46 protein-coding genes and 1 tRNA gene (2 of these 47 running past the window's edge) are annotated in these 57671 nt (G+C 42.4%); 19 read left to right on the top strand and 28 right to left on the bottom strand.

Features of this window, described 5'->3' with window-relative positions; genetic code table 11:
* The 9 genes from OCU46_RS17660 to OCU46_RS17620 all read right to left on the bottom strand — a co-directional run.
* Nucleotides 1-275 carry the beginning of a VWA domain-containing protein gene (locus OCU46_RS17660; protein WP_141271529.1) on the bottom strand. 739 nt of this gene lie to the left of the window's left edge, so 275 of the gene's 1014 nt are visible here — the first part of the coding sequence; the start codon lies at nt 273-275; its stop codon lies beyond the left edge, outside the window.
* Nucleotides 272-748, bottom strand: coding sequence for a DUF4381 domain-containing protein (locus OCU46_RS17655; protein WP_141271530.1), 477 nt, complete (start codon nt 746-748; stop codon nt 272-274). Before OCU46_RS17655 ends, OCU46_RS17660 begins: the two co-directional genes overlap by 4 nt.
* Before the next feature lie 2 nt (nt 749-750).
* Nucleotides 751-1698 carry a DUF58 domain-containing protein gene (locus OCU46_RS17650; RefSeq protein ID WP_141271531.1) on the bottom strand — a complete coding sequence of 316 codons (948 nt, stop codon included), beginning with the start codon at nt 1696-1698 and terminating at the stop codon, nt 751-753.
* A 14-nt stretch (nt 1699-1712) separates the two neighbouring features.
* Nucleotides 1713-2678: an AAA family ATPase gene (locus OCU46_RS17645; RefSeq protein ID WP_141271532.1), complete on the bottom strand. Its 966-nt coding sequence runs from the start codon at nt 2676-2678 to the stop codon at nt 1713-1715.
* A gap of 4 nt (nt 2679-2682) precedes the next feature.
* Nucleotides 2683-3669 (bottom strand): tetratricopeptide repeat protein, encoded by a 987-nt coding sequence (locus OCU46_RS17640; protein WP_141271533.1) that lies wholly within the window; start codon nt 3667-3669, stop codon nt 2683-2685.
* 4 nt (nt 3670-3673) lie between these two features.
* The gene (locus OCU46_RS17635; RefSeq protein ID WP_141271534.1) at nt 3674-4171 is read right to left on the bottom strand and encodes a hypothetical protein; all 498 of its coding nucleotides are present in this window, start codon (nt 4169-4171) and stop codon (nt 3674-3676) included.
* Between the two features lie 9 nt (nt 4172-4180).
* Nucleotides 4181-5473, bottom strand: a complete 1293-nt coding sequence (locus tag OCU46_RS17630) for an anaerobic sulfatase maturase (protein WP_167495389.1) — start codon at nt 5471-5473, stop codon at nt 4181-4183.
* Between the two features lie 465 nt (nt 5474-5938).
* Nucleotides 5939-6013 (bottom strand) — tRNA-Gly (locus tag OCU46_RS17625).
* Between the two features lie 144 nt (nt 6014-6157).
* Nucleotides 6158-6805, bottom strand: coding sequence for an HAD family hydrolase (locus tag OCU46_RS17620; protein WP_141271536.1), 648 nt, complete (start codon nt 6803-6805; stop codon nt 6158-6160).
* Nucleotides 6806-7248: 443 nt separating this feature from the next.
* On the opposite strand from OCU46_RS17620, the gene xylF reads away from it, so the two are divergent.
* The 4 genes from xylF to OCU46_RS17600 all read left to right on the top strand — a co-directional run bounded on the left by xylF (nt 7249) and on the right by OCU46_RS17600 (nt 12963).
* Nucleotides 7249-8238 (top strand): D-xylose ABC transporter substrate-binding protein, encoded by a 990-nt coding sequence (gene xylF / locus OCU46_RS17615; protein WP_141271537.1) that lies wholly within the window; start codon nt 7249-7251, stop codon nt 8236-8238.
* A gap of 111 nt (nt 8239-8349) precedes the next feature.
* Nucleotides 8350-9870: a xylose ABC transporter ATP-binding protein gene (locus tag OCU46_RS17610; RefSeq protein WP_141271538.1), complete on the top strand. Its 1521-nt coding sequence runs from the start codon at nt 8350-8352 to the stop codon at nt 9868-9870.
* Entirely contained in the window at nt 9870-11042 is a 1173-nt protein-coding gene (locus tag OCU46_RS17605) for a sugar ABC transporter permease (protein ID WP_141271539.1), read from the top strand. The genes OCU46_RS17610 and OCU46_RS17605 overlap by 1 nt, the downstream gene beginning before the upstream one ends.
* A 358-nt stretch (nt 11043-11400) precedes the next feature.
* Nucleotides 11401-12963, top strand: a complete 1563-nt coding sequence (locus OCU46_RS17600; RefSeq protein ID WP_141271540.1) for a winged helix-turn-helix domain-containing protein — start codon at nt 11401-11403, stop codon at nt 12961-12963.
* Between the two features lie 77 nt (nt 12964-13040).
* Here OCU46_RS17600 and OCU46_RS17595 read toward each other — a convergent pair whose 3' ends face one another.
* The 4 genes from OCU46_RS17595 to OCU46_RS17580 form a co-directional block, all read right to left on the bottom strand.
* On the bottom strand, nt 13041-13715 hold the full coding sequence (locus tag OCU46_RS17595) for a DUF3313 family protein (RefSeq protein WP_141271541.1): 675 nt from the start codon (nt 13713-13715) through the stop codon (nt 13041-13043).
* Between the two features lie 402 nt (nt 13716-14117).
* Complete coding sequence (secF, locus tag OCU46_RS17590; RefSeq protein ID WP_141271542.1) at nt 14118-15020, bottom strand: protein translocase subunit SecF; 903 nt, start codon at nt 15018-15020, stop codon at nt 14118-14120.
* A gap of 2 nt (nt 15021-15022) precedes the next feature.
* Entirely contained in the window at nt 15023-16858 is a 1836-nt protein-coding gene (secD, locus tag OCU46_RS17585; RefSeq protein WP_141271543.1) for a protein translocase subunit SecD, read from the bottom strand.
* A 177-nt stretch (nt 16859-17035) separates the two neighbouring features.
* On the bottom strand, nt 17036-17473 hold the full coding sequence (locus OCU46_RS17580) for a hypothetical protein (RefSeq protein WP_141271544.1): 438 nt from the start codon (nt 17471-17473) through the stop codon (nt 17036-17038).
* A gap of 310 nt (nt 17474-17783) precedes the next feature.
* On the opposite strand from OCU46_RS17580, the gene OCU46_RS17575 reads away from it, so the two are divergent.
* Nucleotides 17784-19010 carry a BamA/TamA family outer membrane protein gene (locus OCU46_RS17575; protein ID WP_141271545.1) on the top strand — a complete coding sequence of 409 codons (1227 nt, stop codon included), beginning with the start codon at nt 17784-17786 and terminating at the stop codon, nt 19008-19010.
* 169 nt (nt 19011-19179) lie between these two features.
* Here the strand turns inward: OCU46_RS17575 and OCU46_RS17570 are convergent, their stop codons facing one another.
* From OCU46_RS17570 to OCU46_RS17560, 3 genes are all read right to left on the bottom strand, one after another.
* Nucleotides 19180-20502 carry an MATE family efflux transporter gene (locus OCU46_RS17570; protein WP_141271546.1) on the bottom strand — a complete coding sequence of 441 codons (1323 nt, stop codon included), beginning with the start codon at nt 20500-20502 and terminating at the stop codon, nt 19180-19182.
* Between the two features lie 209 nt (nt 20503-20711).
* Nucleotides 20712-21482: a nucleotidyltransferase domain-containing protein gene (locus OCU46_RS17565; protein ID WP_141271547.1), complete on the bottom strand. Its 771-nt coding sequence runs from the start codon at nt 21480-21482 to the stop codon at nt 20712-20714.
* Between the two features lie 13 nt (nt 21483-21495).
* Nucleotides 21496-22395, bottom strand: a complete 900-nt coding sequence (locus OCU46_RS17560; protein ID WP_141271548.1) for a LysR family transcriptional regulator — start codon at nt 22393-22395, stop codon at nt 21496-21498.
* 172 nt (nt 22396-22567) lie between these two features.
* Between OCU46_RS17560 and OCU46_RS17555 the strand changes: the two genes are divergently transcribed.
* Entirely contained in the window at nt 22568-23878 is a 1311-nt protein-coding gene (locus OCU46_RS17555; RefSeq protein WP_141271549.1) for a serine hydrolase domain-containing protein, read from the top strand.
* Nucleotides 23879-24018: 140 nt separating this feature from the next.
* Here OCU46_RS17555 and OCU46_RS17550 read toward each other — a convergent pair whose 3' ends face one another.
* The 4 genes from OCU46_RS17550 to OCU46_RS17535 form a co-directional block, all read right to left on the bottom strand.
* Nucleotides 24019-24525: a DUF3087 domain-containing protein gene (locus OCU46_RS17550; RefSeq protein WP_141271550.1), complete on the bottom strand. Its 507-nt coding sequence runs from the start codon at nt 24523-24525 to the stop codon at nt 24019-24021.
* Nucleotides 24526-24837: 312 nt separating this feature from the next.
* Nucleotides 24838-26286, bottom strand: a complete 1449-nt coding sequence (locus OCU46_RS17545; protein WP_141271551.1) for an OprD family porin — start codon at nt 26284-26286, stop codon at nt 24838-24840.
* Nucleotides 26287-26395: 109 nt separating this feature from the next.
* Entirely contained in the window at nt 26396-26566 is a 171-nt protein-coding gene (locus OCU46_RS17540; protein WP_167495390.1) for a hypothetical protein, read from the bottom strand.
* Nucleotides 26567-27649: 1083 nt separating this feature from the next.
* Nucleotides 27650-28429, bottom strand: coding sequence for a GntR family transcriptional regulator (locus OCU46_RS17535; protein ID WP_141271552.1), 780 nt, complete (start codon nt 28427-28429; stop codon nt 27650-27652).
* Between the two features lie 445 nt (nt 28430-28874).
* On the opposite strand from OCU46_RS17535, the gene OCU46_RS17530 reads away from it, so the two are divergent.
* From OCU46_RS17530 to OCU46_RS17510, 5 genes are all read left to right on the top strand, one after another.
* Nucleotides 28875-29603: a TetR/AcrR family transcriptional regulator gene (locus OCU46_RS17530; protein WP_141271553.1), complete on the top strand. Its 729-nt coding sequence runs from the start codon at nt 28875-28877 to the stop codon at nt 29601-29603.
* Complete coding sequence (locus OCU46_RS17525) at nt 29572-30783, top strand: efflux RND transporter periplasmic adaptor subunit (RefSeq protein ID WP_167495391.1); 1212 nt, start codon at nt 29572-29574, stop codon at nt 30781-30783. Before OCU46_RS17530 ends, OCU46_RS17525 begins: the two co-directional genes overlap by 32 nt.
* A 3-nt stretch (nt 30784-30786) precedes the next feature.
* Complete coding sequence (locus tag OCU46_RS17520) at nt 30787-33843, top strand: efflux RND transporter permease subunit (RefSeq protein WP_141271555.1); 3057 nt, start codon at nt 30787-30789, stop codon at nt 33841-33843.
* Nucleotides 33844-33905: 62 nt separating this feature from the next.
* Nucleotides 33906-35243 carry an outer membrane channel protein TolC gene (gene tolC, locus OCU46_RS17515; protein ID WP_141271556.1) on the top strand — a complete coding sequence of 446 codons (1338 nt, stop codon included), beginning with the start codon at nt 33906-33908 and terminating at the stop codon, nt 35241-35243.
* A gap of 61 nt (nt 35244-35304) precedes the next feature.
* Nucleotides 35305-35928, top strand: coding sequence for a TetR/AcrR family transcriptional regulator (locus OCU46_RS17510; protein WP_141271557.1), 624 nt, complete (start codon nt 35305-35307; stop codon nt 35926-35928).
* A 131-nt stretch (nt 35929-36059) separates the two neighbouring features.
* Here the strand turns inward: OCU46_RS17510 and uxuA are convergent, their stop codons facing one another.
* A complete protein-coding gene (gene uxuA, locus OCU46_RS17505; RefSeq protein WP_141271558.1) occupies nt 36060-37247 on the bottom strand; it encodes a mannonate dehydratase in 1188 nt (395 codons plus the stop codon).
* Nucleotides 37248-37642: 395 nt separating this feature from the next.
* On the opposite strand from uxuA, the gene OCU46_RS17500 reads away from it, so the two are divergent.
* Genes OCU46_RS17500 through OCU46_RS17485 form a run of 4 tightly spaced genes read left to right on the top strand, consistent with a single transcriptional unit; the run spans nt 37643 to nt 42159 of the window.
* A complete protein-coding gene (locus OCU46_RS17500) occupies nt 37643-39103 on the top strand; it encodes a fructuronate reductase (RefSeq protein WP_141271559.1) in 1461 nt (486 codons plus the stop codon).
* A 56-nt stretch (nt 39104-39159) separates the two neighbouring features.
* A complete protein-coding gene (gene uxaC, locus OCU46_RS17495) occupies nt 39160-40578 on the top strand; it encodes a glucuronate isomerase (RefSeq protein WP_141271560.1) in 1419 nt (472 codons plus the stop codon).
* 2 nt (nt 40579-40580) lie between these two features.
* Entirely contained in the window at nt 40581-41519 is a 939-nt protein-coding gene (locus OCU46_RS17490; protein ID WP_141271561.1) for a sugar kinase, read from the top strand.
* A 10-nt stretch (nt 41520-41529) separates the two neighbouring features.
* Nucleotides 41530-42159 (top strand): bifunctional 4-hydroxy-2-oxoglutarate aldolase/2-dehydro-3-deoxy-phosphogluconate aldolase, encoded by a 630-nt coding sequence (locus tag OCU46_RS17485; protein WP_141271562.1) that lies wholly within the window; start codon nt 41530-41532, stop codon nt 42157-42159.
* Nucleotides 42160-42401: 242 nt separating this feature from the next.
* Here OCU46_RS17485 and OCU46_RS17480 read toward each other — a convergent pair whose 3' ends face one another.
* Nucleotides 42402-43613 (bottom strand): AraC family transcriptional regulator, encoded by a 1212-nt coding sequence (locus OCU46_RS17480; RefSeq protein ID WP_141271563.1) that lies wholly within the window; start codon nt 43611-43613, stop codon nt 42402-42404.
* A 127-nt stretch (nt 43614-43740) separates the two neighbouring features.
* Between OCU46_RS17480 and OCU46_RS17475 the strand changes: the two genes are divergently transcribed.
* Together OCU46_RS17475 and OCU46_RS17470 are read left to right on the top strand one after the other, a co-directional pair.
* Nucleotides 43741-46062, top strand: a complete 2322-nt coding sequence (locus OCU46_RS17475) for a glycoside hydrolase family 2 protein (protein WP_141271564.1) — start codon at nt 43741-43743, stop codon at nt 46060-46062.
* 544 nt (nt 46063-46606) lie between these two features.
* Entirely contained in the window at nt 46607-47962 is a 1356-nt protein-coding gene (locus OCU46_RS17470) for a glycoside-pentoside-hexuronide (GPH):cation symporter (protein ID WP_141271565.1), read from the top strand.
* Nucleotides 47963-48928: 966 nt separating this feature from the next.
* Here OCU46_RS17470 and OCU46_RS17465 read toward each other — a convergent pair.
* The 4 genes from OCU46_RS17465 to OCU46_RS17450 form a co-directional block, all read right to left on the bottom strand.
* Complete coding sequence (locus OCU46_RS17465) at nt 48929-49798, bottom strand: sugar phosphate isomerase/epimerase family protein (protein WP_141271566.1); 870 nt, start codon at nt 49796-49798, stop codon at nt 48929-48931.
* Between the two features lie 20 nt (nt 49799-49818).
* A complete protein-coding gene (locus OCU46_RS17460; RefSeq protein WP_141271567.1) occupies nt 49819-50805 on the bottom strand; it encodes a Gfo/Idh/MocA family protein in 987 nt (328 codons plus the stop codon).
* Nucleotides 50806-50899: 94 nt separating this feature from the next.
* Nucleotides 50900-51766: a sugar phosphate isomerase/epimerase family protein gene (locus tag OCU46_RS17455; RefSeq protein ID WP_141271568.1), complete on the bottom strand. Its 867-nt coding sequence runs from the start codon at nt 51764-51766 to the stop codon at nt 50900-50902.
* Between the two features lie 2 nt (nt 51767-51768).
* The gene (locus OCU46_RS17450; RefSeq protein ID WP_208733543.1) at nt 51769-52953 is read right to left on the bottom strand and encodes a Gfo/Idh/MocA family protein; all 1185 of its coding nucleotides are present in this window, start codon (nt 52951-52953) and stop codon (nt 51769-51771) included.
* Nucleotides 52954-53461: 508 nt separating this feature from the next.
* Between OCU46_RS17450 and OCU46_RS17445 the strand changes: the two genes are divergently transcribed.
* Entirely contained in the window at nt 53462-53839 is a 378-nt protein-coding gene (locus tag OCU46_RS17445) for a hypothetical protein (protein ID WP_141271570.1), read from the top strand.
* Nucleotides 53840-53946: 107 nt separating this feature from the next.
* Here OCU46_RS17445 and OCU46_RS17440 read toward each other — a convergent pair whose 3' ends face one another.
* Complete coding sequence (locus tag OCU46_RS17440) at nt 53947-55020, bottom strand: linear amide C-N hydrolase (protein WP_141271571.1); 1074 nt, start codon at nt 55018-55020, stop codon at nt 53947-53949.
* A gap of 129 nt (nt 55021-55149) precedes the next feature.
* On the opposite strand from OCU46_RS17440, the gene OCU46_RS17435 reads away from it, so the two are divergent.
* A complete protein-coding gene (locus OCU46_RS17435; protein WP_141271572.1) occupies nt 55150-56025 on the top strand; it encodes a LysR family transcriptional regulator in 876 nt (291 codons plus the stop codon).
* A gap of 144 nt (nt 56026-56169) precedes the next feature.
* On the opposite strand, the gene OCU46_RS17430 is transcribed toward OCU46_RS17435, so the two are convergent.
* Nucleotides 56170-57671, bottom strand: the 3' portion of a protein-coding gene (locus tag OCU46_RS17430) for a GH36-type glycosyl hydrolase domain-containing protein (RefSeq protein WP_141271573.1). It continues 856 nt past the right edge of the window; only the last 1502 of its 2358 coding nucleotides appear in the window; its start codon lies beyond the right edge, outside the window; it ends in the stop codon at nt 56170-56172.

The following is a 57671-nucleotide window of genomic DNA, read 5'->3' as shown; positions in this document are numbered from 1 at the left end:
CTTGTTTGAGGCTCACTAAGAATCACTGGATGAGCCGCAGCCACAACCAGTAACACCCAACTAATAGAAATTGACATTTTTTGCCACGGAGTGGGGTCAATTCTGGTGGCTCCAGAACCGACTTTTAAGCCCAGATGGCTGGCGAGATCAGCATAAAACGGTGCACTCAATGCAGGCAGATAGGTATTGTGAGCAGGAGCAAGTTTTACCACCAGCAGCGGAAGTGGGAGCAGCAATAACGCCCAAATAAAATCAAAGCTAAGCCCAGTATTCATTGGTGTGTTTCCAACCAAGTGTGAACCTGTTGATACAATGCCTTGAACTCTTGAACCGACCACTGATAGCGCCCTTTAGGTTCATACAAACTACTTACCCATTTAATCCCCAGATCTGAAGAAAACTGTGTTTTAGGGCTTTTGCTATCTAGAAACTCTAACCATTGAGTCCCCATAACATTTGCCGAGCTTAATCCAGCATATTGGGCAAAAACTACCTGGCGCAAAATACTGTTCAACGTTTTAGAGGCCTGAAAAAGGTCGGATTGTTCAACATGAGCTATCGCCTTCAATGCGTCACGCCTGTATTTGTTACGTCGATAATTCAGCCAGCTTTTGCAAAGAACATAAACGGTGAATAAACACACAACCATAAACAACAATTTCCAAGCTGTCGTTTGTGGGAACCAAGAAATTGCGCTTGGTGAAACTGGATCCACTAGATCTGCGAGTAGTAGATTATTTTTAGACATGCCTATCTTCCCGTTGCAAACTGCACAAACAATTCATCAAGGTGATTACCTGATGTTGTTAGCTGAACCAGTGGCAAATTAGATTGACGCAATGCTTTTGCGAGCACCTGCCTCTCTGCTTTTTTCTTGTCGTGAAAAAGGGATATAGCATGGCCATGCTGCTTATCGACTGACACTTGTCCCTGTTTGTTTCCGAATACCCATTTTTCTTCTACCGTGAAGGAGCGCTCCATTGGATCATGTATAGAAACCCCGACGATGTCATTTCTACGCCCCAACCGCTTAAGGCTGCTTTGCCAAAGATCAACATCACCAGAGAAATCACTAATCAGCACTATGGTCGCGCCCTTGATGTTTTGCTGATCAAGCCTTGATAACGATAAGAATATGTCTGTTTGTTTGGTACTTGACGATGTTGATGTATGGGCTAGATTATTGTTCATCTGCTCAAGCTCTCTTAAGATTGAACTGACATACCAAGGGCTTCGTTTTGGTGTAAACCAGCGCTCACTATCGCTGTCTAACAGCAAAGCTCCAACACGCTCACCATGCTTTACGGCGCTCCACATTAAAGTTGCAGCCACTTCTGCTGCCACTACAGACTTCATGGTATCTAAGGTCGCAAAAAACATAGACTGACGCTGGTCGATACAGATGATTACGGGCTTCTCTTTTTCTTCAGAGTAAAGTCGAACGTGAGGCTCACCCGTTCTTTGTGAGACGTTCCAATCGATAGCACGTACATCATCCCCAAGTTGATATTCACGAAATTCTTCGAAGGTCATTCCTCGGCCACGAAAAGCAGACACATTCTTGCCACTCAGTCGACTAAGCGGTTTGCGCATAGTCGGAATGTTCAAGCGTTTCCCTTGCTCGCGAAGCCCAATTAAGCGTTGATAGGATGTCACAATGCGCGCATCTAACATTTGTTGATTTGAGGTACTTTCCATGATCAATCAAGCCTTTACGTTAAATGAACATCACACAACAGGCGCTGCACAGCATCACGCTGTGTAACACCTCCTGAAATGGCCTCATAACTCAACATGACTCGATGACCAAGCACTGGCATCGCGACTAATCGCACATCGTCAGGAGTCACATAATCTCGACCTTCTAGCCAAGCATGTGCTCTGGCACACTTGTCCAGTGCAATTGATGCCCTAGGACTTGCGCCGACTTCTATCCAATCAGAACACACACCCTTGGTACGAGTCGCGACAACTAGGTCTGCTATGTATTGTTCTACCGCCTCAGAGACATGTATTTTTCTCACTGAAGCTTTCGCTTCAGATATCATTGAAGCATTCAAAGTAAGAGGTGAACGCTCGGTATTCATCTGCAACCTTGTGTTTAAAGCTTCTTCTCGCACTAAACGAATGATGGCCTTTTCCGCATCGACATCTGGATAGTCGACATCAACCTTCATTAAGAATCTGTCCATCTGGGCCTCGGGCAGAGGGTAAGTGCCCTCTTGCTCAACTGGGTTTTGAGTCGCCAAAACCATAAAGGGTTCTGGCAGCACCATAGATTCACCACCAGCAGAAACCGTGCCTTCAGCCATTGCCTCGAGCAATGCCGCTTGTACTTTTGCTGGAGCACGATTTATCTCATCAGCAAGCACCATGCAGTTAAAGATAGGGCCAGCTTGAAAGACTAGGTCGCCACTATGTTTATCAAAACTCTGGGAGCCAGTAATATCAGAAGGCAGCATATCGGGGGTAAACTGAATTCGACTGAATGCAAGGCCAAGGGCACTGGAAAGAGATTTGACCGCTCGTGTCTTAGCTGTGCCAGGTAACCCTTCAAGTAACACGTGTCCATCAGTGAGCAATGCGATGACCATAGCCTTAACCACATGCTCTTGACCGATAACCACTTCATTTAACTGCTCTATGAGCATCTTGATTTGTTGATTGCTTTGCATAATTGACTCAATCTTTCTTTAACTGTGACTGCGTTTTTTCTAAAAGCTCATTCGCCACTTGTTGTGATGTAACCCGTGAGAGTTCAGCTAAACACTCTTTTGCTGGGAGATTTTGCACAAGCATCACTTCACATTCTGCATATAAATACTGAGGACTCTTTGACTCTGCATAGAGCTTTTCAAAGATGTTTATCGATACTTGAGGGTGGTCATTTTGAATAGAAAGAGCGTAATCTAAAGCATAATGATCAATGCTAGGATCAAGCTGGTAAGCCATTTGATAAGCATGTGAAGAAGCCTCAAGTTCGCCATTTATCAGCAATACATTACCCAATTGGTGATAAAGAGTGGCCGAGTCGTCCACATGATCTAGGTTATCTTCGAGCAATAACTGAGCTTTCTTTGGTTTATGATTGGCGAGCAATACTTTGCTATACCCAAGCACGACTCTAACGTCCTTGCCCTGTTGATATAACTTGTTTAAGCGAGATTCGGCAGCATCAATATCACCCATATTTTGCTCTGCCCAGGCCGCGATGAGTTGTCCTTCAAGGTCATCTGGCAGATTCGACAAGTAACGTTCAGCAAAGGGAAAGAGCTTGTCGCGATAGACTTTGGTCATTTGAGACCATTGGGGAATCAAGACCATGACAGCCGTTGAGTTGACCAACTCGTCTGAGTCGTCCAGCAAAGGAGAAACAAGATCCCAACGAGCTGGGCCATTCCACTGTGCTGCAGCTTGAATCGCAGCTAATCGCATTAGCGGTTCGTGGTGACGCGACGCGCGCCCGATAGCAATAAGCGCATTAGGGCCGGAAAACTGCCCTAAAAGTCGTGTCGCTTCAGTTCGTGTAGCAAGATCTATAGATTCATTTTGCGATAAGCGAGCGAGAGACATTTCTTGATCGTCTAGTGACGAAGAATAAGCAGTTTGCATTGGCAATATAAAAGTAAGGCCAACAACACACAGACGTAATAGGTTAGTTCCCCACATAACGTTATAGTGCCTGCTCTGAAGAAGCGCTATCCACTTTTACCATTAGACTATGCAGAAAATAAACTTTGTCTGTAGGTGGCAGGCTATTGTCTTTAAGCCACAAATTAAGTGCGCTAAGCAAGGTCGTAGTTTGTGAGGTTTCATCAAGGTAACCCTGCTTCGCTAGCAACTGGGTAAGCTCATGCTCACCTGCCAATGGCATCTCCAAGGTTTTCATATCGGTACTTGCGACCATCAATAAAACTTTATGATTCGCTTCCGCAACCTTGTAGCGACTTTCCGCATCCTGAAATGGCTGTTTGCAATCCGCATGTTCCGCTCTTTGTTGACAAAAGTTGAACAAGATAGCGTACTCGGTGTAAGTATCTGACTTCTCTGAGAACGCGAGGTCTATGAAGTGATTCACCCTAACCTCTGGAAATAGCCCATCTACCTCAGAAGCAACACTGTTGAAGGCAAAAACAACACAAACCAACGCGATTTTATATAAATGTTTCATAATCTATCCTTACTTAAATTTGATCTGCATTGCTTCTGAGTTCACCCCTTTGTGTATTGGGTAACCCATAGTGGCAACGATCATTGAGATGTAGGGATCAATATGAGAGAAAAACTGTTTCCAACCCGCGCAAAGATAATTGAGTCCGACTTCACCCTCGAGTGTTTTGGTGAAGCGATTTTTAGGACACTCTCCAAAACATGCAAATTGATAAGTACATTGGCGACATTGTTTGGGCAAACTAGCTTCCTTTGCACGGCCAAACTCTTCTTGCCCTGCAGAAAACTGCATATCATCTAGGGCTTCATCCTTAATATTTCCAAGCTTATATTGGGGATAAACATAATGGTCACATGCAAATACATCACCATTGTGTTCTATCGCCAAGCCCTTGCCACACATAGGCGCTAAAGTACAAAGTGGGTTCACCCTGCCCATCCACGTTTCTACACAGGCTTCGAAATACGGTACGTTAATTTTGCCGATGTCATTCTCAAGCCATTCATCAAAAACCGTGCACAAGAATGTTCCCCATTGCGAAGGTGAAACGCACCACGCTTCAACAATTGAGTTGGGATGATTTGGCTCAGTTTCAGGCATGCCTTGAAAGAGTACTTCGCTATCAGGCCAATGCTGCGGAGCGGTATCACGGAATGATTTTGGTTCTACGATGGGGATAAATTGCATCTGAGGTGAACGTACCTCATCACGAAGAAAGCGATACACTTGCAGTGGGTTTGCACCACTAATGTTGTTAACACAAGTTAAAGTCGCAAAGTTCACGTTGTGCTTATGCAGTACCTCAACGCCCTTCATCGTTTGTCGAAATGTTCCACGACCAGCGCGATTGGTTCGATAAGTATTGTGAATCATCTCGGGCCCATCGATACTCAGACCCACCATGAAGTTATTCTTGCTTAAAAATTTGCCCCACTCGTCGTTAAGCAAGGTGCCATTTGTCTGCAGGTTATTCTCAATGGTGACACCATTTGGTCGATACTTTTTTTGTAGACGCACCACATCACGAAAGAAATTGACTCCCAACAATGTAGGCTCACCGCCTTGCCAATGAAAAATGATCTCAGAGTGATTTTGTTTTTCAATGTAAGACTTGATGTAAGCCTCCAACATCTCTTCAGACATTTGAGTACCGCACCCAGACTGGTGACCTAAAAGCTCTTCTTTGCTTAGGTAATAGCAATAGGTGCAATCGATGTTGCATGCCGAACCAATAGGTTTAGTCATGATATTCATACGTTTGCTAGGTTCATTAGGTTGGTATGAAGACAATAATCTGGACATGGTAATACTCACTCTCTCAATCACGTTCAATGTGAGATGGCTTTCCATAAAAGACTCGGGCCCAAGCGTGGAGCCCGAGATAAAAAGGACGAATCAAAACTTGAAATAGTTAAACTAAGAACTCGTTAATTCGGGAGTAGTATTCAATAAGGAAGAAAGAGTGTAATCAGTATTAATACTGCAAGAGAATGAATAGAGAATTAGAACAGGAGAGAGTAACTTTGCGTTCCCAAGAGTGATATGCACACGACAGACGGGACACTTGTTTAAGCAATATTTAGCATTTCGACGTTCATCGGCTTTGTTGCTTAAATCGATGGAGTTAAGTCAAGTAACTCCGATCTTCCCATCAATTGACCACGCATAGGTTAGCTACATCAAAAATCGTGAATTCCAGACGTGACAAATCACGCAATGAAGCGTGTAAATTCAATATAATAGGAAGTAAAACATAGAGAAGATGATTGGAGCGTGCAGCGGGAATCGAACCCGCATCATCAGCTTGGAAGGCTGAGGTAATAGCCATTATACGATGCACGCACATCGTGTAGACGCATTTAATATGCCATAACGATGAGAAATTAAAAGCCTTAATTTCACTGTTTATGAGCGTTCGCGCGCTTTTTACCCTAAATGAGCAAAAACCATGCGAACACAAGGCGTTATCTCATATTCACCTAGTCTTTAATAGCTGCTTTCTAGTAGGACGATCACTTCATCCAGTTGCTTTAGAACCTTTGCTTTATGCAAAAAATCTTCTTTTGGAGGCAATAAGTCAGGAATCATTACCACATGACAACCTGCATCAAGTCCCGCTTGTACCCCATTATTGGAATCTTCTAGTACTAAACATTGCTCTGGTTTCAATCCTAACCTCTGGCAAGCCATTAGATAACAATCTGGATTAGGCTTACCGCGCGTGACATCTTCAGCCGTAATCACTAAATCATAACCCGCGAGATACTCACTATCTCGAAAGTTATGTTTCACCTCTGGTAGATGTGAGGAAGTCACGATAGCCATTTTTAAACCGCGTTGCTTAATCGCGTTGAACAGAGCGTCATAGCCAGGTTTATACGCAATGCCTTTCTCTCTCAGAGCATGGAAGTGCTTGTCTCTCACCAAGCAATAACGTGTCATATCCATTTTTGAACCAAAGTGTTCTGCGAGAATACGTTCGCACTCTGTGTCTTGAACGCCGATGAACTGCTGATAAAAATCATCGGTGATACTCAATCCTTGCTCTTGCGCGGCAAACTGCCAACTTTTCTTGTATACAGATTCAGTGTCGAAGATGAGGCCATCCATATCAAACAGTACGGCTTTCAACATTGTCTTTTCCTCTACTCTTTCTGCCAAAGCTTATCAGTCTATTTTACGTTAGCTTATGAATCATTTAAGCCCCGAGTTTAGAAAATTACGACAAAGCTCCATCTATTCGCTTTTTGGGGTGTACTAGTAGATCTACTCTCCTTGAGTACTTTTTCTTGGATCGATAGCCAAATAGTCATATTGACACTGTTTTTCCGTTCTTACCGATGTTTAAAGATCACATTCAAGATGAAATTAGAACCAATTTCAGTGATCTCAATCAGCACAAATATCAAACAAGTAGCACGCATTTTAAACACCATCACAATTCAAAACAAATACCAAAAAACATAAACGTATTTTCAATTCAGACAAAAGAAGCAAGCAACCTATTGATTTAAAATATATATGGAATTCGAAATATAATGAATTTCAATAATAAACGTGAATCAAAGGACAGTGTAATGAAAAAAATAATAATGTTATGCGCTCTAATCATTGGCTTCGCCACTCCTGCTTTTGCTCAGGTTAAAATTGGCATGGTCATCGATGATCTTAGGCTTGAACGATGGCAAAAAGACCGCGATATGTTTGTGGATCGCGCCGAAGAATTAGGGGCAAAAGTATACGTTCAGTCTGCAAACGGGAACGAACAAACGCAGATTTCCCAAGTTGAAAACATGATCTCTCGTGGTGTGGATGTGCTTGTCATCATTCCAACTAATGGCGAGGTACTTTCCAACGTTATTAAGGAAGCAAAGCGTGACGGTATCAATGTTCTTGCGTATGACCGCCTGATCAATAACGCTGAGATCGACTTCTATCTTTCTTTTGATAATGAAAAAGTTGGCGAGCTACAAGCTAAAGCTCTTGTGGAAGCACAACCTACCGGCAACTACTTCCTAATGGGCGGCTCTCCTACCGATAACAACGCAAAACTTTTCCGCCAAGGACAAATGAACGTTCTACAACCTAAGATTGATTCTGGCGATATCAAGGTTGTTGGCGACCAGTGGGTTGATTACTGGTTAGCAGAGAATGCTCTGAAAATCATGGAAAATGCCCTAACCGCTAATCAAAATGAAATTGATGTGGTTGTAGCTTCCAATGACGCAACTGCAGGTGGCGCAATTCAAGCTCTTGACGCACAAGGACTGGCAGGAAAAGTCGCTATCTCTGGACAAGATGCTGACCTTGCGGCTATCCGCCGTATTGTTGATGGCACACAAACCATGACCATTTACAAACCTATCTCAACCCTTGCGACTCGCGCAGCTGAGATTGCAGTAGAGCTAGGCGAAGACCAAGCTCCAACATCTAACTTCTCTATCAACAACGGCATCAAAGATGTTCCTTCTTTCCTACTAGAGCCTATTCCAGTAAATAGAACCAACGTCAAAACAACCGTCATTGCGGACAAGTTCCACAAAGAATCTGATGTTTATACGCAGTAAACCATAGCGAAATTAGCGCCAAGCCTAGCTTGGCGCAATTACTAGATTTGTCATCTATTCGTTGCTAAGGGAATAGCACAGGATGGATCTTGGAATGGTTAGAGGTACAAGATGTCCCTGTTAGAAATGAAAAACATCGTCAAATGCTTTGGACCAGTAAAGGCATTAGATGGTGTCAGTATTCGCCTAGAAAAAGGCGAGATTCTCTCTTTATGTGGAGAAAATGGTTCAGGTAAATCAACCTTAGTGAAAGTGCTGTGTGGGATTTATCCTCATGGTGAGTTCGAGGGCACAATCACTTATAACGGCGAAAATATACAGCCAAAAAGCATTGCAGATACCGAGGCCCTTGGTATTGCCATCATTCACCAAGAGCTCACCTTAGTTAAAGAACTATCAATTCTAGAAAATCTATTTTTAGGTGCAGAGCTAACGAAATACGGGCTGTTGGATTTTGAACTCATGCACTACGAAGCCGAGCTTTTATTAAAGAAAGTAAAGCTTTCGGTATCTCCTGAAACAAAGGTCGAAGACCTAGGTGTAGGACAGCAACAATTAGTTGAGATTGCGAAAGCACTGTCAAAGAATGCAAAGCTGCTCGTTCTTGATGAGCCTACCGCTCCCCTTACAGAGTCCGAAACCGATATCTTACTTGAGCTGGTCAAAGATCTGCGTTCCTCTGGGGTGAGCTGTATTTACATCTCTCACAAATTAGGGGAAGTGAAAGCGATTTCAGATCAAATCTGCGTGATCAGAGACGGTACACATATCGGCACACGCAAAGCGGCAGAAATGTCCACCGATGACATCATCACCATGATGGTAGGTCGTGAAATGAAACAGCTATTTCCCAAAGAGCCACATGATATTGGAGAGGTCGTTTTAGAGGCGAAAAATATCAATGCATGGGATAAGGCAAATTCATCCATACCTAAGGTGAGAAATGCTAGCTTCATCTTACGTCAAGGCGAAATATTGGGCGTTTCAGGTTTGGTAGGCGCAGGTCGAACCGAACTCATGGAGTGCCTGTACGGGTGCTACCAAGGTAAGCACAATGGTACGTTTTATCTCAACGGTGAAGTGCTTAGTTGCTCTAGCAGCAGAGACGCACTCAACGCTGGCATTGCAATGGTGCCAGAGGATAGAAAGCGCCACGGCATCGTACCAATCATGGGCGTGGGTCAAAACATTTCTTTAGCTGGAATCGACCAATTTCAGAGCCTTGGGTTTCTTGATGAGTCTGCCGAAGCTAATGCTATTGATGACTCAATCAAAAAATTAACCGTAAAAACCCCTAATGCGGAAATCGCTATAAAAAATCTATCCGGGGGTAACCAACAAAAGGCCATCCTAGCGCGCTTTTTAATGATCAATCCAAGTGTGCTAATTCTCGATGAGCCAACACGCGGTATTGATGTCGGCGCTAAATACGAAATCTACAAGTTGATGTTTCAGTTAGTAAAAAAAGGCATAAGTATCATCATGATATCGTCTGAACTACCCGAAGTACTTGGAATAAGCGACCGCGTGCTGGTAATGCATGAAGGCCGAATTAAAGGCGATCTAATTAATGAAAATCTATCACAAGAAATCGTGATGGATTGTGCGTTATCTGAAGGAGAAGTGGCGTAATGGAGCAATCAAAAGAAATCAATGCCATCAATAACGAGAGTTGGCGAGACAAATTAAAAAGCATGAACCTGCAACTGCTAGTGATGGCAGGGGCAATCCTGTTCATTATGCTTTTCTTTAGCATCATGACTGATTGGAGTTACTTAACCCCTAGGAACATCTCTAACCTATTCCGACAAACCGCAATTACAGGCATCTTGGCCATTGGTATGGTCTTTGTGATCATCAGTGGCGAGATCGACCTGTCTGTAGGTTCTATGATGGGATTGCTAGGCGGCTGCGCTGCCATTATGGATGTATGGTTTGGCTTGCCACTACCACTAACCATAGCGATTACCCTGACAGCGGGATTTTTACTAGGCGCTTGGAATGGTTGGTGGGTTGCGTATCGTAAAGTACCGTCGTTCATAGTAACGCTCGCAGGTATGCTCGCGTTTCGCGGTATCCTTATCGGTATCACTGACGGTACAACGGTAGCACCTACTTCAGAGGCGATGTCTTTAATTGGCCAGAGCTACCTACCCAACCTGTTCAGTTTGATCCTAGGTACTGCATGTCTTGCGCTCTACTTTGGATGGCAGAAAAAACAAAACATCAATCGAGCTCAATATAACTTGCCTACCAGCACTACTGGGGCGTCATTGCTGAAAAGCTCCTTTATTGGTATCGCGGTTCTGTCTTTGATTTTGGTGTTGAACAACTATCGCGGCGTGCCAACGCCAGTACTCTTGTTAACCATATTTTTAATTGGTGGAACCATACTGGCGTCGAAGACCCGTTTTGGTCGCCGTATTTATGCTATCGGTGGCAATATTGATGCAGCCAGACTGTCTGGTATCAATGTCGAAAAGACCAAGCTAAAAGTCTATGCGATGAACGGCTTCTTAGTGGCGATTGCCGGTTTAATACTGAGCTCCCGACTAGGCGCAGGATCTCCCTCTGCAGGTAATATCGCAGAACTCGACGCTATTGCAGCCTGTGTAATTGGCGGGGCGAGTATGGCCGGCGGTGTAGGCACCGTTATCGGAGCTGTGATTGGTGCCTTTATCATGGCCTCACTGGACAACGGTATGAGCATGATGGACGTCCCTACGTTCTGGCAATACGTGGTTAAAGGGGCAATTCTATTACTCGCCGTTTGGATGGATAGCGCCACCAAGCAGCGCCGCTAACAATCTAACATCAACAAAAAGCCTCAAAACGCGATGTTTTGAGGCTTATATGACTCAACTTACAAGTCATCGCTTTGATATTCTTCTTCCAATGCTCACTCAAAGACAAATCTCTCCATTAATCATTCTTTATCTCGCTGTTTTTTATGACATTGTCAGTTAATTGACTATATTTATGTTTACAGTCCTACCTTAGGTGATGAACATTCAGTGGCTCTCCGATTACAAGCTTGAAGCTAAGCCAATCGTACACTAGGAATGACAATGGCAGTTTTCGCCTGCTGTGGTCATTTAAAGGAACTAAGACCCGTTAGCACTCGCTAGTCTCTCTCAATTAAATGGATAGAATAAGAATATTATGGATAAAGAGTATGTGACGTATCGCTTTGATGGTTGGGTGTTTACCCCAGACGAAGACAAACTCAATTATCAGGGGGAAACCTTCACCCTAGACAATCGCCTTTCTAAACTTCTGCACTTTTTTTGTCAGAACCCCAATACTGTATTCTCTCGTAACGAGCTCATCGACGAGGTATGGAACGGCTCAATCCTGACAGACCAAGTTATTACCCAGGCAATATTTGAGCTTAGAAAAACACTGAAAGCCCCTAATCGACACGCGATGGGTTACATAGTCACTGTGCCAAAGCGTGGTTATAAGTTTGAAATAGACCATATTGAGCAGCAGGTTGATAAACCTAAAGTTGCCGCACCTATCCGCGTAGAAAAAGAGCCTACACCACCTGTCAGTGAAGCGCCAAAAACAGAGGAACCCGCACCAGAGCAATCCCCTCCAACAGCCGAGGTTCAGACATTAGAAAGTGAGGAAAAACCGGCTCCTGCGGTTGTTCATCCTTCACAGGAACAAGCACCTAAAAAGTCACCCTTAGTCTATATTCTTGCCATTGTTGTATTTGTTCTCGCGGGCATGCTGTTTATGCAATCCAATCAGAAAAGTGAGGATGTAGCGCAAGTTCAAACCGCATCGGATCAACAAGAGATCCACTACCTTTCTCTTGAACCTAGGTATATCTTTGTCGACCTAAAAGAAGGATTAACCGAAGATCCCTTCACCATCGGCATCATCAGAAAGCTGTTGGATTACCTAACAGTCTACAAAGATTATCGGATTGTATTTGATGAAAATTACGTACCTAACTCCGCAAATGTGATTACTTTCGGGACGGTGAGTAGTGGCGATAGAAAGTCACTGGAAGTGACTTACTTCAATCGCACATCCAGTTTTAAACACCTAGATCGCAGCTACGTTATTGAGCCATCCACGGCCCTGCACTCAACGATTGAAGTCATGCTCGATGACCTTCTCGATGCATTTAAGTTGGATATCCCGAAATCCATCATTGCTGAGCAAGTCAGTGAATTGCCCGAAAATCAAGCTGCTCTTCATCACATACTTGAATCGCTAGGATTCAGTTTAACGGTCAAATATGCCGAAGCGATTGAAAGTGTCAGTCAAGCATATGAGATATCGCCAGACAATCATTTGGTCGCGTCAGATAAGTACATTTTTGAGCTCGCGAGTATCTTCGTGACACAGCCACCTAATGCCAAAGAAAAAGTTAAGCAGCTTAACCAAGAAATGAAATCACGTCTTATGGCCATGGAATCGAATCCAGAATCTTATCGAGTCTATGATGCGCTTGCGGCTTATTATTTGTCTCTTGATGAACCCAAACGAGCAAAAGAGTATTTAGAGCAGATCCCGAACCATCACTACAGTCTGTTTTCGACCGTACTCTATGCAAAGATTGAAGAAAGCTCCGGCAATACTGCTTCTGCGGAGGAGTACTACTACGAGACGATTCGTGAAGCTGGGTCACCCGCTGTCTTAGATTTAGCGCGAAAACTCTTTTTCAACAGCAACCTCAAAGATATAGAGGCGAAGATCCATTCTTACTAATGTTCAGCCTCCATATCCTCATTTGAGATATGGAGGCTTTCTTCTACGCTATTCAATAGTCGCCATTCCTAACTCAATTAACCTTTCTGGTCATACGCAACATGCATCACAAAATCGATGGTTTGACTGGTGATGGTATCCACGTTCTTTTCTAGCATATCCAGAGTGATCGGTGAGTGGTCGTTTTCCAGTACACCATTGTCGTTAACGACAAAGATGCGGCGAGCAACAAGTTCTTTGCTTTGATGATCAACAAGATCAACACTCGTCACCATGCGAACGGAACGGTCTCTCACTCCTGTAGCGTATTTAATCGCGCCAATGACCGTACCCACTGGAATCACTTCAGTAACACGCAGGTTTTCAGGCATATCCTCAATGTCATAGACGGTCACGCTGATGTCCATAGCACGATTCGGTAGCATTTTAGTTGGATGGCTTGGTAGTCGCGTTTCCACTCGTTGCGACAACTTGTCTTGTAGGTTTACTGAAAACTCCTGTTCTACTGGTCCCGTCACATGTGCATCAACACCCGTTTTATCTACATTTACTTTCTGGAAGTGAAACTCATTAAAATCGAATTGATCCGCTCCTTTGACAATCCAGGACATGCCGGCATTTCCATCTTCAAAATTACTCTCCACAAAGTAATGCTTGGTATCGATATCTTTCACTTCTTCAGTGTTGGGGAGTGAACTAGCACAACCAGCAAAAAGTAATGACAATGGTAAGAACAGGTGATGTAACTTCATATAAACCTCTAGTAATAAAATTCTGTATTCACGCTCCCTGTTAATCGCGCTCTGCTAGGGAGTGGTATGCACATCAGTGCGTTGAGATGAAGAATTCTATTGTGTTGAGGCGTCAATAAATCAGTAGGTCATAATATTGGATATAAAAAAACTAACCTATATATAAAATCAGTTTAATCAGATAGTTAACGGATTTTTCTTTGAAGATAAAAGCAAAAATAAACGACTCATTAAAAACCAAAATCGACGGATTTATAATATCCAAATAACTTTATCGGTTTAGTGAGGGGCGAAGCAGCAAGAAATGAAATTGAGTACACTGGATATGAAAGAGCAACCCTAACTGAATGAATTAAGGTTGCTCGTTTGCGATACGCTAGATGAAATGCTGACTCTGATTAATCAAGGCGCAGCATCAATCTCAACTGGTTGATAATGCTTTGCTTCTAAGTTCAGCCACTCTGGTAAAACCGTACCAATAGAAATGGATGACCAAGTACCAGATAAGACTCCGATGAACATTGCCGTCGAGAAGCCAGCGAGAGCAGAGCCCCCCATCACCCACAATGCCCCAACCGTAATCAAGGTAGTACCCGACGTCACCATAGTGCGCGAGAAAGTCGCAATAATCGCTTGGTCATTCACCCATTTGGTGCACTTACCTTGCTTGGCCACCAGCAGTTCGCGAATTCTATCTGCAATGATGATTGAGTCGTTCAATGAGTATCCCAGAATCGCCAGAATCGCGGCAAATACTGTTAGATTAAACTCCATCTGAGTGAGCGCGAAGAAGCCAAGAACCAATATCACATCATGAAAAAGCGCAAACAGCGAACCACTCGCTAGTCGCCATTCAAAGCGAAAACACAGGTAGCCCAGTATGGATAAGATGGAAAGCATCAATGCTAATCCACCTTGCTCGAATAGATCTTGTCCTACCTGAGAGCCAACGATGCTATTGCTAACCACTTGCACTTGGTCAGAATAAGACGATAACACTGAGCCGACATCCACTGCGTCTGAGCCATCTTCAGGAATCGAGTAGCGAATCACCCAACGCCCCTCTTCACCTGCCGAGGTAACGCTCACTGACTCCCCCATTTCAGGCTGCAGCTGTTTCAATATCTGATTACTCGACAGCGCTTTGTCTAGCTGTACTTCAGTTACCATGCCACCGGTAAAATCTAGGCCAAGGTTTAATCCCTTAACGCCGATTGCCGCTATAGCAACTACCGTGAGTAATACTGAGATAACGGTGGTAAAGTAGCGAACCTTACGAATATTTTGCTTAAAAAACTTAACCATGATTACACCCTCACTTCACGGCGGGCATCTTGGCCCCAAATTAAATTAATCATCGCTCTTGAGGCAAAAACGCCGGTGAAGATGCTGGTCAATAGGCCAAGACCTAAGGTCAACGCGAATCCTTGAATAGGGCCATTGCCGATGGAGTAAAGGATCACCGCAGTGATCATGGTAGTGACATTGGCATCTAGGATAGTGGAGAGCGCACTATCAAACCCTGCATCGATAGATTGAGCAAAGCTGCGACCTTCGCGCATTTTGTCTTTGATTCGTTCAAAGATAATCACGTTAGTATCTACGGCCATACCCACGGTCAATACGAGGCCAGCGATACCCGGCAGAGTAAGCACAGCCCCTGGAAGTAAGGCAATCAGTCCTAGTAAGCAAAGCATGTTGGTACAAAGTGCTACGTTTGCCACCCAACCGAGTCGACGATACCAAACCGCCATAAACAGTAGCGTCATCCCCATACCGAACGCCAAGGCAGCGAAACCATTTTGGATATTCTCCGCACCTAGTGATGCGCCAATGGTGCGCTCTTCAACAATCGTCACTGGAGCCGTCAGTGAGCCTGCTCTAAGCAGCATTGCTAACTCTTGCGCTTCTTGCATTGAACCCGCACCGGTAATTCTGAACTGACTCCCCAATTGAGATTGAATCGTCGCAACACTAATCACTCGCTCACTACGTTCAGTAACACCCTCTGCATTGGTTTGATATTCGCGATATACAGTGGCCATTGGCTTGCCAATATGCGTGGCGGAGAAGTCACTCATCTTCTTGCCACCAGCGTGGTCAAGTGTGATGTTAACTTCTGACATACCCATTTCATCCATACCAGAACGAGCATTAGTAATGTGCTCACCTGTCAGTACAGGTCTGTTATCAAGCACTACCGAGCGACCATCGTTATCTTGCAATACAAGGTTTTGACGGCTGTAGGCCGAAGACCCTCCTTTGACTTCATAGAACGCAAGACTCGCGGTTGCGCCAATAACATTCTTCGCTTGAGCAGGGTCTTGAACGCCAGGCAGTTCGATACGGATATTGTCTGCACCTTGTCTTTGTACCATAGCTTCAGTAATGCCAAGTTCCTCGATTCGACCTCGCATGATCTGCAAGTTTTGCTGGACTATGCTGGACTGAAGAGCGGTACGGTTTTGTTCATTCTGCGTTAAGTTAAAACCGTTGGAGCCTGCACTGATTTGCCAATCAGGAAAGTGGGTACGCACATACTCAATCAACTGTTGTTGAGCCTTAGAATCACGAACATTCACAGTGATGGCATCACCGCTGCTTACTCGGACTTGCACATTTCTAATCGAGTTTTGACGTAGATGAGCCCTTATGTCCTCGACCATGGTTAATTGCTGCTCTTGCAATGCTTTATCAACATCAACGTGCAATAAAAACTGCACACCACCACGAAGATCGAGCCCAAGCTTAATTGGGTTCATACCTAGATTCGACAGCCATTGTGGTGCTACTGACTGGTAGGAGTAAGCGATAGATTCTTCAGAGTATTGCTTGTTTAAGAGGTTACGAGCGTGAGTTTGATCAGATTCATTATCAAATAACAACGAGATCTGGTTATCCTGCTCTGTCACTGACAAAACAGGCACTCCCTGTTCTTCTAGCGAGTGTTTTAACGTCTGAATTGAGGTATTAAACACTTTCTTTTCTGGAACTTGTATCTGTATTGCGGGCTTCTCACCAAACCATGTAGGAATAGCACTGAGCGTAAGGATGATAACAGTGACAACAAGTACGACGTATTTCCATGCAGAGTAGTGATTAAGTCGCTTTCTGCTTTTTGGGGTTATGGCTTTATTCTTCATATATAAGCTATCCCTCCATCCCTAAGGACAGAGTAAATTCGATTGATTTTGGAAGATGACAGGTAGGCGCTATCGCACTAATTAATTAGTGGCTGTATAGAGCTAGGTGTCATTGTAGATTCGCGGCATCCAGTCAGTAAAAACCTAGCTGGATTACGAACAATTAAGCGATGAGATCTATGAAGAAAATTGGCCGTTTAGAGCGACATATAAGGCGTTGCTGTCTTTCCAGCCACCAAGCCTATGAGCACTCTTATCATGATGAAACGAACAGCGAGATGCTTGCCATTTAGCAGTAAATGCATAGGCGTCATCATTAAAACAAGACTCGTTGGGGTTTGAGGTGTTGCGCGTTAGATCATTACTGTCTAAATCTTGCTTGGGGACAGAAACACTGCGCTGGTTTTGCACAATAGCCAAGGTATTATGCGCAACAAAAGAAGTACTTGCAGGTATCTCAGATTCAGGTGTCGATTCCGATTCAAAAAGCTGACTAGATGCCGCTATTTCGTCGAAAAAGCCAGATGCCTTTGTATCGAACGCGAGTGCTTGCATAGGGGCAAGCGCTGCTAAAAATAGCAGTATCACTAGTCGTCTGATAATAAATAAAGGCATAACACTCTCATAGTAAAAATATCGAATTCAACCATTCGACGAGAGCATCCTATGCTGAGTTGAAAAGACTTACAACTAAAAACTTATCAATTCTCTTTCATAGTAAATTAACTATCATTCAGTTGAGATAAGCTTCCACAATTAGATTCAAGAAGCTCTGCTAAGACTCGCTAGGCATAGTACTCACCTTCTCTAATTCATTATCCCAAGCATAAGTTTCAATGTAGGAGGTGATCCATCAAACGGTAGTTTGCAGATTGCGTTAAGTCCGTACAATCAGCTCGATTTTCAATCTAACTCGAGCTCTACAGTGACCCATTTTCGACACCTCTCTTTTGCTGCATTCTTGTCTTTAAGCGCTTTGCCTACCGCTTCATTCGCATCGTTTACCGACCCCATTGATGGACGGTTTGACATGGGTGATTATCTAGCCGATAACGCCTACGGCTTTCTTCCCGTGCCTATCATAATCACTGAACCCGCAGTGGGCTATGGCGGTGGCGTAGCTGGATTGTTTCTACACGAAACCGACGAAGAAAAAGAACGACGTCAAAAACTGGCAAAAGAATCTCTTGATGGTGGAGCCCAATTAGTTCCTCCAGCGATGACAGCGGTAGCCGCTGCTGGCACTGAAAATGGTACCTGGGTAGTCGCCGCAGGACACAGACGAACCTGGATGAATGACAGCATTCGCTATATGGGTGGAGGCGCAATTGGCCACGCCAATATCGATATCTACACAAACCCTTATGATCTTGATTTTATTGGTGAAATACCCGCTCTTAAATTCGATACCGAAACCGATTTTGCGGTGATCATGCAGCAAGTCCAATTTCGCCTTCCTAAAACCAACTGGTTACTTGGGGCGAAGCAAGTGTGGAGCACGTCAACACTAGAGTCCTCAAACACGCTAGTGGACATGACACTGCAGTTCATGGATCTGGATAAAACCAATAACTCAGGTCTGGGTTTAGTGGTCGAGTACGATAGCCGTGACAATATGTTCTTTCCAACTAAAGGCTATTCACTCAATGCCGATTATATGTGGCACCGAGAAGAGATAGGTGCCGACCACGATTACGATACTCTCTCTGTAGAAGGGCAAGCGTTTGTTCCAATCGGTGAGAAGTGGATTGTCGCCTTTGCTGCAAGCTTTGATTCTATTAGTACTGATGAGACTATGCTCACCCCTACTGCCAACCCTTATATTGATTTGCGAGGCGTATCTGCCTATCGCTATCAGGGTGATCAAGTGGCCACAGCACAGGCACAGCTGATGTATCGTATTGATAACCGTTGGACCATCTTAGGCTTTTACGGCTTAGGTTATACTCATAACGAGAGTTTAAGCCCCGATTTTGGTAACTGCTTTAAAAGCAACTGTGTTAAAAACAGCACCTCTTCCACCACTGTCGATGCTTATGGTGCGGGCTTTAGATACCAGATCGCTCGTCGTTACGGCTTACATATGGGAATCGACTTAGGCTTTAGTGATGAAGAACAAGCCCTCTACTTCACTGTGGGAACAGGGTTCTAACGCTAACTCAAAGCGCAGTTTCTTTGCCAATGTGAGCATAGATGCTCACATTGTTTTCTAGTCTTAAACTGTCAATAGTTGGATTCACTTCCAACCACTATTTTAAAGAGGGTATGGAAGAGCTAAAAAGTGCGATCACAGCATTACCGACCAGTGATAGCTAACATGATCATTCGTACATTAGTTCTTTAGCTTTCTTACTATCAAACTCTCGCAAGAACTTACGGGCTTGATAGCGCATTGGGATGATCTTCAATGCTTGTTCAAATACCGTAACCGCATACACCCAGAAGATTGAGGCATTAAGCACTAACACGACAAACGCACACAGTGGCAAGGCGATTAACCAGCGTGTCACGAAATTGATATTGAAAACAGCGGTTGTCTTACCTAATGCACGAAGTACCTGACCATGCACAGTGGTATAACCTTGTATCAGGGGCATTAAGATATACAAAGGCGCAATAACCGCTAATGCTTGATAGGTCGTTTGTGAATGTCCTGGGTAAATCTTATCTATCACTAAACTCAGGATAAAAGAGGCAAAGGCAATAATTCCAGATACAGCAATGGTAACTTTAATGCTCAGGCTTACATCAGAGTCCAAAGTATCGAGATTATTTGAGCCAATAGCCTGAGAAATAGTAATCGCCGATGATACCGCCCAAGCCAAAACAAATTGTGACAGCGCTGAAAGCCACGGCGTTATCATAACGATGGCCGCATACGCTTCCGTTGGCAACTGCGTATACAAAAGATTGTAGGCAGCAAGCCCCATCGCCAACACCATCATGTTGGCAGCAATAGGAAAAGTTTCTTTAAAGTGCAGCCTAACATTGCGGGCAACACCGTCGCTAGCCTGCTCAAAAGAGAGTTTAGAGGTCTTTTGATATCGTAAACAAACTAACAAGAACATCATTCTCAGGCCAAGCGCGATCACTGAACCTAGAGCTGCGCCTGAGATACCAATACCGGAAAAATCACCTAGCCCATAGATCAGATAATACGAAACCAGGGCGTTCACTGGCATGGTAAGCAAGTAGCTCAATAGTGGCAGTTTGGTCTTACCCATGGCATTGAAAAGGGCAATAGACACCTGAGAAATACCCGTCAGCAGTAGTGCGTATTTAATGGTAGAGAGGTAGGCATCGATATCTGTATACAAATGCGTATCGTGACTAATAAGCTTGATCAGGGGCCATTTGAATATTGTTACCAACGTAAAGAACAACACAGCAACCGACAAATTGATGATCATGCCAGAGAGAAAAGATTTAGATAGCAGGCTCTCTTTACCAGAACCAAAGGCGCGAGATAACACGTTCTGCGAACCATTGGCTAACGCATTCTGAACCCCTAGCATCAAAGCAACGATGGTACTCGCGATTCCCATTGCCGCGAGAGAGCCCTCACCTAATGGAGAAATCAGCAGGGTATCAATCATCAACATACCCTGCATTAGCAAAGCATTAATCGCAATTGGCCAAGCCATCTTGATATTCTTTTTAATGTAGGTGCTGTTTTTGAACACAGAATGCCTTTTGATAATTTGTAGAGAACAAGGTTAAGGTTACACAGGGGCTATATTTATCCCCCTTTGTAAGGTGACACAAAATATCCAGATCACTGAGGCAATTCAATAGCTAATATTGAAAAGTCATTGCTCTTTAACCATTAGATAATTGATTGGGGTTGCGGCCGTTATTTGATAAACCCCGCATTCAACGGCTCTCTGAGTCTGTTATAGAGTACAAAGGCTTTCTCTTTGGAAACTAGGTGACCAATTGCCAGTTGATAGGCGAGTTGTATGTCATCTTTATGCTGTGGGTAATGCTTTCTCGCAACTTCTGCGCAAATGGCAATCTCGGTATGCCAACTGCCATCTTGCTCGGCAATTAGGTAATAAGCAGAGCGTAATAATTTCTTGCCAAGCACCCGACTAATTTCATTCTCGGACATGCGTGCAAACTTACCCGTCATTTGTTCTAGAAACACATCTACATCGCCATTCAATGCGCGAGCAATATGCAAACTTGGCTTTTGCTGTGGAAAGTGACGGGAGAGATCATTACCCCAAACGCAACAGCAGCAGTGCCTTAGCCAAAACTGCCAATGATATTTCTCTTGAGGGAGCAATATGTTCTGCATACAGCCAGGGTCTAAGTCTAATTTACTGACTTGGTGATGTGATTTCGCTATTGATGAAGATATTGAACACAAGGCTTCATTGTCTGCGTTAGTCACTGCATCTTTGAAAACAATAGACACATCAAGATCAGACTTTCCCACTTTAGCGGTACCTCTTGGGACACTCCCATAGAGATAAATACCATCGATTCTGTCTGGAAAGCATAGACATAGCTCATCGATAACCGCATTCACCACTGTATTAAATTCAGGCTGAATGTTATCCAATGAGCAACTATTTATGATGTACCCGCGCTCATCGAGTCCATTTCCTTGCGCTGACATATTTAACCCCCCTCTAGGCATACGGCCCTTTAGCGAAGTTAACCGCACACTCTTTAGCAAGGTCTATGATGCGACTTCTTGCTGCGTCCATTTCCGAGTGCAATCCATAGAACAAAACCATTTCTTGTCTCAAGCTCCCAAGCGTCTCTTTCATTTTTATCGTACGAAGTTTCCCTGCGTCCACATAATCTTGAGCATTGGCAATGCTCAATAGTGTCCATCCCTTCTTTTGAATCTTATGCATCAACATATCGTTGTTAGAAATCAGGTGTTTTCGATTACTTATATTTGCGTAGCGCATTTCGTTTAACACCGCATTTTCTGTCACCAAAAAATCTTCCATCGTCAACTCAGTAAGGTCGACAGGGTGCTTAGGAATATTCGATGTGACGGACGTATAAGGAGCATACTGGTACGTCCCTAGATTAACGACACCTACCTTAGTGCTGGGGTAGATTTTCCCAATGCTAGGCATAATTGAAAACAGCGCATTGCCACTTTCAATATCCTTCAAGCTCGACTCTCTATCTCTTTGCAACCAATTGATTGAGATATGTGGAAACTCTCGTTCAATGGCATCATCAATATCAGATAGCAAACATAAAGGTATGAGATCATCATGGTGCAAGACTATAGAGGTAATCCCAGTTGAAAAGGTAGACAACGCCACACTATAGAACTCTTTTGCCTGCCTAGTCAGATTATCTGCCCTTGCATACAAATGCTCAGCTTGCGCAGTTGGGAAAAGGGTTTTCCCTATCACCTCAAACAAATCAAAGCCTAATACATCCTCCAAAGCCTTTACGCGCTCTCGCACTGTGGCTCTAGTTTTATTGGTTTTTCTGGCTGCTTTGCTGTAGCTGCTTAGCTCATAAACTGCTTTAAAACATGACAACTGCTCTAAGGTAATCATCTTTTTGCTCATCAAATAATGTATGTAAAGTCCATACATTATGGATTCGTTTGTTCAGATTATAAAGCATACCATCTATCTATAACGTGATGACCCCTTACAAGAATCACATTGATTTGATCGTGCATTTTGAAGTTAAAACCTAAAGAATTGATAAATAAAGGTCTATGACATGAAACTAAAACTACTTGCGATTACAGCATCCTTCTCCGCATTGTCAGTAAGTGCTAACGACAACGCCAATGCAATGTACTCAGTGCCTGTTGCAGCAAAAGATCAGGTGACATTGAGTAACTGGACACACCCTGATTACAACCACTGGGCGTTTCAAAATATCGGGATTCACCCGACAGTAATGGTTCCTCGAGATGGCAATATCTCCGTTCTGCCAAGCGAGCTAGACTCGAGCATCGCAAAGCTGAAGTTTGAACATGCAGGCGTAAACTACACTGTCGAAGAAGCGATGATCAATGACCGCACTGATGGGTATATCATTATCAAAGATGGCAACGTTGTGCATGAAGAGTACTTTGGAACCTTTGGTCCTAAAGATCATCATATGTGGGCATCAAGCACCAAGTCTCTAATTGGCCAGGCTGTTGGGCTTTTAGTTGAGCAGGGAAAAATCGACCCTAATAAAGCCGTTGAAACCTACATCGAGGAACTAAAAGGTAGCCATTTTGGTAAGCAAACGGTTCGAACCATTCTCAATATGACATCGGCCCTAGATTACAGTGAGGACTACGCCAATATCACTCCAGGAACCATGCACTTCGAGTACTTCCGCCGACTGGGCTTAGTGCCTGCATATGATCTAATGGCGATTGACCCTACTAAAGACGACACCCCGCGAGGCTTACTGGAGTTTGCCCCTGAATTCACGCAAAACTCTGTTCTGGCGCCAAATTATAAATACGAATATCACTCACCCAATGTGGACGTTGCCGGCTGGCTTATCGCCCGAGTGTCTGGTCAACCTCTCCAACAATTCATTGCTGAAAACATCTGGTACAAGCTTGGTGCAGAGCACGATGCCACTTTCATGGCAGACATGACATTTACACCCGTCGCCACTGGAGGCTTTACGACTACCTTAAGAGACTTTGCGAGAGTCGGGATTGCTATGGCCAATAATGGTCAATACAACGGACAACAAATATTCTCAGAAGCGTGGATCAAAGACACCTTCGCGTTAACCGAAAATGAGAAATTACACATGAATCGTAGTGTGTACAAAGATCAGGACTCTGGCGTCTATGACCAATGGCTAGAGGGTTACAAAAACTATCTGTGGGTACACAATAGTGAAAAAGGCATAGCAACATTCCGCGGCGTATTTGGGCAACACCTATACATTAACCAAGAGAAAAACCTCGTCATTGCGACATTCTCTTCCGCAGAATCTGCCTCCAATGCAGCAAGGGCGACCAACCAACCAAGGCTCGCCGCATTTGAAGCAATCGCAGATCATTATAAGAAATAAAGGGCATTTCAGATAACCGATAGTCCGCTTGCTCTTTATGTAGTAAGCGGGCTTTTTTACAATTCAGCAATCGAAAATTTAACTACAGATAACTAGGTTGATCACCCAAAAGCTACTTACTAGCAGAGTTAAACTTCTGCTTAAAACCCTTTTAGAATATCCGAGTGATAATCAGAGATATCCAACTGCACATCGTACTGTTCCACCCATTTATCCAGTTGATTCTGCGCGGTATTTAAACTGCTCATTGTGATGGTGTTGTCGTCCATCTGCCACAATTGACGAGAGCCTTGATAGCTAAACTGCAGAGCTAACATCGCATCTTTATTTCCTTCCTCAGCTGCAGCAAGCAGCTTCCTGTTTTTTCTGTAGATCAAGTTCAACTGATGCTTCAGATCCCAAATGTAGGCAACTTCATCCATTTTAGGGTGGCTCTTTAGTTTACGTAGTGTCATCCCAACAACGATGGCACTGACGATCACTCCCAATAGATTCCAATGAAAATGAGAGCCCGCCTCTGAAGGAAAGAGGTAAATCAGTGTCTGAGATACTGATAAACTTAAAACCGCTAAGCTGGCAATGCAGGCAACAATCACCACGTTTAATCGTGAACGGTATTGCTTCTTATCTATGTCTTTTAACTGCATTTTTGTACCAGAGTCCCTATTTAATTGAGTAATCGCAACGGCTATCAATAAGGCAAAAATTATACATGGTTCGGGGATCTCGATAACAAATATTTGTAAGAAATTAGAACCTTAGATGAGTTGCGTTAACTCAATATCGGCGAGCGAGGATGAGGGTTTAGTTATCAATACGAAACTTATCTAAAAGTAATGCCACCCTAATTTGAGTGGCATTGAACAATATAAAAAGCATCGAATGAATAGATATGACAGCTAATAGGATAACTATCATAGCTAGAGCCAACAAAAGTTGTTCGTTGGCTCTTTCTCAAGTTAGATGATATTAATTGGATAGTGGAAAGTTAGCTTGATGTCGTAATAATCCAACTTATCTCCAAAACTAGAACCTTCTCGATATTCTACTGCCTTGTTGAGAATAAGAGTCGTATCTAGCCCTTTTAGCTGCCCATACCCTTTGTGCTGGACAATGAAGTTAGCTCCCGTACCGACAACTTCAACCTGCTTAGAACTGTCTTCGTAACCATCCGTAATCACCATTGCAAGACCCACATTTAGGTGTTCAGTAGCCTGATAAAATCCACCTAACTGCCATGCCAACATATCTTCATGATTTCGGTCAATACTTTGGTCAAAAGAGAAACCCACATCCGTATCAACAAGAGTCAGTGGGCTCAATTTAGTACCTACTTGACCAATCGAACCAATCACGGTGATAGCGTCTCGATTGAACGTCAACTGACCAGAAACAGCAAAAGTATTATCTTCATCGTCAAGACCCATCATGGCCATGTAGTCGCTGTTATTATCTTTGGTTCGACCAATTAATTGAGCGTAAAACGCTCTAATTTCCGCCTTCCAAAACGATTGATTTGAATCGATATACATTTGAGAGGCATTGATCATACCTTGATAGCTATGCTCTTCCATGAAGGACAAGCCCACACCAATTTCTGTACCGCTATCTTGCCTGTTGTCCCAAATGCTCGAGAGAAAATATTTGTAATCTTCATCAACTTGGAGCTCTCCCGTAGTGGGATCTATTGTGGTCACGCCGTAATCTTCCCAGTCAGAATAATAACCACCACCGAACCTCGATGCCACAGCACCGTACCAATGAAAACTACCAGTATTTACTTTCAATAGCGCCCCTTCTTTATATGAAGGCGTAGTACGAACTGAACTCTCATCTAATAATGGAACAAAATAATCAAGAGTACCCGCATAGTAATCTGTTCCATAGCGACCCAATTGCAACTCAATATTATCGGTTGGTTTCAGGTTGACTGTTCCGGTGAATAACGTAAAGCCATCGTGGCCATCCAAATAAAAGCGTGAGCTTTTATTTGGATCAGCGTGAATCTTTGCGGTTGAATGCACACCTGCTTGAATATCCAGCCAGGGCAGAAGATTTTGCGTCTGGTAATCGAAGCCAAAATATTGCACCCATGCATCAATTTTAGGACCATAGTCACCAGAAGCACTAGGGCGGTCAGCATTACGGTATTCATTTTTAAGTAATAGGTCCAGAGTATGGCTTCGCTCTAAAGAGACAAACTCGCCTACATCTTCATCTGATATGCTAAGAATTTCATCAAGACGCCCATCAATGATTTCACCTGAAAGTGACAACGCATCAACCTCTTCTAAGTCGCTACCTATTACCGTAAAAGGCAAAATAGAAGCAAGTATGAAAGCAGTGCTAATTTTATTCTTTCTTACAGGTAATAGCTTGTCATCACTTTGTGAATTGTGTATGTTCAATTTTGTATCCTTTCTGTATCGATTTTACTGCTAAAGTTCAGGATGCACATGTCCGCTATTGCCGTAGCGGACATGACCCTCTTCTTAAAACTAATCTATCAGCTTAAAACTAAACTCTCGTTTTCTCGCTCATCAACTGTTCGATCAATTCTAAAGTTGCTATTGATTCATAATATTCTGACGCAATAGATTTCTGTCTCTCAGTTACGCTTAATTCAATCTCTTTGTCTTTCACAACAAATAATTGAAATGCCAACTTAGCCTTCTCAAGATTATTCATATCAGCCTCAATACTTATTATTTATTACTAGCTATTAGGACATTGCTAACTTTGTTGTTTGTATGTGCCTATATTAACCCCAATTGGAATACCTAAAAACCAACAAAAACGAATTGGTAGACACAATGCACACTTTAGTCCTATTTTTGGTATATCAGTGAGAGAACTGTGATCTAGCCCGCAAGCTACGATAAGCAAGGGAATCACAAGAAAAAGCACAGAGATGATCCACATCAATCTTAAGCTGTGAAGCTTATCACGAACATCATTCGAAACATTGGTGTACCAAAAAACCTTGCAGGATTTCAATACAAATACTTCACCACGAGTCTTTATATGTATTTTATAACAAGCAAATAATTACTTTTTAAAAATATATTTTAGAGACTTATTAGGCTATTAGCTCACGTGTATTAATAGACTTATGTCTTCATTTATATACGACTGCACTTTACCGGTAGTAACCTATCTCTAGAAAAGTGATGTATGATAAAAATATATGAGCAAAGAAATATTGCATCGAACAATGAGAGTCACCTGACAATGAGCTAGGTAAGATTGGCTTCAATGCCCACCTTGTGACCTACGCTCAATCAGCAAAGCATACGAATACACGGTCAACGCAAATACGGCTTGCCGATATTGTCTCAAGACTTTTGTGCATCGCCATCTTAGTGAGCTCCTAGATCGGAACACTAGTCTACGTTTGCAAGGAAGAGTTCATAAACAGAGATATGCTCTGATTCGCACAGTATGCATTACGCATACCGCGAAGATTTTCAAACTGGTACGCACAAGAGGAGATCAACTTAGTTTGGTAGCTAAATTAAGAGAGTTTGAGGAATATGGTTTCGAAAGTTAGTGACACAATCAGATATCTTCTTTTCTTGCCTACATGCCCCCTAGCTTAGTGCTGTAAAACTATAAATTGTGCCGTAGGAAAAACAGGGGCATTCTCTATGCTCTTTGACCTGAAAAAGAAAATGCAAATAGCCCCTAACAACACTGTTGCTAGGGGCTATTTTAGCCTTAGAATCCAGTTATCCAGTTTTCGTAAACACTAGAGACAAACAAAAAGCAGGATTAATTACACGGAAGAGAAAGCGGATAACTATCAAATAAATAGCCATCAAAATTGTCATCATCTATATCTGAGAATCTCAATAATGCCTCTTTGACATTCTCTAAGTGCTGCCACATTGCTTTCTTTGCTGCTTGACTATCTTTTCGCTGTAGAGCCATCAAAATTGCGCTGTGGTCTTCGAGCCATTTAAGGCGATAGGCAGAGCTTTCGATATGAGTATGCAGCTGAGCCCACATTTTACTCTCTGCTCGACGTGCCCACATAGCTGCAGATATTTCAATCAACAAGGTGTTCTTGGTCGCATTTGCAATCAATATATGGAATTGCTTATCCTGCTCGTCACTTGGTGCTCCGGCTTCGACCAGTTCTCGTTCTTCATTGAGAATCTTACGCATCTCAAAGATTTCTGACTTAGTAATGTTGATCGCGGCAAACTCTGCAATGTTGCTTTCTATCAGTTGACGTCCTTGAAGCATTTCGAAAGGACCTATGTCCCCTTCGGTAACATTAAACCCTAAAGAATCATGACCTTCCGCACTTGTTGAGCTGCTTTCATCTGGTTTAGCCATCAGATATACACCTGATCCTTTGCGAACTTCTACCAAGCCTTCAAGTTCTAGCATTATGATCGCTTCACGAATCACTGTTCGACTTACACCATACTGCTCACCAATCTCACGTTCAGTCGGTAGTCGATCACCGACTTTATACTTGCTTGATTGAAGCTCATTGCGAATGTTTTTGCCTATTGCGACGTATCTTCTTCCCGAATCCGACATAACTTACACCCGATAAAACTAATAAATAATTGACGAATATACTAAAAATAGAAATGCCAATGAAGTATACAAGTCACAATAGTGAAATAGTTGGTAATTCATTACCCAAATTGGCTCCATGATCTTACTTCTTCTAGGTTCTTCGTCAACCGGCATTACGGGAATTCAGCTGAAAAGCGGCTAGCTCCCCCCTCCGAAAGCTCATTTACTACTTATAAATACGTTCAGAAACCCAAAAAGCACACCAAAATCGTGATCTTCATTACAATTGGAATTCCAAAGCTGCATTTCACATGGATCTGGTATGCCAATTAAGATACTAATAGAAAGGAATATGATATTTCGTGGCCAAGAACACCAATGAAAAGCTCGTGATCTGAAAGCCGAATTATCGCCAGCTTCACATTTTTCATGAGTAACTAGCCACCAAAAATGGAGACATAACGTGTCTAAAATTGTTCTACTTCAACACAGAGAGCAAAAGATAATTGAAGTTGTCATGTCATTACTTGAAAACCAAACAGTTTTTGAGTTGAAGATGTCTGACGTTGCCAAAGCAACCTGCTGCTCAATGGGCGTAATCTATAGCCACTTTCCGAGCAAGGAGGACCTACTTTTAGCCTGCGTATACAACTTAATTGAACAAGAACTGGGCTCAATTAAGCAGCTTTTAACCACAGAAAACGATGCTCTAGACCAGATATTAATGGCAAGTATTGCTTTTTGGATGACAGCTGAAAGCCAACCCAATAATTATACCCTGAAGCAATTTGCTATTAATCCACATGTTTGGAATGCAGCAACTATCACACGAGTGAATGCGGTTTCGAAGTTGATAAATGAATTCTCAACTCACCTCCATGACATCAGTCACCAGTTATTCAATCAATCCAATATCGGAACGGCTCAGGACGATGCTGACCAATTTATGCTTGGGTTATTTGGTTTAACGATCGGCCTTTATCAACAGCATATCTCCGAGTTTGGCGGCATTATCAAGCTGAAATGCAACACAGGAGAAGTCGAACAAAATCACTACAAGCTTTTACTTATCAGATACTTGCACAGCTGGGGTATTGATACTAACGACATTTATAAAAGATTTGAGCGACTGAATAATAAAACCAGAAATGCTTTGTTTCTTGAGCAAAAACAATCTCATCTATCAGCTTAATTTTTTGGCAGTAGCGAATAATATTCGCATAATATTCACAGGAATCTATATGTGCACAAAAATAAAATACCCTCAGTTAAAACATACGAAAAAACTGCTAGCTGTACTAGTTAGTGTCCTTGTTGTCGGATGTAAAAGCGAATCAGATCTAAATGGGGCAATTGTTGAACCCCCCTTACCTCGCCCAATAAAATTAATGAAACTAAAGCCATCAGGCTTCGAAAATGTACAACACTTTCCTGCCACTATCACCGCTAATCAAGAAGTCGAGCTCTCCTTTCAGGTTTCCGGGCTTTTAAAAAAGTTTGATATCAAACCTGGCGATACCGTAAAAAAGGGGCAACTTCTTGCAGCGATTGACGACCGAGACTACAGAAATCAACTTGCTATGCGTGCAGCAGATCATCAACTTGCTCAAATGCAATTTAACCGCATCAGTAACTTATTGGACAAAAAAATGATCTCTCATGCCGAATTCGACAACGCTTCGGCACAACTCAAAGCAGCAGAAGCCTCTTTGCGCCTCGCTCAAGACCAAGTCAAAGACACGAGAGTATTTGCTCCATTTTCAGGTCAAATTGCTGCAACAATGACTGAAAATTACCAATATATTCAGCCTCAACAAACCCTTCTTTTATTGCAGGACTCCGAGGAATTAAACGTTGCTATTCAACTACCTGCATCAATACTTAACAATTTGCACAAAAGTAACGTCAACCCTAATTATCAGCCGACACTATTGCTTAATGGCAAAAATCAGACCCACGCTTTTCCTATCACTTACAAACAACATTCAACTCAAGCAAGTCTCGGAACTCAGTCCTATGAAGTTGTATTCAGCCTACAGAATCCAGAAGACTTGACGCTTTACGCTGGTATGGGAGCAACTGTAAGTATCGACTTCAATCAAGCTATGACCACAACTAAGGTTACTGATTATTATCAAGTTCCTCTCAACGCAGTAATTGCAAATGATGCCTTGGGTACCAACCAAGTTTGGGCATTTAACCCTAGTACTAATACTATTTCAGCCAAGAACGTATCAATTGGAGAAATCGTCGGTGATTCAATCTTTATTTCCGGTGACTTACAGCCAAATGATCTTTTAGCTGCATCTGGTTTAACGAGCTTAACTGAAGGGATGCTTGTCAAACCTTTAGTGCGTGAGCGAGGGTTATAGCCAATGAACCTTGTTGACTACACATTAAAAAACAAAGTGATTAGCTGGCTTGTTGTGGTATTACTCATCGTAGGAGGGAGCGTATCATTCCTTGGTTTGGGTAAGCTAGAATTCCCAGAATTTCCCATTCCGCAGGCAATAGTAAATACGGCTTACCCAGGAGCATCAGCAGAGCAAGTTGAAGAAGAATTAACGCTACAGCTAGAGAAAGTAATTCTAGAAATAGCGGCTGTTAAGAACATTACATCCTACAATTCTCCCGGCTTGTCACAAATCCTAGTAGAGTTAGACGAAAAGTTTCCAGTAAGCGCTCACCCACAAGCGTGGGCGACCCTACGTAAAAAAGTAGAAGATCTAGAACCTAATCTACCGCCTGGAGCACATGCTCCCCAAGTAATCGATGAGTTTAGTGATGTTTACGGCGTCCTACTCAATATCACCTCCAGCGATTATAGTTATTCTGAATTAGAGAACTATGCTGACTTCCTGAAACGTGAACTAATAATGCTCGATGGCGTGGCCAAGGTGAGCATCCAAGGGCAGGTAGCGAAACAAGTTATTGTAGAGCTAGAACAAAGCGATCTCTTTGCTCTAAATCTAGACCCAAACTGGATCTTTGGCCTATTGAATAACCAGAATGTGGTCTCCAATGCCGGCGCTATGATGATAGGCCAGCAGTCTGTGCGCTTTCACCCTACCGGAGAGTACAACAACTTAGATGATCTAAAACAATTGATTATTAGTCCTCCTGGCCAAGATAACCTAATTCGCCTAGGGGATATCGCAAAAGTCACCTATCAATACGAAGAAACACCTACCAATCTATACCGTAGCAATAGTTTGCCAGCTATTTCATTTGGTATTGCATTTCAATCATCGGTCAACGTAGTTGATGTTGGTAATGCAATTAAGCAGAGGTTAGCAGAGTTAGATAGTGAGCGACCTATCGGAGTAACCATTGAGTATGTTTACGACCAATCCGCGGCAGTAGATGCATCTGTTAATGACTTTCTCATTAATTTATTAGTATCCGTTGGGATTGTCATCGTCGTACTGCTTGTCACTATGGGCCCACTATCTGGCCTTATCATGGGTGCAGTACTACTACTGACGATACTTGGTACCTTCATAGGGATGAGCCTGCTTAATATCGAAATTCAAATCATCTCTTTGGGCGCTTTAATCATCGCTCTAGGGATGTTGGTAGACAATGCTATCGTCATTACAGAAGGTGTCCTTGTTGGCCTTCAGCGAGGCTTGTCTAAGACAGAGGCAATCAAGGAAGTTGTTTCACAAACGCAATTTCCACTCTTGGGAGCTACAGCGATTGCAATTATTGCATTCGCCCCTATCGGGCTTTCACCTGATGCTACAGGTGACTTTTTAGGTTCTCTATTTTATGTACTCTTGATTGCTCTGCTACTTAGCTGGATATTTGCGATAACATTAACGCCTTTTTTCTGTGACTTGTTGTTTAAGGATCAGATAAAGAATAACCAACAGCAGTTAACTAAAGACCCGTACCAATCGTTATTATTTAGAGGCTATAGAAAAATCCTCTCTGGTGCATTACGCCATCGATTTATCTCCCTTGCGACAACTCTTGCTGTTCTTGCTAGTTCAATAGTAGGTTTTGGCTACGTTAAACAGGCATTTTTCCCTCCATCAAATACACCGATTTTCTATATCGACGTTTGGATGCAAGAAGGGACTGATATCAGAGCGACGTCGACGACTTTAAATGATATCGAACGTCAGATACTGAGTATCGAAGATGTAGTACAAGTCACTACTGTGTTGGGGATGGGCGCGCAACGCTTCTTGCTCACTTATCAGCCAGAAATGGTTTATGGCAGCTATGGACAATTAATAGTAGAAACAACGGACCTTGAGACTATAGAAAAAACACTACCTCTATTACGACAACAGTTGGAGGATTCATACCCCGAGAGTCAGTTTAAATTCAAACTGATGGCACTCGGTCCTGCGCCATCGGCTAATATTGAAGCTCGTTTCTACGGCCCCGATCCTTCAGTGCTACGTTACCTAGCGAACCAAGCCATAGAAATAATATCTCAAGAACCTTCTGCAATAGAAACTCGTCATTCCTGGCGAGAAAAAACGCTTGTTGTTCGCCCTCAGATTGATACCGCAGCAGCTCGTCGAAGTGGGGTTACAAAACAAGATATTGATAATACGTTACGTATGAACAGCAGTGGTGAAGTCGCAGGGATCTACCGTCAAGGTGCTGATTTACTCTCGATACTGGTAAAAGCTCCAGAAGCCAACCGCAACAACATTGATCGCATAAAAGACAGCCTTGTCTGGAGTAGCGAACAGTCGACATACATACCAATAAAACAAGTAGTGAGTGAATTCACCACTGAATACGAAAACTCGCGCATCGTCCGTCGTAATCTGCGCCGCATGATTACTGTTATGACCGACGTGACACCATTCACTGACGATACTCCCGAGTCCGTGCGCCAAAAACTCATCAACAAAATAGAGGGCATTGAGCTTCCTGAAGGGTACACCTTTGAGTGGGGTGGTGAATTTGAACAGTCAACAATGGCACAAGAAAACCTGTTTAGCTCGCTGCCGATGGGGTATCTGGCGATGTTCCTAATTACTGTGTTTCTCTTTGGCACTATACGCCAAGCGTTAGCTATCTGGATGACAGTGCCTCTCGCACTAATTGGTGTTGCATTTGGTTTATTAGTGATGGGAATCCCGTTCACTTTCACTGCACTACTCGGGTTACTGAGCCTCTCAGGCATGATCATCAAAAATGGCATTGTATTAGTCGAGCAAATCAACATAGAAAAAGCAAAAGGGTTTTCTATTCAAGATTCAGTTACGCGCGCGAGTGTAAGTAGAATGCGTCCAGTTTGTATGGCCGCCATTACAACTGTACTTGGTATGGCTCCTTTAATATTCGATGCGTTTTTTGCTTCTATGGCGGTCACTATTATCTTTGGTCTGGCATTTGCCACAGTGCTGACTTTGATAGTTTTGCCTGTGATCTATTCACTACTGCACCGTGTCCGATTTTCCTAATTACACCAACTAAACTTTGGCGGTGCTTGCTATTTGCAAGCACCCCCTATGGAATCTGTTACATGAAATCCTTATTCAGATCTCTCGTCTTACTCCCATTAATATGCGTTTACTCAGTGGTTTTTTCCTCGTCCAGCAGTGCTGAAAGCCTTAGTAAAATTTACGAGCAAGCTAAGCAATATGATAGCGTTCTACTACAAGCAGCTGCACAAAGAGATATTGCTTTTCAAGCTATTGACTCTGCTCGAGCACCTCTTCTTCCGCAAGTTAGCCTAGCAATAAACTATGACATAGCTCGCTCAGATGACTTTACATCCCATGAAATGAATACCTTTAATGCCGGCGTTGGCTTTTTTCAACAGCTGTATGACCGAACTAGTTGGATCAATTTAAGTCAATCAGAGATGGCGGCTAGGCAAGCGGACGCTCAATATGCTGGGCAGAATCAACAACTCATATTTCGTGTCACCAATGCTTATTTCGATGTGCTGAAAGCTCAAGACAATTTGACGTTCGTTCAAGCAGAGAAGCTTTCCGTCAAGCGCCAACTTGAGCAGATCCAACAGCGTTTTGCCGTAGGATTATCGGCGATTACAGACGTGCATGATGCACAAGCTCAGTATGACTCAGTGCTAGCCAACGAGGTGATTGCTAAAAACCGTGTTGATAACAGCTTTGAAGAACTGCGACAAATAACGGGCCAGCAATATGTCAGCGTCAATGCCTTGGATGTAGATCGTTTTCAAGCCCACCCGCCACAACGCCCGATCCAGCAATTGGAGCAAGAAGCTCAACAAAAAAATCTAGATCTCCTTGCAGCTCGCATCAACAAAGATATTGCTAAAAGCTCAATTAGACTCGCTAGTGCAGGTCACCTTCCTTCACTTAACTTAGGGGGAGGTGTCAATTATGTAGATACTAGCGAAACCTATCTTGGCCTCGGAGATGCATCCGGCGTCACATCTAATATAGCGATAAGTTTTGACCTACCAATCTATTCAGGTGGCGCTACCAGCTCCCAAGTGAAACAAGCGGAACTAGGTTATATTTCAGCAAGCGAGCAACTTGAATTCACATATCGTGATGTATCAAAGGAGCTTCGCCGCTCCCACAATGATATTTCCGCCAGTGTCGAGGCAATTAGGGCCTATCAACAAGTAGTGACTTCAGCGCAAACCGCACTTGAAGCTAGTGAAGCTGGATTTGAGGTAGGATCGCGCACTATTGTTGATGTATTAGCGGCCACACGCAACTTATATGATGCGAATCAAAGTCTTGCAGACGCACGTTATAATTACATTGTTAGCTCACTTCTACTCAAGCTCTATACTGGAACCCTTAGCGAACAAGATATTCTCGACATTAACAATGGTCTTACTCGACGTAAAAACTCGACGTAAATGACCATCTTACGCAATAAAATTCCTAGACGTACAATATCTTGAAGCATTGGAAGTATAAGTGAAAGAGACTAAAAGATATATTGGCCGCCAAAACCGGCAAAAGGCTACTCAGACCAGAGCTGATATTCTCAATGAAGCCTATAACTTATTTTCTAGCAATGGTTTTGAAGGCACTTCATTACGAATGATTGCTAATCATTCTGGTGTCACTCATGCGACAATAACTCATCATTTTGGTTGTAAAAAGCAAGTCTATCTTGCTGCTATTCAAGAATGTGCTAATCAATATTGTTCGACAATACAAACTATCGCTAACAAGCATAGCAACCAACCTAACAAAGCATATTCATTCAGTGGCCTTGTGAGTGAGCTATTACAAACAACTATTAAGTACGCGGGACTCTTTCGTTTGCTTGGTGCAGTTAGATGTGAGGACTTCGAGGAATATGCATGTATTACCGCGAAGATTGATACAGCACACGAAGAGTTACTACCACTTTTTGCTGATTTGAAAAGTCGTTCACCTCATTTAAGTCGCCTATCATTTAACTCATTTATTTTATTGCTTATCGGCACAGTATCGGTGCCGATAATTATGAAAGAATCTCACAATGAAAGCCCAAGTGCTCAACAACTCGAAAATAAGGATAGAGGAAGTATACTAGAGGCATTGCTTTTTTAGCTTTGCCTTATCGAATTTGATATCCAAGGCTTGGCGCAAGGTAAGTACCCATTTTACAGCCATGATGCACAAAAAATGGCTTAGTTAAAAACTAAGCCATTTTTATATAAGAGAAACTCAAAGAATTAAGTTTACTTATTATAGAAAGCACGCTTTAGTGCTACTTCAAGGCCTCGCACCTCTGCCAAACCTTTCAAACGTCCAATGGCTGAATACCCAGGATTTGTCTTCTTATTTAAATCATCAAGCATCTGATGGCCATGATCTGGACGCATTGGAATCAAGCGCTCATCGCCTTTCATCGAACGACGTTGCTCTTCTTCCAAAATTGCATTCACCACGTCATACATATCAACGTCGCCCTCTAAATGGGCTGCCTCATGAAATGTCATAGGATTGCTTTCTTCACGCTGAGTAGAACGCAAATGTGTAAAGTAGATGCGATCGCCGTGCTTCTTGATCATTCTTACCAAGTCATTGTCACCACGAACTCCGTAAGAACCAGTACACATTGTAAGACCATTCATTTTACTTGGCACATTCTCGACCAACCAATCAACATCTTCAATTGTTGAAACAATACGTGGTAAACCCAGAATAGCACGTGGTGGATCGTCCGGGTGAATCGCCATCTTCAATCCATGGAGCTCACAAACTGGCATTAACTGAGATAGGAAAAACGCCAGATTCTCACGAAGTTTATCCTTATTAATGCCGGCATAGCGATCTAATTGAGCTTGAAATTCTTGTAATGAATAGCCTTCTTCAGCCCCTGGTAGCCCAGCAATAATATTGTCTGTTAACTGCTTGATATCCGCTTTGGACATGTTTTCATAGTATTCTTGAGCCTGCAGACGCTCTTCTGGTGTATAGTCTTCCTCTGCACCAGGACGCTCTAAAATTTTCATTTCAAAGGCAGCAAATGCAATTTGATCAAATCGCAGAGCTTTAGAGCCATCAGGCAATTCGAACTCAAGATCAGTGCGGGTCCAATCAAGCACTGGCATAAAGTTGTAGCACACTGTATCAATACCGCACTCAGCTAGATTTCTTAGTGTTTGCTTGTAATTATCAATCCACAACTCGAAATCGCCAGTTTGTGTTTTTATCTCTTCGTGTACAGGTACACTTTCGACCACTGACCAAGTCATTCCTTTAGTTTCAATTAAAGCTTTACGGGTCAAGATTTCCTCTTTACTCCACACTTGACCGTTTGGTATGTGATGCAACGCATTAACAATACCTGTTGCTCCTGCTTGACGAATATCATCTAACGACACGGGATCATTCGGCCCGTACCAGCGCCATGTTTGTTCCATAAATCAACCTTTTAGCTTTAGTAATAAAAACAAGATGTTTTTTCTCAATAACCCAATGGTATACCAAAAGAAAACATCCAAACACAGCTTGAGATTGAGGTGTATCAATGGATTCGTCAATTACACACGTTAAATTGGTTGAACGAGCTCACGAAAAAAGCACTATTTTTGGTATACCAAAGCAATTGTGATCGCAATCACGCATACCAAAATAAGTTTTCAGTTATAGTACAAACCTTAATTGGTAACCCTATCTATGCATTAGCTAATGATTTTAGCGTGCATTTACTCACTTGAAGTTGGTTTGCCAAAAGCAAATGAGTACCAACTAAACAATATAGGGCACATCTTTCGTTGATCCTCGTGATTGGAATTTAGTACAAACGGTGAACAGAATGACACAAACAACAGCAACTCGTTTCTCTACGTTGAAACAACCTCAATATTTACGCTCTGCACTTAAAAGCCGCATCGTACACTTAGGCTTTGGCGCTTTCCATCGAGCTCATCAAGCCTTATTTACTAGCGAGATGTTAGAAAAAACTCAAAGCGATTGGGGCATTTGCGAGATCAATCTCTTTGGTGGAGAAGCTCTTATTGAACAATTGCGCGAACAAGACCACCTATATACTGTTGCAGAAAAAGGGGCTGATAGTACTGAGATAAAGTTAATAGGTTCGGTCACAGAGTCTCTTCACCCAACCATGGATGGTAAACAATCTGTCCTAAATAAAATGACTGAAGAACAAGTAGCTATTGTTTCTATGACGATTACGGAAAAAGGCTATTGTGCCGATCCAGCTACCGGACGTCTTGATAAAAACAATCCCATAATTCAACACGATTTACACCACCCACAAACTCCGGATTCAGCAATCGGCTACATTGTTGAAGCTCTGCGCCTAAGAAAAGAACAAGGCATAAAGCCTTTCACTGTTATGTCTTGCGACAATGTACAAGAAAATGGCCACGTAGCACGTTCGGCAGTATTAGACTTCGCTAGTCTGCTAGATCCTAAGTTAGCAAAGTGGATTGAAGAAAATGTAACCTTCCCATGCACCATGGTGGATCGCATCGTTCCGGCTGCGACTGAAGAGACACTACAAGAAATCGCACAACTTATTGGTCATGCAGACCCATGTGGTATTGCATGTGAACCCTTCCGTCAATGGGTCATCGAAGACAACTTTGTAAATGGACGTCCAGATTGGGACGTTGCGGGAGCTGAGTTTGTTGCTGATGTAGTACCGTTTGAAGAAATGAAATTACGCATGTTAAACGGTAGCCACTCCTTCTTAGCTTACCTTGGCTATCTCGGCGGCTATGCACATATTTCCGACACCATGACTAACGCTAACTACAGCAAAGCCGCCTTCGATATGATGCTTAAAGCCCAAGCGCCAACACTACAAATGCCTGAGGGAACAAACTTAAAATCATATGCAGCACTATTAATTGAGCGTTATTCCAACCCGAGTTTAAAGCACCAAACTTGGCAGATAGCTATGGATGGAAGCCAAAAAATTGCTCAGCGTATGGGAGGTTCGCTTCGCCATCACTTAGCTAACGATACCGATTACAAATGGTTGGCATTAGGAATTGCAGGCTGGATGCGATACGTCTCTGGAGTAGATGAAAATAATCAAAAGATTGACGTTCGAGATCCAATGGTCGCACAGCTGCAAGAAATCACGGCCCAGCACGGATTAAATAAATCGGTAGTAAAAGAATTACTGGGTATCGATGCCATATTTGGTCAAGACCTAGTGGAAAATCAAGCGTTTGTAGAACAAGTCACCGACGCCTACCAAGTTATTCTAGACAAAGGCGCGCGTGAAGCGGTCGCTTCACTGTAAATATAATAATTTATCACTCGCTCTTCTCAAAGGAGCGAGTCATTTGGAGTACGATAATGAAACAGTTTCTATGCGAAGACTTCTTACTTGATAACGACGTCGCTCGAGAGCTTTACCACAACTACGCTAAATCGATGCCAATTTATGACTATCACTGTCATCTGAATCCTCAAGATATCGCTGAAAATCGAAAGTTCGACAACCTGAGCCAAATCTGGTTAGAAGGCGATCACTATAAATGGCGCGGTATGCGCAGTGCTGGAATTCCAGAGTCCCACATTACAGGTAAATCCACATCGGATTACGAGAAGTATATGGCCTGGGCAAATACTATCCCAAAAACTCTAGGGAACCCTCTTTATCACTGGACGCATCTTGAGCTGCGCCGCCCTTTCGGCATATCTAACACACTCTTTGGTCCTGATACCGCAGACTCGATTTGGAATCACTGTAACGAACTTCTATCAACTCCAGACTTCACCGCCCGTGGCATCATGAAGCAGATGAATGTTGTAATGGCGGGAACCACCGACGACCCAATCCACTCACTAGAATACCACCAGCAAATAGCTCAAGATGAAAGTTTTGACGTTGAAGTAGCACCAAGCTGGAGACCTGACAGAGCGTTTAAGATTGAGCTTGATGGATTCCCTAGCTATATGCGTGAATTGGGTGAGTGTGCGGACGTAGAGATATCAAAATTTGAGCACCTTCTCAATGCTTTAGAGAAACGCTTAAATCACTTCTCAGATTGTGGATGTAAGGCGGCAGATCACGGCATTGAAGTGATGCGCTTTGCCACTCCTCCATCAGACAAAGAGCTAGATTCAATTTTGTCGCGTCGTTTAAATGGCGATATTTTGTCAGAACTGGAAGTTGATCAGTTTACAACTGCCGTTCAGGTTTGGCTTGGTAAGCAGTATGCGAAGCGTGGATGGGTAATGCAACTGCATATGGGCGCACAGCGTAATAACAGCTCTCGATTATTCAATTTGCTCGGAGCCGATTGTGGCGTAGATTCTATTGGTGACCAACCATTTGCGCTACAACTTGCTCGTCTATTAGATGCCATGGACCGAACTGATGAGTTGCCTAAAACCATTTTGTACTGCTTGAACCCACGAGACAACGAAATGTTAGCAACCATGATAGGTAACTTCCAAGGCGGCGGTGTTGCTGGCAAGATCCAATTTGGCTCAGGATGGTGGTTCAACGACCAGAAGGACGGTATGGAACGCCAGATGTTACAGCTTTCTCAGTTGGGACTTCTAAGCCAATTCGTTGGTATGCTGACTGACTCTCGAAGCTTCCTATCCTACACTCGCCATGAATATTTCCGTCGTATTCTGTGTAATACAATCGGTAAATGGGTAGAAAATGGTGAGGCACCGTACGATATGCCGATGTTGAGTAAAATGGTCGAAGACATCTGCTTCAACAATGCCGCTAATTACTTCAAACTGCCGGAAGCATAAGCATGAAACGCATAGCGATTCTTGGCGAGTGCATGATAGAGCTGAACGGTGAGCCGTTTGGCTCAATGAAACAGTCCTATGGCGGAGACTCCCTCAATACCGCAGTGTATATGGCGCGCGCTGCCGGTCACTATCTCCAAGTACAGTATGTATCTGCTCTTGGTACAGACAGTGTCAGTCAAGGAATGAAAATACGCTGGCAAGATGAGGGGATCAATACTGAGTTAGTACTCACTGACAATGATCGTCAACCTGGGTTATATCTCATTCAACTAGATGACAAAGGTGAGCGCACTTTCCTGTACTGGCGCGATCAATCCCCAGCTCGATTTATGCTTCAACATCCTAATTTCTCTGGAGTTGTCAAAGCACTAAACGGGGTGGATATGGTATACCTTAGCGGTATTAGCCTTGCCATTTTACCTGAGCAAGACAGATACCTAATGATCGAATTCCTTAAGGAATTGAAATGCCAAGGCACTGAAATAGCCTTTGATTCTAACTACCGACCTGCGCTTTGGAGCAACGTAGATGAAGCAAAGCATTTCTATCAACTCATGTATTCAATTACCGACCTCGCCCTTGTCACTAATGATGACGAGCGCGCTTTATGGGGTGATAGAGATGAGACCTCAACACTCAACCGTTTAAAAGATCAAGGTGTAAAGTGCCTTGTTTTAAAGATGGGGGCAGACGGGAGTCTCTTTAGCGACTTTTCTACAAGAGAACAGCTGTTTGTACCAGCAACGTCAGTGGAACAAGTCGTGGATACAACCTCAGCGGGTGACTCTTTTAATGCTGGTTTCATCAGTGGATGGCTTGCTTATCTGTCTCCAGAAGCATGCTCAAGACAAGGGCACTTATTGGCTGGAACGGTCATTCAACACAAAGGGGCTATCATTCCTAACAGTGCTATGACTCATATTAAATTTAATCCCTAGGACATCTCTCATGACTACTCTTGTTGAACAGCTATCAGCAATCAAAGTAATACCCGTAATTGCCCTTGATCGTGCAGAAGACGTAATTCCTCTAGGCAAAGCACTGGCTGAAAATGGCCTGCCTGCTGCAGAAATCACCTTCCGCTCAGACGCAGCTATAGAAGCTATTCGTCTGCTTAGAGAATCGCAACCTCAAATGCTCATTGGTGCGGGTACTGTATTAAATAAATCTCAAGCAGTTGCAGCAAAAGAAGCCGGCGCGACCTTCGTTGTCTCCCCTGGGTTTAATCCAAATACCGTACGATCTTGTCAAGAGATCGGAATTGATATTATACCTGGAGTGAACAATCCAAGTGTTGTAGAAGCGGCTTTAGAAATGGGACTGACAACATTGAAGTTTTTCCCTGCTGAAGCTTCTGGTGGTATCTCGATGCTTAAGTCTCTTTTAGCGCCTTACACTCAGATCAAGATTATGCCCACCGGAGGGATAAACCCTCAGAACGTGAACGATTACCTTTCACTAGATCGTGTTATCGCCTGCGGTGGGACATGGATGGTAGATAAAAAACTTATCGATACCAAGAATTGGTCCGAGATCGGCCGTTTAGCACGTGAAGTGGCTCAATTAGTTCGAAATTAGTAATAAAGTTGCCTCTTTTGGCTTGCTACCCTTTACTGGGTGCAAGCCTTTTTTATATTGGATTAAGCCTAATACAACGAGCTATTGATACGTACGTACAAAAATACTCTTTCCCCAATATGACTACAAGAGGAGGCCGTTGGGTGAAGATAGAACATGAAAATATGAAAGTAGCCGTCTCATTTCGACTTTTGGGCAATGGGTAAAATATTTGCTACTCGCAAATAACAAGATTTTTAATATCAATCGTTCACGCTTTGGTTTGCGTATTGAGTTGGAGTGCTTCCCATTATGTCTTTAAAAACCTTACGAAAATACGCCGATGAACAAAATCCAAGCTGTTCAGCTAGCGCGTCCACCGTGAGTTGTTTACCTGCTAGAAAGGGCAAAGACTCTTGAATCTTAAGTCGATTGGTATATTTAGATACCGTATGCCCTGTTTCCTTTTTGAATTGCCTTGCTAAATGCTCAGGAGTGACATCCAATTGACTAGCAATCTTAGTCAAACTCACCTTATTACTTAGGTTACTTCGCATCTTTTCAATAGCTAAACGAATCAATGGTGAGTGTTGGCGAAGATTATAACGTTGAACGAGTTTGCAATAATTCAACGGAATTTTGTAGCTCAAGGTTTCAATATCCTTTGAGCTGTTACAGCCTTCGATTTCTCTAACATGCTGTATTGATAGTGCCTCTACGATCTGAAGGCTTACCCCACCAGCAATAGCCGCTCTTGCAGCTATAGAGTTCGATGATACTGCCAAATACTTTCTATCTTGAAGGCTACTTTTTACTCGCGTCGGCATTCTTAGTCTGTCAACGTTCTCTTCTAGTATCCTAAGGTATGTTTGCTCATCCCCCATCGATATTGCTTTTGTCCAACGTTTCTCAATTTCAAATCTCAGTTCTAGCCTGCTTGCCTTAGAAAACTTATCCAACTCCTCTCCAAGATCAGGCTTTTCGTTCAAACCTCTGTTGCTCGGCTTAGAACACGTTTGCACCTCGATCTCTTTACTGGTTAAGAAACTACCAAGCATCTTACCTAAACCCTTCAACTTAGTAGGTTCAAACACAGCTCTGTGATCCAAGTAGGACTCAAGCAAAAGTTGTGACTCTAAGTCTAGATCTAGGTAATTTAACGCATTCGAATAATCAACTCCTTTCCCGTATTTCTCTATACAGAATGGTCCATATACGTATGCAACTTCATGCCAATGAATCCCCAAGTAATAACTATCAAACCACCCTTCTAATAACCTGACTTTGTGTTGCTCAGGCATTTGTTCAAGTTGCTTCAATAGTTGATTCGCTTCATGGACAATAAACTGAGGTTGATTGGTTAAATTTAATTCATCAAATCCAAGTTTTACTGACGAAATACGCAACTCTATATTAGTTAGGCTTTGAACTAACTCCATCTTATCTCTAAGTTGCTCTAACGTGACATTGCTCATAATTTCAATATTTCACTTCTTGAACATCAACATAGTATATAAAAATATCAATTGCATTGATATTAGATGTATTGCATATCCTTAGGATTAGGAAAGTCTCATCAAACAACAACCGCGGAGCAAGTAAATGAGCCAACGTATCAATCTAAACTCTAACTGGCTTTTCATTAAGCAACCTTTTGAGTATGAAACACTTCAGATAACCGACCCACAACAGTTTGACCAAATTAACCTACCCCATACCTGGAATGCTATCGATGGAACAAATGGCGGTGACAATTATCACCGCGGGTTGTGTTGGTATAAAAAGACAATACAAATCGAATCAATTGAGGATACAAAGCACTACTTCATCGAAATTGGAGCAGCCAACAGTGTCGCTAACGTCTACTTAAATGGAGTGCATTTGGGCGAACACCAAGGTGGTTACTCATTATTTCGATTTGATGTCACCGACAGCCTTATAGAAGGTGCTAATGAATTATTCATCAGTGTTGATAACTCTCATTATGAAGACGTTTATCCACTGTTTGCTGATTTCACTTTCTATGGTGGTCTCTATCGTGATGTGAATTTAGTGATTGCTGAGGATATACACTTCGACCTTACCGATATGGGATCAAGTGGCGTCTATGTTTCGCAACGAAGTGTGACTAATCGTAAAGCATCAATAGAGGTCAAAGCCTTAGTTACCAATAACACCCAAAACACCCCGGTGCTTGAGGTAGAATTTGTTGATCGTCAGGATCAAGTGGTTGCGCATGGCAAAACATTAGTAGAGAACCATATCTCGACCATAGATCTCGTTATAGATGATCCAATACTTTGGCAAAGTGTCGAGAACCCCTATTTGTACGAATGCCGAGTTCGCCTTTCTATCGGCGGAGTTCTAAAAGATAGTCTTAATATCCAGACTGGTTTGCGTTATTTCGAATTTAACGGAAAAGACGGTTTTGTTCTTAATGGTAAGCCAACAAAAATTCGCGGTGTAAGCCGCCATCAAGACCGAGAAGCTATCGGTAATGCATTAACAAAAGAACATCAGATACAAGATATGCAGCTGATCAAAGAGGTTGGTGCAAATTCTATTCGACTGGCCCACTATCAGCATAGTGACTTCTTTTATGAGCTATCTGATCAGGCTGGAATGATTATTTGGGCTGAACCTCCACATATATCTAAAACCTCAGATACAGACTTACAAGGCAAAAATGCAACCAATCAAATGCGTGAGTTGATTAGACAGACCTATAATCACTCCTCAATTGTGCTTTGGGGAGTTCAAAATGAGATTGGTATGATGCCAAACGAGCGCCCACTACTTGATACCGTTACCCGCATGCACGACGTAGTTAAACAGGAGGATACAACGCGCCTTACAACTCAAGCACAGATTATGATGATTCGTGAAGATGACCCAGCTAACTTTGCAACGGACACAGTGGCCTTCAACCAATACCATGGTTGGTATATCGGTGAGACGTCTGGATATGAACAATTCATTCAAGATTTTCGAAAAGCTAACCCCAATGGTTGCTTAGGATATTCAGAATATGGAGCCGAAGGTATCATTGACTGGCATAGCGATGACCCTAAGGTAAAGGATTATACTGAAGAATATCATGCAAAGTACCATGAAGAAGTATTAGCCATTTTTGATCGCTATGATTACGTCTGGGGAAGTTATGTGTGGAACTTCTTCGATTTTGGCTCAGATATGCGCAATGAGGGGGGTGTAGCTGGCCGCAACAATAAAGGTTTGCTCACTTTTGATCGTGCTATCAAAAAAGATGCATTCTACTTTTACAAGTCAGTTTGGAGCAATGAGCCTGTTGTACATATCACTTCAAAGCGTTTCAAAGAGCGCCATCTAGACAATATCAAAGTTAAAGTTTATTCCAACCTAGAAGGACTAACACTGACCAACAATGGTCAAAAAATCCCACTACTTAAACGTGAAGGCACAGGCAACCAGACAATTCATTGGTTTGATGTAGCTTTATCAGCGGGTTACAACCGTGTTGAAGCACAAGCCCAAGGTATTATTGACGTAGTTGAGTTTCGTAAAGTTGCACAGCCAAACCAAGATTACATATTGCCGAAGGACAAAACGGGGGGAATATTAGACGACATGTTCAACTTCGACAATGATGACAACATTAAGAATTGGTTCTCCGATTCTATTGAGGAGGCTAAACTTCCTGAATTAGAGTACCCAGAGGGGCGACTATCTATTCGCAATAAAATATCTGAAATTATGACTCACCCAGAAGGGAAGGTCTTGATGGAAGAGTTGTTTAAGCCTTTATTAGAGCATGAGAAAGCACAAATGGCATTTGGCATGCCATTTGAATTTATTGTAAGCCTTCAACCAGATCGCTTCCCTAACAAGCTTGTACATCATTTTAACCGCCGACTGAACGAACTCTCCATAATCGAAGTCGCTTAAGACCCACACTTAGAATGAGAGCCCTTCTTCAATCAAGAGTGGGCTTTCATTTTAATTAACACTATAAAACACAATCCACAACAATCTCAAAACACATAATAACCAAGCACTTACAGTTAATATATCAGCACATCATAGCCAACAAATACTAAAGGGGTAACTTTAGTAAACATAATAGAGTGCTCGACATTTTAATGCCTAGTATTTTCAAATAAGGAAACTCTCATACTTTGAAGTTGATCGCTTTGCTAATAAAAGAATGCAATGTGCGTCATAATTTTGGAATACCAATATATATAAGAAGTTCAACATGTAGGATTATTGGTACACCAAAGCTTGTCGGACTTATAATAAAAATTTCTATATGATGTGCAAACGATCAACAGTAGGTCGGAATTGCATCACTTAGTTATTCATACCGAAAGATAGCTTATGGACCGGAGATACTCAGTTTATGTATCTCTCAACGTTTGTACCTTACTTTAGGTCACTGCGCTAAACTCGCAGACGCCTAATTCATTCCTATATATGGGTTGGATAACTAATGAAAACTTTAACTAAGATGAACCGAGTCGGTTATGCATTTGGAGATGCAGCCAATAACCTGACTTTTGGCATGACTTCCGCTTTTCTACTTCTTTATTATACTGATGTTCTGGGCATTTCTGCCGCAGCTGCTGGTACTCTGTTTTTAGTTGCTCGTTTATGGGATGGTATCAACGATCCTATGATGGGTGCTTTCTGCGATAAGATGTTTAGCAAACGACGTGGTGAAAAATTTCGTCCATTCCTTATCAAAGGCAGTTGGCCTGTTGTTCTCTGCGCAATCTTAGTGTTTTGGGCCCCAGCCGGACTAACCGATATACAAAAGCTAGTCTGGGCTTATGCAACCTATATCCTTTGGGGAATGGCATATACATTCGTCAACATCCCGTACGGCTCTTTGGCAACAGTAATGACCAACGATCCAGCAGAACGAGCTTCGCTAGCAGGCGCTCGCTCAGTAGGCGGTCTTATTGGTGGTATATTTCCTGCTATTTTAATGCCACTTTTGTTATCGATCTACGCAGATGATTTAAGTAAGGCCTATCTTTACGCTATCTCAGTAATGGGTGTACTTTCACTTGCCTTTTACTTACTTTCATATCGCCATACTGCGGAGCATATCCAACATGAACCAACACCGGCATCAGAAACTGTTAGCTTTGCTAAAACATTAAAAACCATCGGCAAAAACAAACCGTATCTTTGTGTCGCAATCGCTTCTATGTTTCTTCTAACTGCGATGTTGGGACAACAAAGTGTTCTCTACTTTTACCTCGCAGAAAACCTATCTGGTGGTGTTTGGTTAATCACCGTAAATTCAGTTGTCATGATGGTGACTATTGGTGTGCTCGCTCCTTTAGTTGGTAAGCTTGTCACCAGATTTGGGGTCAAGAAAATCATGCTTACCTGTTTTGCATCAGGCGCAATAATCAATGCAGCCGTGTTCATGCTCCCTTCATCTACTTACGTCACCCTTGGTTATTTAATTTTGCATGCCCCATGTATTATGCTGCCGAGCATCCTTTTCTGGGCTAATATCGCAGACTGTATTGACTACAACTATGAAATTTCAGGTCAGCGAGGAGAAGGTGTGTTGTACTCTAGCTATTCATTTATGCGTAAGATGGGTCAAGCTATAGCTGGCTTTATCGCAGGTATGGGTCTTAGTGTAGTGGGCTATACTGCTGGGCTGGAAGTTCAGTCAGACGCAACGCTTGCTGGCATCAAATCGGTAATGTTTATTCTTCCTGGTATTTGTGCAGTAGCGTGTTTTTTCTTGTATAAAACGATGTGGACGCTAAAAGATAAGAAGAGTGAACCAGAAACAGAAGACGTAACACTGGCAGAAGCTTAATTGAAATTCTTAGTTAATTAACTAATGATTTATCAAGGCATCATATTTAAACGATATGGTGCCTTTTGCTTATTAGTAATAATAGAAACCTTTTTTGCTTCACTGTAAGTTAAATGTATTTTATCTAGTGAAACTACAATAGCTCTCACATAGGTTAGAATTTTATTATTGAGTTACAATCACACAGCCTCACCTTCTAATCTATCCCCTACTATCGTTCCTTTCTATATTTTCCTTTATCTCAGACATCAAAGTCTCATAAAAAGTTGCAGACCTATTTTTTAATAGGATATCTTTCAAAACCATATATCAATGGTTAGCATCATCTACCTCTAAGTCGATGTTCCACTCCTTAACCCCCCTTAGTCAAGAAATGCCGTATCTTTAACATTGACTGTATATTCTTATGCTATCCCTAGCATCAACGCTCACTTCCTATGTAATAGACTTAACTATTTGAACATTGCAAGGATTATGTAAAAACACGCTAACATATGCTTCCAGATTCAACTTGATGCGTAATAAACCTATTGAAGTGAGTTTGCACCGACATTTTATTCATAATCAGTAGATACCAGTATTGACCTAAGTTTAAGGACTCAGGTAGCAATGTTTGCTATTTAGAGTCATGGAGTCTTAATCATCAACACCCAGGAGTAATTCCTTCTAAGCATTCTAGAAACAGTTTTTATGAGGGGGAAATGGTAGGAAGTAACTTAGTTATATTCAAATGCACAGCTCATGGGTGCAGCCATATTGAGGAGAGGAATACTTCTATGCAAAAATAACAAAGTAATATGTGCTCTTTGACTAGCGTGCTAGAGAAGCGCTAGTGAATACGGATGTATAGGGTTTACTGATACACAATCGTATAATAGGAATTACCCACATAAAAAAACCAGTTTGAAGAAAAATCTTCAAACTGGCCAAAAGATAGCGGCTACTATCAAGAAGGACCCCAAATGGCTATGCGTAGGCTATAGCTTTATTTTCCAGAATTGATTTTAATGCGGTTACCGCAATACCAAATTTGTTTGCATCACTCTTTTCTAACTCAACAACATCGTCGTTTTCTAAATTTTCTAACGCCGCAAAACCAGCAAAATTACCTAAATGTGGCTCTAATGATAAGAACCCGTTGTAACCAGCATCGGTAATAGCTTCCACAATTTCCGCGATCTGACCATCTCCATCACCCGCAGGTACCACAGTGTCATCTGCGGATCTTGCATCCTTTATATGGTAGTAAAGCACATGATCTTTTAATAAATTATAAGCTTCTAAAGTACTTTCCTTACATTGAACAAAGTTCGCAGGATCATAAACTAATTTAAAGTTGTCTTGATTCACTCCATTCACGAGCTTTAGACAGCGCGCCGAAGTATCACCATAGATATCCTTCTCGTTTTCATGCAGTAACACGATATCATATGGCCTAGCCATTTCCGCTAGTTCGGATATTTTTGCAACGACTTCTTGGGTGAAGTCATCATGGTTGACACCGGGCTCCATAAAGAAACTAAAAATTCGCATATATTTAGACTGTAGAATACTTGCAACCTCTAATAATTGTGCAAACATTTTCTTGTGGCTTTCGAAATCATCTTTAAGGTAAATCTTACCCACAGGCGAGCCTAATGAAGATATTTTAAAGCCTCTGTCATCTAGTTCTTTCTTGATTTCCTTAGCTTCTTCAACCGTAACTTCACTTATATTTTTTCCATTTACACCACGCATCTCAATATGCTTGATTCCATGTGAATCTAAGACATCCATTTGAGTGGTTAGATCCATATCTATTTCATCAGCGAATGCAGATAGTACTACTTTTTTCATAATATTCTCTAATAGTAAACTCAGTTGGCTTTTTTTAACTGGCTAATAATATCAATAGCGGTTATTGATTCGACTAAATCTATATAATCACCACCCGCAGTAAATGCTTGGTAGAAGGCATTAATTGCTTTTTCATGACTTGCTCCCCAGTAGTTCTTTCCTGTCTTACCTGGTAAGAAATCACGAGCTAATTCTTTTAACTCACCTTCTTGGTCAACCAAAAACAATTTACCTAACATGTACTTGAGAAGACCCTTTTCGAAGTGCAATTCCATTTCTACAGGAGAATTTGTAGAGTAGGCATTGGTACCATAGAACAATCCTTTAGCTCCATTTGAAAACTCAAAATATATCTCTGCCGTATCATCAGTCTCGATATATTCTTGAAACGCCTTAGTTGAATAACTGCCGTCTACCTTAGTGAGTTCTCCACCTAACCACTGAATTAAATCAATAGTATGGATGGCTTGGTTGATGACCAAACTACCGCCTTCGGTAGCATATTTACCTCGCCATTCGCTATTCGCATAGTAACTTTCAGGTTCTCTCTGCCAAGTAACAAAACCCTTGATGCCGACCAATTGACCTAGCACCTCATTATCCACATACTCTCGCATAACTACTGAAGTTGGGTTGTAACGATTTTGGAAAGATACAGCAAGCTTAGCTTCAGAATTAGCCAAAGCGCATTCGACCTCCTGTGCTTCTAGCATATTCATAACAACAGGTTTTTCAGTGACTACATTGATATTTAGACCAATTGCTTTAACAATCATCTCTTTATGCAAATAATGAGGTGTACAAATATGAACAACATCTAAACTTTCACTTGAAATCATTTCTGAATAATCAACATAGCCATTACATGAATATTTACTTGTTGTTTTATCTAGTACTTCAAGGTTAATATCGCATACACTCACTAACTGAGCATCTTGATTCTTTAATATCGCATCAAAGTGAATAACAGAAATTGCGCCACATCCAATAACACCAACTCTTAGCATAAAGTTCTCTCATAAATTTTTATTTATTGTATTTAAAGTGGACTAATAGGTGCTAATATAAATATCAACACCTATTTACAGAGCACTTGTTTAATTAAAAGTAATCTGCGTATCCCATTTTCTTCAGGTTATCCATGCTGATTTGTAAAGACTCAAATGGATCTCTTCCATATGTATCGTCTTGTTCGATCGGTAAATAACGGACATTTGATTCTTCACACGCGTCGATGATTTCCTTAAAGTCCAAATTGCCTTCACCTATCTCTGCAAATTGAATCGTATTGAAAAATAGATTCATATCGCCTTTAGCTAAAGAACCCATCAGATCTTCCTGAGAAGGCGTAGCAATTCGATAGTCTTTAAGGTGAACAAGCTCTGCGCGGCCAGCCATCTTCTTAATAAATTTTGCAGGGTTAAGACCGGCACGTTGAATCCAATGCACATCAATCTCGAAGCCGATATTCTCTGCCGAAGTATTTTCAACTAAATGTTCAAAAAGAACCTTGCCATCTACTTTATCGAACTCACAGTGGTGGTTATGATAGAAAAGCTTAATACCGTATTCACGTAGCTTGGCACCCCACATATCCATTTCTTTGGCAAACTCAATAAACTTCTCTGGTTGGCCATAATGAGTGAAAGGTAAAGAGCCAATGCGTAAATAACTTACGTCCAAACGCTTTGCATCAGAAACAATCTTGTCAAAGTGAAGATCGAAAGAGTCTACAGGGAACGATGGATGAATTTGTGCTGTATAAGCACTCAAAGAACAAATATTCATCTCTAGTTCGTAGACTGCTCTTTCCATCTCAGCTACGTTCTCTTCTGACATATCTACTTGTGATATTTCTACAGCATTAAAGCCCATCTCTTTTAACGTTTTCAGTGTTTCATAGACACCTAGCTCTTTGACTTTGCCAGCCAGCATCATCATTTGTACAGCAATTTGAGGTTTAGACATAACTACGCCTCCTGTACTTTAGCTAGCTTTTCTTCTTCGATCTTCTCTTGAAGCTTCTCGAAGTACAGCTCTTCATCAATTGGCAAAGAAACCTCTTCACCTAACCAGCTAGAAAGGTGCATTGCATTGGTAATACTCAGTGCATTGATACCTTCAGAGCCTGGGGCAACAAGCTCTGCGCCTTCAGTGATTGCTGCAGCAAAGTTCTTGAGTACATCGAAATGTTGTAAACCCCAAACATTCTCAAATTCAATGACTTCTTCAGTAATCACATCTCCAATACCGCCACCCATGAATAGGCGCTTCATATCTTCAAATGATAAATTCTTACTGATTTCTGATTCCGACTCATCCAAAGTTTTTAAGATAATTTTCTTGCTGTCTTCCACAACAATCTTGCCTTTGTCACCAAGGATTTCGAATCTATCGGTGCCGACTAAATCGTGAACACAGGTAATAAATGAACCCGTTGCACCATTTTCATATTCAACAACCGCTGTTACATCATCTTCTACTGCGATATTGCGATGGCTACCGTATGCTGCTTTTGCCGATACTTTAGTTGGCATGCCACACAGCCATTGCCAAAGATCTATTTGGTGTGGAGCTTGGTTGATAAGAACACCGCCACCTTCGCCCCCCCAAGTTGCACGCCAATCACTCATTTGATAATAGCCTTCAGGGCGCCACCACGTAGTAATCAGCCAATTAGTTCGACGAATTTCACCAATGACGTTGCTGTCCATGAGTTCCTTTAATTTCAGGTACAGTGGATTCATACGTTGGTTGAACATCATCGCAAACTTCAGATGTGGCTTTGTTTCGGCCATAGCGTTCATTTCTTTTACTTTTTTGGTATAAACACCCGCTGGCTTATCACAAAGAACATGCAGATCACGTTCCATCGCATCCATTGCCATTACTGGATGATGGTAGTGAGGAGTAACAACTAGCACAGCATCAATCAAACCACTGTCTAGCATTTCAATGTGGTCACTGAAGAAAGGTACTCCAGGAAGTTCTTTCTCCGCCCATGCTTTGCGCTCATCACTATTATCACACACCGCACCAAGCTCAAGACCTTCAACGGTTCCAATCTCCATACCCATGAAAGTGCCATTTTTCATTACTGAAGCGTACATAGAGCCTTGCTGGCCAATACCAATAATACCAATTCGTACAGTCATTATTTTTTCCTTCATTAGATTATGTTTTTTAGGTGTCTCACTGTGTTGGTATTCATTTAAATAAAATTGGTGTACAGATTCAAGGTGAGTAATGGTAATTGGTGATCCAAATCATGATAAACGAATAAAAACCCTTATCATTGTCTATCTGATCACATAATACCTAATCATATTTAGGGCAAATCATAGCTTAAGAATACCAATATACAGAACAGATATCCGCTAGATTTTAACAAATCCTATACCTCACCAGCATGCACATATCACTTGATGAAAAATAGTTCACTACTTTTTATCTTTCTATACCCCTTGTATATAAAGGAATTATTGAGTGTTGGACTATCAACACCTACCGAATCAAACAGTATCTATAGCTGCTCAACATAGTTGGTGTTTATCACATTTTTGAGAATACTTGGTTGCATTTGTAGATTTAAAATTGAACCAATGCGATATTGGCATACCAAATTAAACAGTAAGAATTAAACAACACAAAATGGAGAAGACTATGAACAATGAAAAGAAAATGTTGCCGTGGCAGGATTCAAACATTCCACATAGGCTGTGGTTAGAGCCGAAAGGCGCTTCTACGACTATAAAGATGCAAATAATCAAAGACGTAGAACCAGAGCTACTGTCTTTAGATTTATCAATTGATTACCAGACATTACTTAAGCACTGGAAAGGCGAGGCTCTAGCTATTAGCCCAGCCCATAACGAAGGTTCTTTGTTTACGCAAAGCCGTGTTCTGTTCAACCTGCCACTAGGTTGCATAGTTTGGGCTGTGACTCATATTATGATGCCGAATGGCGAAAAAATGTCAGCCGATAAACTTGCTTTTGCACCGCAACTACAAGCTAGAGATCAACAACTACAACCGATCTAAAACTTATCAAATATAGAATTACCAAAAAGTAATGCCACCCTAAATCGGGTGGCATTAAACTTTATAGAAATCATCTAGTTCGCAAAATTTCTTACAAACCTAAGACATTAGTGAGTAGCACATTCAGTAAACACTGCTTTGCTTAGGCCGCCGTTTGCCTGCTGTACTGTATCTGCACACATTGTTTTGGTGAAGTTTAGCGTTTCGCTAAAGTTGTAACCAATCTGAGTGCGAGTGTCGTAGTTAGTGAACAAGAAGTCACCATTATCGTGGTTATAGGTAAACTGGGTCCAAGTTGCGTAGGTTGCATCGTTGGTGGGGTCAACAAGATCTTGTGGGATTAGGTTTCCAGCGTTGTACGTACTCAGTAGCTTTCCGCGAGTTTGTGCCCAGCTTGCATCTTCTTTGAACTCTATGTGCTGGGTGTTAAATAAACCACGAAGGTTACGGTCAGCAGAGCTAATTGAACTTGGAATGTCTTTAGCTTTTAGGTCGTTAAGGTCCACTTTGGCAACGTATTCTCGATGATCTTGCTGAAGAGGGGCATTCGCCATTACACGCAGGTCACTTGATGTATCGCCACGGTGCACTACCATCTTGCCACCTTCGTTAAGCTGCATCAGAGCAATGTCACCGCTTTTATCTTGAATAGAGATATGTAAGCCATGTAAAGCCCCATGCAGACCGTCAGCCCATGCAATTTGCCATTCATTGTTGTTAAATGCTTCAACAGCCTCTTCGGTTGTTGAATATGTCTCCGTGATATAACGAATCACATCAAGGAAACTTACTGCTGGTGCGCCAGTATCTTTATAGTCTTTAATGAACTCTTTTGAATCGTTCATATAAAGTAATGATGCAGCTAGGCCTTCAGAGTTAATTGCATCTGATGCAACACCATGGAATACGTCCCATTCCATCTGAGATATCGCATGGTATTTAGTCGTCCATTGCATCGCATTTTTATAGCTCGGTGTTTCTGAAGCATTGTCTATACCTACTGGGTTAACTTGAGCGACGTTGCCCAACTGGTCGCCCCAATCTAAAGAACGAACTGTAGAAACACCGTGTGGTGTATCTAGCGTGAAACGTGAGCATGCGCTTGCTGTACCTACAGCTGCAGCTAATGAAGCTGCTGCCAATGCCACTGTAGCAATTTTGTTTAGTTTGAAAGATTTCATAATAGTCTCACTTCTTTTGAATAGTTACTCTCTAGGAATGAGTCTATTATTACTATTAAATGCATATCCCAAAGTTGCTAAGACTAGGTAAATCCCCTCTGAAAGTGTGTAACTCAGCAAAGGAACTGTATGTCCGTTTCGTTAGATCAACTTAGAGCTTTTGTCGCCACCGTGGACAATAAAGGAATGGCACAGGCCGCCAGGCAGGTTGGTAAACACGTTTCTACTATTCGTGAACAAATCAACACGCTAGAAATCGATACAGGGTTAGAGCTCTTTATCCGACACCCTCGCTCATTAGAGGTAACCCCCGAAGGTGAACAGCTTTATAAGTCTGCCATTGCTATGCTAAAAGAGTCTGCGTTGTTTGATGCCAATGTGGAGAGCATTCTGCAAGGCATACCCGACAAGCTAACCATTGCTATTGATAGTGGTTTGCTAGACAGTCAAATCGACCAACTTCTCGCCCAACTTTTGCAAACCTACCCGCACATTTCCTTAAAAGTGCAAAGCAATGACACTATGCAGATAAAAAGTGCCGTGCTTTCCGGGACTGTCGATATTGGTCTGATTTTTAATACCGTTTATCTTCATGATGAATTAGCGATGGAAAAAGCCTACTCATTCGATGTGGTAAGGGTGATACCCACTAACTGGTCAGTACCAACAGCAGTGGATATAGACGCGTTAAACGATAAACTGCAGCTAAGCCTTTCATTTCTAGACGATATCGGTATGCGTAACGCCGATGTATCAAGCCATAGATACATGCTCTCCAACAGTGGTATTCAAATTCTAAACTTAATTAAGGCAGGTGTAGGTTGGGGTTACTTACCGCGGTTTACCTGTGAAGAAGCATTGCAAAATGGGGAGGTAGAGCTATATCAAGAAAGCACTGATAGCATATCTCAGTGGACAACAAACCTTATCTGGCAAAAACAAAAAGCACTGAACCCTGCGATGGATTTCTTCATAAAAGAAATGAAAAAGTTTAAGAATCGCTAAAGACTCAAATCGCAAATGTACTGCAGAACTTAGGCAGTTCTATCGTTTGAATCACTCCAACATCTGAACGCAAAACGCCCCTGCTTATATAGCAAGGGCGCTAAACGCATTGACTAACTCAAGCGAAATCAAGCATTACGAAAGCTAAGCAATCAACACCTTAACTTTATAGGTTTTTCCTGCCTCAATGTCTTCGAGAATATTTGATGATAGTGGCACTCCATCAACGCTCACCTCGGTTTGCGTCACATCAGCTCTCTCAATTGTCACTTCAAAGGTTGCCCCACGGAAACTACGAACCGCGCTAGCATTATCCCAATCGGCAGGGAGTTGAGGTTCAATAGATAAGCCACGCTCAGTACCCTTCAAGCCATACAAGCCTTCAACGATACAACGGTAAACCCAAGAAACCGTGCCGGTGTTAAACAACTGGCTTGAACGACCTGCCGTTCTTGGGAACTGATAGTACGCACCGCGATAGTAGTTAGGGATGAACACCGGAAGCTGGCCGCGTTGAACATAATCGGCCTCATCTGGCCCTGTCAGCATCTGCGACATTAGCTTAAATGCGCGATCGGTTTCACCCGCTTGATAGAGGCTGAAGATATAGAAAATCGCTGCGTGGTTATAAACGCTACCATTTTCCGCCGAGCCAGGATGCTTTTGCGTTACACGACCAACATCATCTCGCATTCCAGTAAAGCTTGGCGCCAACATCATCACCCCGTAAGGCGTTTCTAGCTGCTGCTCAACTTGCTGAATCATCTTTTGTCGTTTTTCTGCATCTGCCGTATTGGCTAAGATTGCCCAGCTTTGTGGGTTAAGGAAAATACGGCCTTCTTCATCTTTACTGGTGCCGAATACCACATCATCGTCGGTGATACCACGCGCGTACCAGTCGCCATCCCAGATGTGCTTGTTCACTGCTTCATTCAGGGCCTCGGCATTGCTCTTAAATTCAGCTGAGAGTTCGTTCTCGCCTAGTTGCTTACAGATATCAGACCAAATGTTCAGTGCATAAGCTGCGGCCATAGATAGCCATCCTGATACCCCTTTACCTTTGTAACCCACCATATTCATTGGGTCACACCAGTCCCCTTGCGCGATATAGCTCAGGCCTCGACGATCACGCTCGTTGAACAGCCAGCGCATGGCATTGGTAATACGCTCAAAGGCAGTCTTAGATTCAGTGCCTTTGAACTGCTGAACGGGTTGATCAAAGATCGCATAATCATTGGTTTCATCAAGATAAGCGCGCAAGCAAACTGGGAACCAAATACAGTGATCCGTATGCGGGATCTGGTTGATGTATTTAAGTTCGGCTTCTTCGGTTAGCAAAATGCCATCAGGAATAGCTCCTGACTCCTCCTGCTGTGCGAGTGCATGCAAAAATGCAGCACGAGTCACATCTGGCTTGATATACACCATACCCATCGCATCTTGAATGTAGTTACGTGTTTGCGGATCGGTACTTAGGCGGTTCACATCGCCGTGATAGAACATCTGCCTTGGAAGCCAGCTATTCACAAACTCATTTAGTTGAGTATCAGGTGTGTTTATCTCAATGCTGCCCTTGCCTTGAGCCACATAGGCAGCGTATTTCTCTTTTGTATTCGCAAAATCAGTATCCGCAAAGTAACGATCAC

The sequence above is a fragment of the Vibrio comitans genome, from assembly GCA_024346835.1.
GTDB lineage: Bacteria > Pseudomonadota > Gammaproteobacteria > Enterobacterales > Vibrionaceae > Vibrio > Vibrio comitans.
This window is presented reverse-complemented; position numbering and strand designations above follow the sequence as displayed.

Coding starts and splice junctions, on each gene's coding strand:
- OCU46_RS17655 (WP_141271530.1), bottom strand. CDS start 748: ATGTCTAAAAATAATCTACTACTCGCAGATCTAGTGGATCCAGTTTCA.
- OCU46_RS17650 (WP_141271531.1), bottom strand. CDS start 1,698: ATGGAAAGTACCTCAAATCAACAAATGTTAGATGCGCGCATTGTGACA.
- OCU46_RS17640 (WP_141271533.1), bottom strand. CDS start 3,669: ATGTGGGGAACTAACCTATTACGTCTGTGTGTTGTTGGCCTTACTTTT.
- OCU46_RS17635 (WP_141271534.1), bottom strand. CDS start 4,171: ATGAAACATTTATATAAAATCGCGTTGGTTTGTGTTGTTTTTGCCTTC.
- OCU46_RS17630 (WP_167495389.1), bottom strand. CDS start 5,473: ATGTCCAGATTATTGTCTTCATACCAACCTAATGAACCTAGCAAACGT.
- OCU46_RS17620 (WP_141271536.1), bottom strand. CDS start 6,805: ATGTTGAAAGCCGTACTGTTTGATATGGATGGCCTCATCTTCGACACT.
- xylF (WP_141271537.1), top strand. CDS start 7,249: ATGAAAAAAATAATAATGTTATGCGCTCTAATCATTGGCTTCGCCACT.
- OCU46_RS17610 (WP_141271538.1), top strand. CDS start 8,350: ATGTCCCTGTTAGAAATGAAAAACATCGTCAAATGCTTTGGACCAGTA.
- OCU46_RS17605 (WP_141271539.1), top strand. CDS start 9,870: ATGGAGCAATCAAAAGAAATCAATGCCATCAATAACGAGAGTTGGCGA.
- OCU46_RS17600 (WP_141271540.1), top strand. CDS start 11,401: ATGGATAAAGAGTATGTGACGTATCGCTTTGATGGTTGGGTGTTTACC.
- OCU46_RS17595 (WP_141271541.1), bottom strand. CDS start 13,715: ATGAAGTTACATCACCTGTTCTTACCATTGTCATTACTTTTTGCTGGT.
- secF (WP_141271542.1), bottom strand. CDS start 15,020: ATGGTTAAGTTTTTTAAGCAAAATATTCGTAAGGTTCGCTACTTTACC.
- secD (WP_141271543.1), bottom strand. CDS start 16,858: ATGAAGAATAAAGCCATAACCCCAAAAAGCAGAAAGCGACTTAATCAC.
- OCU46_RS17580 (WP_141271544.1), bottom strand. CDS start 17,473: ATGCCTTTATTTATTATCAGACGACTAGTGATACTGCTATTTTTAGCA.
- OCU46_RS17570 (WP_141271546.1), bottom strand. CDS start 20,502: ATGGCTTGGCCAATTGCGATTAATGCTTTGCTAATGCAGGGTATGTTG.
- OCU46_RS17565 (WP_141271547.1), bottom strand. CDS start 21,482: ATGTCAGCGCAAGGAAATGGACTCGATGAGCGCGGGTACATCATAAAT.
- OCU46_RS17560 (WP_141271548.1), bottom strand. CDS start 22,395: ATGATTACCTTAGAGCAGTTGTCATGTTTTAAAGCAGTTTATGAGCTA.
- OCU46_RS17555 (WP_141271549.1), top strand. CDS start 22,568: ATGAAACTAAAACTACTTGCGATTACAGCATCCTTCTCCGCATTGTCA.
- OCU46_RS17550 (WP_141271550.1), bottom strand. CDS start 24,525: ATGCAGTTAAAAGACATAGATAAGAAGCAATACCGTTCACGATTAAAC.
- OCU46_RS17540 (WP_167495390.1), bottom strand. CDS start 26,566: ATGAATAATCTTGAGAAGGCTAAGTTGGCATTTCAATTATTTGTTGTG.
- OCU46_RS17535 (WP_141271552.1), bottom strand. CDS start 28,429: ATGTCGGATTCGGGAAGAAGATACGTCGCAATAGGCAAAAACATTCGC.
- OCU46_RS17520 (WP_141271555.1), top strand. CDS start 30,787: ATGAACCTTGTTGACTACACATTAAAAAACAAAGTGATTAGCTGGCTT.
- tolC (WP_141271556.1), top strand. CDS start 33,906: ATGAAATCCTTATTCAGATCTCTCGTCTTACTCCCATTAATATGCGTT.
- uxuA (WP_141271558.1), bottom strand. CDS start 37,247: ATGGAACAAACATGGCGCTGGTACGGGCCGAATGATCCCGTGTCGTTA.
- OCU46_RS17500 (WP_141271559.1), top strand. CDS start 37,643: ATGACACAAACAACAGCAACTCGTTTCTCTACGTTGAAACAACCTCAA.
- uxaC (WP_141271560.1), top strand. CDS start 39,160: ATGAAACAGTTTCTATGCGAAGACTTCTTACTTGATAACGACGTCGCT.
- OCU46_RS17490 (WP_141271561.1), top strand. CDS start 40,581: ATGAAACGCATAGCGATTCTTGGCGAGTGCATGATAGAGCTGAACGGT.
- OCU46_RS17485 (WP_141271562.1), top strand. CDS start 41,530: ATGACTACTCTTGTTGAACAGCTATCAGCAATCAAAGTAATACCCGTA.
- OCU46_RS17480 (WP_141271563.1), bottom strand. CDS start 43,613: ATGAGCAATGTCACGTTAGAGCAACTTAGAGATAAGATGGAGTTAGTT.
- OCU46_RS17475 (WP_141271564.1), top strand. CDS start 43,741: ATGAGCCAACGTATCAATCTAAACTCTAACTGGCTTTTCATTAAGCAA.
- OCU46_RS17470 (WP_141271565.1), top strand. CDS start 46,607: ATGAAAACTTTAACTAAGATGAACCGAGTCGGTTATGCATTTGGAGAT.
- OCU46_RS17465 (WP_141271566.1), bottom strand. CDS start 49,798: ATGAAAAAAGTAGTACTATCTGCATTCGCTGATGAAATAGATATGGAT.
- OCU46_RS17460 (WP_141271567.1), bottom strand. CDS start 50,805: ATGCTAAGAGTTGGTGTTATTGGATGTGGCGCAATTTCTGTTATTCAC.
- OCU46_RS17455 (WP_141271568.1), bottom strand. CDS start 51,766: ATGTCTAAACCTCAAATTGCTGTACAAATGATGATGCTGGCTGGCAAA.
- OCU46_RS17450 (WP_208733543.1), bottom strand. CDS start 52,953: ATGACTGTACGAATTGGTATTATTGGTATTGGCCAGCAAGGCTCTATG.
- OCU46_RS17445 (WP_141271570.1), top strand. CDS start 53,462: ATGAACAATGAAAAGAAAATGTTGCCGTGGCAGGATTCAAACATTCCA.
- OCU46_RS17440 (WP_141271571.1), bottom strand. CDS start 55,020: ATGAAATCTTTCAAACTAAACAAAATTGCTACAGTGGCATTGGCAGCA.
- OCU46_RS17435 (WP_141271572.1), top strand. CDS start 55,150: ATGTCCGTTTCGTTAGATCAACTTAGAGCTTTTGTCGCCACCGTGGAC.